The sequence below is a fragment of the Geothrix rubra genome (genome assembly GCF_030268065.1).
Lineage (GTDB): Bacteria > Acidobacteriota > Holophagae > Holophagales > Holophagaceae > Geothrix > Geothrix rubra.
The window spans coordinates 1-55,481 of sequence record NZ_BSDD01000007.1 but is presented as its reverse complement, the minus strand read 5'-3'; the positions used below and the strand labels follow the sequence as shown (position 1 = coordinate 55,481).

Sequence of the window (55,481 nt, the reverse complement as noted above, 5' to 3'; positions counted from 1 at the left end):
TACGCCCTGGCGGTGAACGAGGAGAACGCCGCGGGTGGCCGCGTGGTGACGGCGCCGACCAATGGCGCGGCGGGCATCGTCCCGGCCGTGCTGCACTACTACCGCCGCTTCGTGCCGGGGGCATCGGATGACGGCGTGGTGCGCTTCCTCCTCACGGCCGGGGCCATCGGCGCCCTCTACAAGGAGAACGCCTCCATCAGCGGGGCCGAGGTGGGCTGCCAGGGGGAGGTGGGCGTGGCCTGCTCCATGGCGGCCGGGGCCCTGGCCGAGGTGATGGGGGGCACGCCGGACCAGGTGGAGAACGCCGCGGAGATCGGCATGGAGCACAACCTGGGCCTCACCTGCGATCCCATCGGCGGGCTGGTGCAGGTGCCCTGCATCGAGCGCAACGCCATGGCCGCGGTGAAGGCCATCAACGCGGCCCGCATGGCCCTGCGGGGCGACGGCCGCCACTTCGTGAGCCTCGACAAGGTGATCCGGACCATGCGGGATACTGGCGCCGACATGAAGAGCAAGTACAAGGAGACCGCCCGGGGCGGCCTCGCCACCCACGTGCCCGAAGTCCCCCTGGACTTCCCCGTCAACCTGCCGGAGTGCTGATGCGACCCGCCGCCCTTCTCTGCTTCCTGCCCGCCCTCCTGGCGGCCCAGACCCTGGATGGAGGCCTGCTCGATCCCGCCTGGTTCGGGCCGGCGGCCCAGTTCAGGAGCCTCCCCCACCAGGCCTTCGAGTGGGTGAAGCCTGGGCTGGCCCTCCGTGGCCGCACCCTGCGGATCCAGCCCTGGGAGGCGCCGGCCTGGCTCGGGCGGAGTCGTGGCCGGGACGACCGCGCCTTCGTCGAGGACCGGAAGGGCGAGTTCCTGGCGACGCTGGCCCAGGGCCTGGACCAGGGGCTCGGCGGGATCGCCCGGGTCTCGCGGACGGAGGGGGATGTGCTGGTGCTGGGCAGGGTGGTGGATGCCGCGGCGGAGGCCCGGGATGCGATGTTCTCGGGCGTCGCGAGCCTGAGCCTGGACCTGAAGCTGGTGGATGCGGTCTCCGGGGACCTGCTGGCGGCCTTCCACCAGACCCTCGCCGGCGACGGCGAGCGCGAGGTGATGGCCCGCTACGCCCCCTGGTGCGTCGGCCTCGGACGCCGGCTGGCCGAGGCGGACCGCACCCCAGCGTCACCGCCGCCGCCCGTGCGGCCGGCCCTGGACCTGCCGGCCACCCTGGACCGGCTGGAAGCCCTCCGCCGCGATGGCGTGCTCACGGAAGAGGGCTACCAGGCCCTCCTGAAGAAGGCCCGGACCCTGGCCGCCGGGAAGTGATCAGACCGGCCAGGGGCCGGCGCCTTCCCGCACGAGGACCGGCTCCTCGCCTGTGAGATCCACGATGGTGCTGCCGATGCCCAGGGGTTGGCCGCAGTCCACCACCAGATCAAGGGCATGGCCCAGCTCCTCCTCCAGCTCCCAGGCGGTGTTGAGGGTGGGCTGGCCGGAGAGGTTGGCGCTGGTGGTGATGATGGGCTCGCCCAGGAGCTTCGTCAGGTCCAGGCAGAAGGGGTGGTCGGGGATCCGCAGGCCCACCACCTGCTTGTTCTGGAGGTAGCGGGGCACCTCCCGGCTGGCGGGCAGGAGGGCGGTGTAGGGGCCCGGGAGCATCTGCTTCAGCAGCCGGAAGGTCGGCGTGTCCAGGTGCCGCGTGTAGCGGCAGAGCATCTCCATGTCGGCGCAGAGGATGGACATGGGCTTCTTCGGGTCCCGGCCCTTGATCTGGAGGATGCGGTCCACGGCCTTCTTCCGGGAGGCGAGGCAGCCCAGCCCGAACAGGGTGTCGGTGGGATAGGCGATGACGCCGTCCCGGCGGAGGATCTCGGCGATGCGCTCCAGGTGGCGCAGCTGGGGGGTCTCGGGGTGCAGGGAGAGGATCATGGCGCACCCAGGTTCTGCCAGCGGCTGCGGCCGGCGGAAGGGTGCTCGTCCGGCCGCTGGAAGAACCGCTCGGCGAGCGCGGGGTCGAGGGCCGCGGCCACGCCGCCGCGGCGGGCCTGCAGGGCCAGGAGGGCCATGGCCGTGAGGCTGTCGGTGATTTCGCCCGAAAGGACCCGCTGGAGGCACTGGCCGAAGGGCTCGCGGTGCAGCACGAGCTCCTCGTCGTCCTCGGGATGATGGCCCTCGGCGGTCGAGAGGCCCGTGGCCAGGAACAGGAAGGACTCCTCCTCCGTGGAGGAATTGCTGGGGTGGAAGAAGCAGAGCGGCTCCCAGACCCGGGCCTGGAGACCGGCCTCCTCCGCCAGTTCGCGCCGCACGGCTTCGAAGGGGCTCTCGTGCGGTTCGCCGCCGCCCTCGGGGATCTCCCAGGAGTAGAGCTCCAGGGGGTAGCGCCACTGGCCCACGAGCACCACCCGGTCGGCCTCGTCCAGGGCCAGCACGCCGCAGGCGGTGCGGTGGAACCCGCAGACGGCGTAGCGCCCCTCGGCGCCGCGGCGGTGGCGGAACCGGTCCTCGCGGACGCGGATCCACGGCGAGTCGTAGATGGGCCGCCGTTCGGTGGTGGTGTACGGATTCGGATGCTCCGGACTGGGCAGGGGCGTCAGGTCCATCTCTTGAACATAACGAAAAACGCCCGCGGATGCGGGCGTTTTCGGGGACCTGGGAGGCCTAGCGACGCAGGCCGAGGCGATCGATCAGGGCGGCGTAGCGCTCCTTGCTCTTCTTCTTGAGGTAGTCGAGCAGGCGGCGGCGCTGGCCCACCATGATCATGAGGCCGCGGCGGCTGTGGTAGTCCTTCGCGTGGGTCTTGAAGTGCTCCGTGAGGTCGTTGATGCGCTTGGTGAGCAGCGCCACCTGGACCTCGGGCGAGCCGGTATCCGACTCGTGCTGCTTGAAGTCGTCGATGATGATCTTCTTCTGTTCCACGTTGAGGGCCATGGGAGGCTCCTTTTCGGGGGATCGCCCGTCACCCTGCCCCGCAGCCCCGTGCCGCCTGGGAGGTCGATTCCGGAGGGGGCCGGATGCCCTTGTCAACCCGCGCTATGGACTACCCAAGCTTCGTCGTGGTGACGGCCGCTGGCCGTCATCCTTGGCTTCGCTGGTGCTCAGCCTGCGGACCGCAACGCGCCCTTCGGTCGCGTTCGGCCCTATTCTCCACGCGCCCCTTCCGGGGCGCATGTCGAATGGTGCGGATAGAGGGACTCGAACCCCCACGTCTTGTGAACACTAGTACCTGAAACTAGCGCGTCTACCAATTCCGCCATATCCGCTTGAAAGAGCTGTCCGGTTCCCGCGGGTTCCGGCCATGCCGAACCCCAATCCTAGCGCGGTCCGGGGGGACATGCAATCGGCGAATTCACCACTCGTGGTAGGGGATGCCGTTCATGCCGGTGCCGGGGGCGAGGCTGTACACGTCATAGACATGGCCCCCGCCCCAGCTCGTGCTGTTGGCGTCGTCGTTGGAGTTCCGGAGGCCCCACTCCGGCTTCCCGGTGAAGGGATCCACGGGGATCCGCCGCAGGTAGCGGATCTTGCGGGTGGAGGTGCCGGTCCCGGCGGCGGGCACGCCCTCCACCAGCATCTCCAGGCTTTCGGGGTAGAAGTTCGCCTCCGGGGCGGGGGCCTTGATCTTCTGCTGCTCCGCGTCCCGCTTGTAGGCGTCGATGGCCGTGCGCATCTCCCGCAGATCGCGCCGGAGCTCGATCTCCTTCTGGCGCTTCAGGCCGTTCTTCACCAGGGGGACGGTGACGGAAGCAAGGATGAGGAGGACCGTGGCCGTGACGACCAGCTCGAGGAGGGTGAACCCGTTCCTCCGGCGCATCACTGCACGGTCACCAGGGCGTTGGACCAGCGGCCCGTGATCGGATTGTTCCCGGCCATGAACTGGCCACCCTGGATGAGCACGGGTGCGTTGCCGGCCGTGAGGCCCTCCAGCTCGAGGGTCGCGAAGAGGCCGCTGTCGATGCCGGCGGGGTTGCGCTTGAACACGATCCGCAGGGCGCCGTCCTTCCCCGGGTTCTGCTCGAAGGTGCCGCCCTCGTTGGTGATGAACTCGCCGGGGGTGACCGAGACGAGGCGGAGGCCCGGCGGGATGCGGAGGTCGAGGGAGCCCGAGGCCAGGCCCTTGCCTCCGCTCACGGTCAGCGAGATCTGGACGTGCTCCTTGGGGTGGATCTCGGCGGCCACCGGGGACATGAAGAACACCAGGTCCGAGGCCGTGGGCGGGCGCAGGTCCTCGCCGGGGGCGGGGGCCTTCTTGTCCTGGATGGCGTCCGGCGGGGTGGTCGGCGCGGGGGGCTGGGCGGAGACCTGCGGCTGGGGGGCGGGCTGGCCGGGGGCCTGCGGCTGGGTGGCGGGCTTGGGGGCGCCGTTGCCCAGGACGGCGGCCTTGGCCTTCGGGGCGAAGGGGCCGCTGCGGGAGGTGGCGTCATCGGGATTGAAGGGGGCCATGTCCTGCTCGGTCATCACCGGCTTGCGGACCAGCACCGTGCGGATGGTGAGGATGACGTCGGTCTTGGCCTTGTTCTTCCGGGAGTTCCCCAGGAGGCGGCCCAGGATGGGCACGTCCGTCAGGCCCCAGATGCCCTGGAGGCTCTTCTGCTCCTCGTCCTTCAGGAGGCCGCCGAAGATGGCGGTCTCGCCGTCCCGCAGCCGGGCCGAGGTCTTGATCTCGCGGCTGCCCAGGTCGGGCCGGCCCGGGGTGGAGCCCGACTTCAGGGTCGTGACCTTGGTGTCGATCTTCAGCGTGATGTCGCCGTCGTTGTTGACGCGGGGCTCGACCTTGATCTTCACGCCCACGTCCTCGTAGGAGAAGGAGGTCTGGCCCACGCCGCCGAGCAGGGACGAGGCGCTGGCCGTGGTGCCGGTGGTGCCGGTGGTGGGCAGGGAGAGCTGGCTCTGGGTGGTGGAGATCTTCTCGCCGATGTTGATCTCGCCCGACTCGCCGGAGAGGACGCGGATGTTGGGGCTGGCCACCAGGCGGGCGTCGCCGTTGCTCTTCAGGGCATCGAGGGCGAGGTTGGGGAACAGCACGCGGATGTCGGCCCGCTTGATGTTCGTCAGGCCGGAGTTGGTGTTCATGCCCGTGGTGTTGTTCACGGTGGTGGCGCCGATGCGGTAGACCCCCGTGGTGTCGGTGGCGTTGATGACCGGCAGCAGGCCCACCTGCTCCAGGCTGTTCTCGGTCACCTCCATCAGCTCCAGGTAGACCATGACCTCGGCCTTGGGCTTGTCGAGGGTGCGGATCACCTGGTCCACGATGGACAGCTCGGTGGGCTTGGCCTTCACGATGATCGCGTTGATGCGCTTGTCGGTGAACACCCGGAGCTGCGGATTGAGGGTGGTGAGGATGGAGCGGATGGGATCGGGCTCGGCGTTCGACAGGTAGTAGGTCTTCAGGATCTGGTTCTCGTACTGCTCCCGGTTCTGGGGCGTGGACTTGAAGACCATGATGGTGTTCTTGTCGATCACCTTGTAGAACAGGTCGTTCTGCAGCATCAGGGTGTCGAGCACCTTCTGGAAGGGCAGCCCCCGAAGGTCGATGGACACGCTCGCATCCTGGAAGGAGCTGTGGAGGATGATGTTCACGCCCGTGGCGCGGCTCAGGGTCCCGAAGATCTCGCGCAGGCTGGTTCGCCGGCTGAAGTTCAGGTCGATGCCATCGAGGCTGCGCGGGTTCAGCTGCAGTGGGTTCTCGGCATCCGCCTTCGCCTTCATGAGCTCGATGTTGTCGGTGGCGTCCGCCTCCTCCTTGGCCTTCGCCGCCTTTTCGCGGATGCGGATGAGCCAGTCCTGGGCGATCTGGTTGTCGGGATCCAGCACCAGGGCCTTGCGCACTTCGGATTCCACGTTGCCGTCCATGCCCCGGTGTTCGGCCTCGCGGGCGAGGGCGAGGTGGCCCTCCGCGGCCTGCTGGGAGGCCCGGCGGATGCCGATGCGCGCCTTGACGTTGGAGGGATCGGACTGGAGCACGTGGCGGTAGGCCACGACGGCATCGTCGTAGCGGCCCTCGTCGTAGGCCTGGTTGGCCTTGTGCAGGGCGCAGCCCAGGCCGAGGGCCAGGGCGGCGGTCACCAGGAGGAGGCGGCGGGCGAAGGCGAAGGAGGGGGTCTGCATCGGAATCATCCTTCGGATCAGAACTGGTTGGTGACGGGGCCGCCGGAGGCTTCGCGCGCCTCGAGCACCATCCGCAGGTCCGGGTACTTGGTGTTCTGGAATTCGGCCTTGGTGTCGAGCACGGAGACCAGCTTCCAGCGGTCGCTGAGCACCGTCCCCTGGACCAGGGTCACGGGCTCCTCGCCCTTCATGAAGGCGCCGACGAGGCCGGCGGGGCTGCCCTTGAAGAAGCCCAGGTAGCGGAGGTTCTGGGGACGTCCTGCGTACTCGGCGGCCTTCTCCTGGGCCAGTTTCTGGGCGGCCAGCTGTTCCGGGGTGGGCGGCGGGGGCGGCGGGGGCGCCTTCACCTTGGCGGCCGGCGGCGGGGGCGGGGCCTCGAAGAGGAAGAGGTCCCGCTGGACCTTCGCATCGCGGGGCAGCTCGCCCGCCTTGTCCAGGCTGGCGAGGTCCGGGAGCTTGCGCAGGCCCTGCAGCTGGCGGGGGTCCATGCTGCCGGCGCCGCGATCCGGTCCGCTGCGGCGGGCCCGTGGGGCCTCGGGCCACAGGATGTAGGCCATGACGAGGACGAAGGCCGCGAGGGCCGCCTGGGTCTTCCGGTTGCCGCGGAGCTCCTGCAGCATCGCCTTGGCGTCGAAGGGGCGGGTCGCCGGGCTCATGACTCGTCCTCCCGCTCCTGGGTGCCGGCCTTGCGGAAGGCCCGGAGGACGATGTCCAGGCGGGCTCCCTCGGGGCTCTCCTCCAGGCGGCCGTCGCGCACGGCGAAGGGAAGGCCCGAGCCCTCCAGATCCAGCATGAAGGCCTTGTGGTTGGCGTAGAGGCCTACGGCGACGAATTCCACCTCGATGGATTCGAGGCCCGATCCCTTCGTCCCCTCCCGGCTGGCCTGACCGTACTTCACGGTCTGGAGACGCAACCCGTTCTTGTCGGCCAGCTTGTGCAGGGTCTTGCTGAGGTCCCACTGGAGCTCGCCCGTGGACCCCTTCGGAAGGTGGGCCTCCAGGCTGGCGAGGGTCTCCCGCCCGCGGCGGATGCGCTCGGAGAGCTGCTGGAGGTCCGCGAGCTGCTGGGCCTGCTTGTTGCGGGCCTGTTCCGCTTCCTGCTTGGCGCGGCGCTTCTGGGTGAGCTGCTGGGAGGCGTCGGGCAGCACGAACACGGTGACGGCAAGGCCCAGGGCCAGTCCGAGGCCACCGGCGGCGAGACGGATGCGGCTGGCGCGGAGGGAAGCGCTCATTCGGGGCTCCGGTCGTCGCGCGGGTTCTGCCGCGGTCGGCCCACCCGCCGGCGGGGCATGGGCACGGGGCGGGTCTGGATGGTCTCGGGGGTCGGGGCCTGGAGGACCGGGGCCGGGCCGGGTCTCCCGACTGCGGCGGGGCCCTGGGGCGGGACGACCGGAAGCGGGCGCGGCGCGGGGGCTGCCGGGGCGGGCGCCGGCGAGGACGGGGCCGTCGCGGCGCCCTTCCTCACGGGGGTGGGGGCCGACTGCTGGAAGGGGGGCGGGATGGCCACCACCGGGAGGGTCAGCTCGAAGTCCCAGCCGCCGCCCGGCCGCTCGGCCTCGCGCTCCAGGATCACCTGGTCGAACACGGGGGCCTTCCGCAGGGCGCCGATGAAGTCGCTCTCGGCGGCGGCGGTGCGGGCCTCGCCTTTGAGCTTCATCACCACCTGCTGCTCTGCGCCCCGCACCCGCTGCACGGTCCGCAGGCGCATGTCCGGCACCATGCAGCGCTCCAGCTCCGTGGTGAGCCGGGACCATGGGAGGCTGCGCTCCTGGAGGATCCGTTCCGCCAGCTTCCAGCGGGCCTGCTCCTTGGTGGCATCGATGTCCTGGAGGGTGCCCTGGATCTCCTGCTCCCGCCGGGCGACCCGCCGGGCCTCCTCGGTGAGGCTCACGGCGTCCCGGCCGGCCCGCCGGGCCTGGTAGTAGGCCCGCCAGGAGAAGCCAAGGGCGCCCATGAGGAAGAGGGAACCGGCCGCCAGGGCGGTCCAGCCCAGGGTCTTGTGCTGCTGGCGCCAGAGGCTCGGGTGGGGCGCGAGGTTGAGGCCGAGGACGGGAACGGCCATCAGCGCACCTCCCCGGCGGGGGCCCGGTCATCCAGGCAGCGCACGGGCACCGTGCCCTCGGGCCAGGTCCGCGCGCCCCACACCAGCATCTGCTGGGGTGTGCGGGCCTCCCGCTGGAGGAAGGCGGCGCTGGGCGCGATCCGCTCCTCGTTCCAGCCATCGGGGGAGAGGGGTTCCGACCACTGCCGGACCAGGCAGAGGGTGCGCCCCCAGGCGACGAGGGTGCCGGCGTAGCGGTCTCCGCCGGCAGGGCTCAGCGAGAGCAGCATCCCGGGCAGGTCGAATCCCGGGGCCAGCTGGTTGTAGAGGTGCAGCCAGCGGGGGGTCAGGGCCCGCATGCCGCGGTCCAGGCGCAGGCTGAGCTGGATCCAGGTCTCCCGGAGGTCCTCCCGGATGCCCGCGGCCAGCCAGGTGCCAGACTCGACGAGGATCGACTGGACCGCGTGGGGCTCCTCCAGGGCCAGGGTCTGCCCGAAGCGCCATCGGAAGAAGGCCTCCTGGGCCTCCGCGCCCCGGGGCAGCTCCGGAAGGTCCCGGAGGAGCACCGAGGGGACCCAGAGATCGTCCACCACCCAGCGGGTGGGTCCGGCGGGCAGGGCGGCCAGGGCCTGGGCGAGCTGGTCCTCCGTGGGCAGGCCGGAGAGGGGGCGCTGGTGGGCGCCCGCCTGGATGCGGTGTCCCTCCACCCAGAGGAGGGAGGGGTCCTGGGTCTGGAGGAAGGGCAGCCTCACCGGTCGCTCCCCCGTCCGGGGCACCCCGCGGACCGGTTCAGGGCCATGGCCGGTCGGGGCCTCGTCTTGGAAAAGGGATGCACGCGAACTCCAGGCCAGGGGAAGTGACGAGTCTACCGGGCTTCGGTCCGATTCCCAAGGGGACGGGCGTCACGGTTGGTGTGGAATGATGGGGGGAGATGTTCCCGCCGTTTTCCCCTGGAGCGCTGACCGCGTGCGCCTGATCTCCCTCGAACTCCACGGATTCAAATCCTTCGCCGAGGCCCAGAAGCTGAGCTTCCCGGGCGGCATGACGGCGGTGGTGGGGCCCAACGGCTGCGGGAAGTCCAACATCTCGGACAGCCTGGCCTGGGTCCTGGGGGAGCAGCGCCCCTCCATGCTCCGAGGTTCCGAGATGGCCGATGTCATCTTCGCGGGCACCGCCACCCGGCGGTCCATGGGCCTCGCGGAGGTGAAGCTGGTCCTGGAGATGCCCGACCCGGCCCTGCCCGGGGCCACCCGCGAGGTGACCATCGCCCGGCGCCTCTACCGCGACTCCGGCAGCGAATACCGCATCAATGGCCGGGAGGCCCGGCTGAAGGACGTGCAGGACCTGCTGCTGGACACGGGCATGGGCACCCGGGCCTACAGCTTCATCCAGCAGGGGCAGATCGACCTCATCCTCAGCAGCAAGCCCAAGGACCGGCGCCTCCTGCTGGAGGAGGCCGCCGGCATCACCCGCTACAAGCTCCGCCGCGCCGACGCCGAGAAGCGGCTGGAGGAGACGAAGGGCAACCTGCAGCGCCTCGACGACATCCTCTTCGAGCTGAACAAGCAGATGGACTCCCTGCGGCGCCAGGCCGCCCGGGCCCGGAAGGCCCAGGAGCTGGATGCCCAGATCAAGGCCGCCCAGCGTGTCCTGCTGGCCGGCAAGGCGGTGGAGCTGGAGGCCGCCAAGCAGCGCATCCTCGACCAGCTGGACGCCGCCGAGCGCCGGGTGGCGGAACTCACGGCCCAGGTCTCGGAGAAGGCCTCCGAGGTGGAGGCCCTGCGCCTGTCAGTGGACGAGCAGCAGCAGGCCCAGTCGCGCCGGGCCAGCGCGCTCCTGGCCCTCGACCAGCGTCTGCAGCTGGCGGACCAGGAGCGGGGCTTCCAGGAGGATCGCCGCCGGGAGGCCCTCGAGCAGCGGACCCGGCTCGAGGAGCATCTGCAGGGCCTGGCGGCCCGGCTGGCGGAATCCGGCGATGCCTTCCAGGCCCTCGAGGCCCAGCTGCAGGCCGCCTCGGCTGTCCTGGCCGACCGGGAGGCGGACCTGGCGAAGGTGGAGGAGGCCGCCGCCCTGGCCCAGGGAGGCCTGCGGCACGAGGAGGCCGAACTGCACGCCCACCGGCAGCGGAAGGCCGAATCCCAGCAGGAGGCCCAGGCCCGCCAGAAGCAGCGCCTGGCCTTCCACAGCCAGATCGCCCAGCTGGAGGGCCGCCTGGATGCCCTGAACCACGAAGAGTCCATCCGGGCGCCCCGCCTCGAGGGGCTCCAGGAGGAGGCGGCCCAGGTGTCGCGCAGCCTGGAGGGCATCCTCGAGCAGCTGGAGCAGGGCGAGGAGGCGGCCCAGGTGCAGCGCCGCCGGGCCGAGTCCCTGGAAGAAGCCCAGCGCATCCTGGCCCAGGACCACCACCGGGCCGAGGCCGAGCTGGACGCGGCGGAACGCCGCCTGCGGCAGATCTCCGACTCGCTGTCCCGCAGCTTCGGCGATGCGGGGATGCAGTCGGGCCTGGAATGGCTCCGGCAGCAGGGGCTCCGGGCCCGTCCGCTGGTCGAGCAGCTCACCGTGGACGAGTCCGTACGGGGCGATGTGGAGCGCCTCCTGGGCTCCTGGCTGGAGGCCCTGGCCGCGGATGCAGGCCTCCTGGGCCGGGCCGCCGAGGCCCCCGGCCACCTCCTCCTCGCCCTGGAGGGCGCCGGGGAGGCGCCCGCGGTTCCTGTTGGATGCGAGCCCCTCCGCGACCGCCTCCGCTGGTCGGGGACCGAGCGCCCCCTGGGCGGTCTCCTCGACCGGGCCTTCCGCTGTGCGGACGCCGACCTGCCGGCCCTCGCCCAGGCCCATGCGGATCTCGCCTTCGTCTCGCCCGCCTTCGTGCGCCTGCCCTTCGGCCCCGTGCAGCTGGGCGTCTCCGCGCCCGCGGCCTCGCCGCTGAAGCTCCGCGCCGAGCAGGAGGAGGCCCGTGCCACGCGGGAGGCCCTGCTGGACCGCCTGGAGGAGCTGGAGTCCCGCCGGGGGAAGGGCGGTGATGAGGCCCGCGAGGCCCGGGAGCGTCTGAAGGAGATCGAGGACGACCTGCGGACCACCCGGGCCCGGGCCGAGGGCCTGCGGGGCCAGAAGACTTCGGCCGAGGCCCAGCTCCAGGAGATCCGCGCCGCCAGCGAGCGGGCGGATGCCCTCTGGACCCAGATCGAGGGCGAGATCAAGCGCCTGCAGGGGCTGCTGCGGGAGCTGGACGAGCATCCCGAGGAGGCGGTGGACGCCGCGCTGGAGGCCGCCATCCAGGAGGCCGAGGGGCGGGTCCGTGAGGCCCGGCAGCGGCTGGACGAGGTGCGGGAGCACCGGCTGGAGGCCGCCCGCGCCAGGGACGCGGCCTGGGCCGAACGGGATGGCCACGAGCGGCACCTCCAGCTGGCCCAGCGGGGTCGCTTCGACCTGGAGGCCGAGCGCCAGCGGCAGGAAGGGGAGATGCAGGAGCTGGCCACCCGGGCCGAGGGCTGCCGCCACCGGCTGGAAGAGCTGGAAGGCGAGAGCCAGTCCCTCCTCTCGCAGCGGGAGACCGTCCAGGCCGAGGCCCGGGAGGCCCAGCCGAAGCTGGAGCTGGACGCGGAGACCCTGCGGGTCCACGAACGGTCCGCCCGCGAGCTGCAGGAGGCCCTGGAGAACGCCCGGGCCCAGCACCAGGAGGTGCTGCTCCACGGGGCCCAGGTGCAGGGCAGCCAGGAGGCCCTGGCCAAGGAAGTCGAGCTGGCCCTGGGCACCGACATCCCCACCTTCCTGGCGGGCATCAGCGAGGCGGAGCGGGAGGCCTGGGCCGAGGGCGAGATCGTCCACCAGACCCGGCTGAACGAGCTGCAGGGGAAGCGGCTGGAGCTGGGCGGCGTGAACCCCCTGGCCATCCAGGAGCTGGAGGAGGCGGAGACCCGCCTGGCCTTCATGAACGAGCAGCGGGCGGACGTCACCTCCGCCATCGGCAACCTGGAGTCCACCATCCAGGAGATCAACGCCACCAGCGAGGAACGGTTCCGGGAGGCCTTCGACTTCGTGAACGCCCGGTTCTCGGAAGTCTTCCGCGAGACCTTCGGCGGGGGCAGCGCCCACCTGAGCCTGGAGGACCCGAAGAGCCTCCTGGAATGCGGCATCGAGATCACCGCCCAGCCCCCCGGCAAGACGGCCAAGGCCCTCACCCTCCTCAGCGGCGGCGAGAAGGCCCTCACGGCCATCTCCCTCCTCTTCGCCATCTTCCACTTCAAGCCCAGCCCCTTCTGCGTGCTGGACGAGGTGGACGCCCCCCTGGACGAGGCCAACGTCGGCCGGTTCGCCGCCCTGGTGCAGAAGATGAAGGCCGACACCCAGTTCATCGTCATCACGCACCAGAAGCCCACCATGGTGGCCGCGGACACCCTCTACGGCGTGACCATGGAGGAGGCGGGCTGCTCCCGGCTGGTCAGCGTCCAGCTGAAGGAAGCCGCCGAACTGGTGTGACGGGAAGGTCCCCCGGGAGGGCCTTTCGCCCCTGCTTTGCCGGTGTCCAAGGCCTTTTCGCGTGTCAATGCGAAAGAAAGCGGAAAATGTGGAAAACCCCGGCCGGCGACGCCTTCAAATAAGACTCGTGAATAATCTATTTAAATGTTGAAAATATTTGATTTGATATGCCTATTCTCGTGTGCAGTATGCCTGGGAAATTCATCTACTCACTGGATTTAGGCCCCAGTCCGGAGGAAAATCCACAGGCTTTTCCACACCGGGTGTCAGGAAACCCGTAACTCCCCTGAAACATGGGGGTGACGCGGCTGTGACATCAGACCTCGACATCCGGCACGAGGCGTTCATTCCGGAGCCACTCCCGGAGGGTGTCCTCGTGGATGCCCAGCTGGGCCAGGTGGTCGGTCGCCATCTTGAGGCTCTGACCTTCGTCGCGGCAAATGAGGAGGCGCTGCTTCCAGGCCTCCACGGCCCGGCCGCGCAGTTCCGGCTCCCCGTGGTTCATGCGCTTCTCCAGCACGAATCCCAGGTTGTTGGCGGCCTTGCGGTGGTGGTGCTCCAGGGTCAGGGCCTTCTCGTAGGCCTCCGTGGCTTCCTTCCAGCGCTCCGTCACTTCCAGGGCCACCCCCTTGGCATTCCAGACATCGGCGTCCTGGGGCGCCAGGGCCATGGCCTGGTCCACCATGCTCATCTGGTCCTCGCGGCGGTTGGCGAAGCGGTAGATCTCGGACAGGCCGAGGTAGGCGCTGTACTCCCCGGGATCCAGCTCCAGGGCCTGGAGGAAGGCCTGCTCGGCCGCGGTGCTCTGCTTGGATTCGAGCAGGGCGTACCCGAGCTGGACCTGGAGGTCCGAGGCGTCGGGCTCGCGCATGAGGGCCTCGCGGTAGCAGCGCAGGGCGTCCTCCCAGCGGTTCTCCTCCCGGGCCATGTCGCCCAGGGCGGCCCAGGGATTGGCGGCGTCGGGATCGGTCTCGGTGGCGAGGCTGAAGTAGGAGACGGCGCCATCGCGGTCACCCATGTCGCGCTTCAGTTCGCCGAGCAGGGCCTGGGCCTCGGCCAGCACGGGCGCGGGGGGGGCCAGCAGCATGAGCGTGTGGAGCTGGCCCTGGGCCAGTTCCAGATGCCCCTGTTCGCTGAAGATCTCGGCGAGGATGAAGTAGCTGGCGGGATCACCGATGTGGAGGCTCCGGGCCTTCTGGATGCACCGGAGGCCCTCCTCCAGGTCGCCGCGCTTGAGCAGCTGCTCGCCGAGGGCGTGCCAGCCCCAGTAGTAGCACTCGTCGGCCTTCAGGGCCGCCAGGAGCTGCGCCTCGGCGCCGGTCCAGTCGCCCATCTGCTCCAGGGCGATGGCCAGCAGGCGGAGGGTGCGGGGATCCTTCGGCTGGAGGCTCAGGGCCTTCAGCAGCCAGGCCTTGGCCTCGGGCGCCTGCCCGCGGTGCAGGTGCAGGAGGCCCATCAGCTCCAGGGCCTTCGCATCCTGCCCCTGGAGGGCCAGGGACTGCTGGAGGGAGAGCTCGGCGCCATCGGGATCCTGCAGCAGGAGCCGGAGGTAGCCGAGGTTCCGCAGGTGGGCGCTGTCCTTGGGGGACTCGTCCCGCAGGGATTCGAGCTGGGCGAGGAGTTCCAGGCCCTCCTCCTCCGGCGCGTGGTCGCCGTGGCAGAGGAGCCGCTCGAACCAGGCTTCGCCGTGGGCGCGGTCCTCCGCCAGGAGGCCCTCCAGGATCTCCTTGGCCTCCGCGTGGCGTCCGCGCCCGTTGAGGGCGCGGGCCAGGCCAAGGCGCTCCTCGAAGGCGGTACCCGCCCTCTCCTTCAGGGCGGTCAGCCCGGGATCGAGCAGCTTGAGCCAGGGGCGTGCCATGGGAGTCCTCGCGGTGGGGCTACAGCTTATCACCGGGGGGCGGCCAGTGCCGCCGCGAGGCCGTCGCAGAGCAGCTTCGCCATGGCCTCGCGGGTCTCCACCGTCGCGGATCCGAGGTGCGGGAGCAGCACGGTGCGGGGCGTCCCGAACCAGCGCGGATCCACCGCCGGCTCGCCCGCATAGACATCGAGCCCCACGCCGCCCAGGTGGCCGGAGCCGAGGAGCGCCATGGCGGCGGATTCGTCGAGGATGCCGCCCCGTGCGGTGTTGATGACCACGGCGCCGGCGGGGAGCCGCTCCAGGGCCGGCCGGTCCAGGAGGCCGCGGGTCTGCTCCGTGAGCGGGCAGTGGAGGGACAGCACGGCGCTCTGGGGCAGGAGGTCCGGGAGGGCGAGACGCGGCGCGCGGTCCGGGCCGAAGTCCACGGACCCGCCGGACCCGTCCCGGTCCCAGAAGCGGGGCGTCATGCCCAGGGCCCAGACCCGGCGGGCGAAGGCCCGGCCGATGGGGCCGCTGCCGAGGATGCCGCAGGCCTTGCCGGCGAGGCCGGGCCCGAGCAGCTGGTCGGGCGCCCAGCCGGTCCAGGCCCCGGAGCGCACGAGGGCCTCGCCCTCGGCCACCCGGCGGGTGACCGCCAGGAGCAGGGCCAGGGCGAGATCCGCGGTCGCATCCGTGAGCACGCCGGGTGTGTTCACCACCGTGATGCCCCGCGTCTGGCAGGCCGCCAGGGGCAGGTGGTTCACGCCCACGGAGTAGGTGCCGATGGCGCGGAGGCGGGGCGCGGCGGCGAGATCGGCCTCGGCGAGGGGTTCGGAGAGCAGGACGACCAGAGCCTCGGCGTCCGGCAGGGCGGCGGTCCATTCGGGGGAACGGAACGGGGCGATGCGGAGGTCCGGGAAGCGGGTACCGAGGTCGGCCAGGGCCGGGCCCACGAGGGCGGAGGTGGCGAGGATGCGCGTGCTCATCGCTGCAGCGCCTTCAGGGAACGGCGGATGGCCTCTGCCAGGGGCGGCTTCTCGTCCCGCAGCTCCGCCACCACCGGCAGGACCATCTCCTCCTTGAAACCCAGGTTCGTGAGGGCGGACCTGAGATCGGATTCCCACGGATCGCCCGCAGCCCCCGAGCCGCCCAGCCCGGAGAGGCCGGAGATCCCGCCCATCTTCTCGGACAGCTCGAAGCACAGCTTCTCCGCCGTCTTCTTCCCGACGCCCGGGATGCGGGTGAGGGCCTTCACGTCGCGGGTGCGGATCGCCAGCACCAGATCCTCCAGGGGCAGGGCGCCCAGGGCCGCCAGGGCGAGTTTGGGCCCCACGCCGTCCACCTTGACCAGCAGCCGGTAGAGCTCCCGCTCCTGGGCCGTGGCGAACCCCAGCAGGGAGAGCTCGTTCTCCCGCACCAGCAGTTCCGTGTGGAGGATGACCTCGGCCCCCGGCTCGGCCAGCAGGCCGTAGGTGGACAGGCTGATGGCCGCCGCGTAGCCGACCCCGCCGCATTCGACGAGCGCCAGGTTCGGCAGCTTCTGGATGAGTTCCCCGCGCAGGCGTCCGATCATCCCTCCAGCATACAAAACGGGCGGCCGGCGCCGCCCGTTTTGTGACTGGTGGACCTGATCAGGATCGAACTGACGACCTCCGCATTGCGAACGCGGCGCTCTCCCAGCTGAGCTACAGGCCCACGAAGCTCCAGTGTAGCGTGGCCCTGCCGTCCGTCAATGCGCAGGGTACGCGGACGGCCGCCCTGCCGGGCGGCCGTTCCGGGGGATCCCTGGACCTACTTCAGCGTTTCCATGATGGCGGCCAGCACCTCGGGGCCGGGCTTCACGGCGGACTCGGGCAGGCTGACCAGAGGCTCGTCCACGAGGTTCAGCACCTCGGGCAGGGGTGCGTTCTGGGGGTTGATGTAGAGCAGGCCCGTGAGGAACTCGCCCTTATGCATGGACTCGTGGATGGCCTTGCTGGCCGAGAAGCGGTCCGTGGGGTCATAGCCTTCGTGGATGGCCTTGATGGCCACCTTGGAGCCGTCGGGGAAGGTGACGATCTCCGTCTCGCCGGCGGCGATCTCCACGTCCTCGACCTCCGAATACTGGATGAAGCCCAGGTCGTGGAGGGGGAAATCGTGGTCCTTGACGTGCTTGTAGGAGCGCGTCGAGGCGTCGTGGTTGTTGAAGGTGACACAGGGGCTGATGATGTCGATCACCGAGGTGCCTTCGTAGGCGAAGGCGGCCTTGAGGATGGCGTTCAGCTGCTTGGGGTTGCCGGAGAAGGAGCGGGCCACGAAGCCGCAGCCCAGCTCGATGGCCAGGGTGCAGGGGTCGATGGGGGGAAGGTTGTTCACGGCCCCGGACTTGAGGTGGGAGCCCTTGTCCGCGGTGGCGGAGAACTGGCCCTTGGTGAGGCCGTAGACGCCGTTGTCCTCGATGATGTAGATCATCGGGACATTGCGCCGGACCGCATGGACGAACTGGCCCATGCCGATGGACATGGAATCGCCGTCGCCGGAGACGCCGATGTTGATGAGGCTGCGGTTGGCCAGGGAGGCGCCGGTGGCGATGGCGGGCATGCGGCCGTGCACGCTGTTGAAGCCCCAGCCCTGGTTCAGGAAGTAGGCCGGGGTCTTGGAGGAGCAGCCGATGCCGGAATACTTGGCGACCCGGTAGCCCTCGATGCTGGACTCGAAGGCGGCGTTGATGATCTGGCCGGTGATGCTGTCATGACCGCAGCCGGCGCAGAGGGTGGACTTGGAGCCCACGTAGTCCTGCTTGGTCATGCCGAGGCGGTTGGTGGGAGCGGAAGGGGTGGCAGTGGACATGTCAGGCTCCTCTCTACTTCTGCTCGAAGGCGGTGATCTGGTCCACGATGCACTTCGCGTCGATGGCGAGGCCGTCGTAGTGCAGGACGTTCTTGAACTTGGTGGCGTGCTCCGGATAGAACTCGCGGAGCAGGTTGGCCATCTGGCCATCCCGGTTCTGCTCGACCACGTAGACCACCTGCTTCGCCTTCACGAAGGCATCCACCTCGGCGGTGAAGGGCAGGGCCCGCAGCCGGAGGTAGTCGGTCTTCACGCCCTGCTCGGCGAGGGTGTCCTGGGCCTCGACCACCGCCGGATCGCTGGAGCCGAAGGCCAGGATGCCCTTGTCGGAGCCGAGGTTCCGGAAGACTGGTCCCGGCACGTAGGACTTGGCGGTCTCGTACTTCTTCCGGAGGCGGTTCACGACGGAGACGTAGTCCTCGGGCTTCTCGGAATAGAGGGCGTAGTCGTTGTGGCCCGAGCCGCGGGTGAAGTAGGCGCCCTTGCCGCCGGGGGTCCCGGGCAGGGTGCGGTAGCAGATGCCGTCCCCGTCGACGTCCTTGTAGCGGCCCCAGTCCTTGATCTCCGCCAGCTGCTGCTGGTTGAGGACCTTGCCGCGGTCGAAGGGCTTGTCGGGGTAGGTGAAGGGCTTGGAGGACCAGTTCTGCATGCCGAGGTCGAGGTCCGTCACCACGAAGATCGGGGTCTGGAAGCGCTCGGCCAGGTCGAAGGCGTCGTAGGAGAACTGGAAGCACTCCTCCATGTTCCCGGGGTAGAGGTTGATGTGCAGCGTGTCGCCGTGGCTGGCCTTGGCGCACATCTCGATGTCGGACTGCTGGGTGCGGGTGGGCAGGCCGGTGCTGGGGCCGGTGCGCGCCACGTTGAAGAAGACGCCGGGGGCCTCGACGTAGTAGCCCAGGCCGATGAACTCGCTCATGAGGGAGATGCCGGGGCCCGCCGTGGAGGTCATGGACCGGGCGCCCGCCCAGCCGGCGGCCAGCACCACGCCGGCCGAGGCCAGCTCGTCCTCCATCTGCACGATGGCGACGTTCGACTTGCCGGTCTTGGGATCCTTGCGGTACTCCTCGGCGTATTCGATGAAGGTCTCGACGAGGCTGGAGGCGGGGGTGATGGGATACCAGCCCACCACGGTGACGCCGGCGAACATGGCGCCGAGGGCGCAGGCCTCGTTGCCGTCCACGATGATCAGGCCCTGGGTCTTGTTGTCGCGCACGACCCGGATGTGGTCCTGGTCGGGCAGGTTCTCCATGGCCCAGTCGTAGCCCGCCAGGGCGGCGTTCTGGTTGAGCTCCACGGCCTTGGCCTTGCCCTTGAGCTGCTTGGCGATGGCCTTCTTGGCCTCCTCCATGTCCACGCCCAGGATCCGCGCGGCCACGCCGACGTAGATCATGTTCTTCACCAGCTTGTGCAGCTTGGGCTCGGGGCAGGAGGCGGTGACCAGCTTCTGGAAGGGCACGGGGAAGCAGGTGAGGTCCGCACGGAGCTTGTCCAGCTGCAGGGGCTCGTCATAGATCACGAGGGCGCCGGGGTCGGCCTTGGCGATGTCCTCCTTGGCCGTCTCCGGGTTCATGAGGATGAGCATCTCGTTCGTGGCCTTGCGGGCCACGTAGCCCTTCGCGCTCGCCCGGATCGTGAACCAGGTGGGCAGTCCCGCGATGTTGGAGGGGAAGAGGTTCTTCCCGCTCACGAACACGCCCATCTGGAAGATGGCGCGGAGCAGCACGGTGTTCGCCGTCTGGGAGCCCGATCCATTGACCGTGGCCACCTGGATGGAAAAATCATTGATCCGGGTTTTCGCCCCTCCGGTCACGGCAGGGGAGGCTAGGGCGGCAGTCATGGGGACTCCTTTCTCATCAGGACGCGCACGTCGAGGAGGGCGGAAAGAGGACGTGGAGGGCGCAAATGCTTGACCCTCAAGGCCATCCGCCAGTATGCCAGAGGCGGGGTGAGGGTTCTATTGAGGGGTTTTCCCGGGAGGTGTTCGCGGATCTGAAATAAAGCGAAAAAAAAGGGATTGACCCCGTCCGGGGCGGGTCCTACCTTGAATTCCATGAAAGCCAGCGATCTCACCAAGCGGCAGCAGGCCGTCCTCAACTTCATCCGGACCTTCCTCCAGGAGGAGGGCCGCAGCCCCACCCTCTCGGAGATCGCCAAGGGCGTGGGGTCCAGCGCGGTCTCGACCATCCACAAGCATGTCCAGCACCTCATGGACAAGGGCTTCCTCGTCCGGAGCCATGGCAAGGGCAACAACCTGGTGGTGTCCACGGCCATCGCCGGAGAGCCGGTGGGCGAGGCCATGGATCGGGCCGAAGCGAACCCCCCGGCGCTGCGGGCACCCGCCATGCGCCTGATCCCCTTCTGCGGCGACGTGGCCGCCGGGACCCCGCTCCTCCCGGAGAGCCGTGCCCTGCCCATCGAGGTGCCCAACAGCATCCACCGCCAGCGGGATGAGATCTTCGTGCTGCGGGTGCGGGGGGATTCCATGGTGGACGATGCCATCCTGGACGGGGACCTGGTCGTCCTCCAGCGGAAGGGCGAATACCGCAACGGAGACCGGGTGGTGGCCCTCCTCGATGGCGAGGAGGTCACCCTCAAGGAATTCCGGCGGGATGCCAAGGGTGTCTGGCTGGTCCCCCACAACCCCGACCTCAAGCCGAGGGTCTACCCTCCCCATCGGGTCGAGATCCAGGGCCTCCTCATCGGCGTGATGCGGAGCTGCTGAGCTCGGGAGCTCGGCGGATCAGGCCGTCAGGCGGCTCCGGATGGCCGCGCCCATGGCGCGGGTGCCCAGGGTGCCCCCGAGATCGGGCGTGGCGGCGCCTCCCTGCAGGGCCACCGTCACGGCCTGCTCGAGGGCCTGCGCCTCCGGCGCCCAGCCCAGGTGACGGAAGAGCAGGGCGGTGCTGAGGAACATGCCCGTGGGGTTCGCGAGGTCCCGACCGACCAGGTCGGGCGCGGAGCCATGCACGGGTTCGGCCAGGGCCGAGCAGCGGTACGGTCGGTGCGGGGCCCAGCTCAGGGAGGGCGCCACGCCCATGCCCCCCTGGAAGGCCGCCAGCAGGTCGCTGATGAGGTCGCCCAGGTAGTTGTCCGCGGCGATGACGCCGAAGGGGCGAGGGTCCTGCACCAGGGCGCAGAGCAGGGCGTCCGCATGCATCCCCCGGGCCGGCACCGACGGATGGCTGGCGCGGATCGCCTCGAACACGCGCAGCCAGAGCCCGTGCCCGTGCTTCAGGACGTTGGCCTTGTGGGCCACGGTCAGGGCGCAGCCCCGTTCCGCGGCCCGGGCGAAGGCGGCTTCCAGCAGGCGCCGAACCGCCGGCTCCGAGTGCTCGGCGAAGTCCGTGGCCCGGCCGGGCTCCGAGACGCCCTTCAGGCAGTAGGGGCCCTCCGTGTTCTCGCGGAAGACCTCGATCCACACCTGGCCTGCGGGCACGTCCTTGAGGGGGACGTGGGCTTCGAGGAGGGGACGGCAGGGCCGGCTGTTCACGGCGAGTTCCAGGTCCCGGCGGAGCCGCAGCAGGATGCCCTCCGCGTGGCGGCCGTCCGGCACCCGCGGATCGCCCACCGCCCCGAAGAGGATGCCGTCCGTGCCGTCGCGGAGGGTCTCGAAGGCCGTCTCGGGGAGGATCTCGCCGGTGGCGAGGTAGCGCTCGGCGCCCCAGGGATGGCGGTCCCAGGCCAGGTCCCGTCCCCGGTCGCGGACCCAGTCCAGTACGGGGAGGACCTCCGCCACCACCTCCGGGCCGATGCCGTCCCCGGGGATCACCGCCAGCCGTGTCGTCACGTCCGCTCCTGCGATTCCGCGAACCGGATGGACCTTCCGCGGCATCTGATCGAGTATGGCGAATCCTCGCCTTTGAGCGAAAGGAGGCCCATGCGCCCACTCCTGAAAGGAACCCTCGTGTCCATCCTCACCCTGCTGGCCGGCAGCGCCCGGGCGGCCATGCCCGTGGTGGGCCAGCCCGCCCCCGCCTTCCAGTCCCTCGACCAGGACGGGCATCCCGTCGCCCTGGCCGACTTCAAGGGCAAGCCCGTGGTGCTCTACTTCTACCCCAAGGACGAGACCCCCGGCTGCACCACGGAGGCCTGCAGCTTCCGGGACGGCTACGCCGCCATCCAGGCCACCGGGGCCGTGATCCTGGGCGTGAGCGCCGATGATGTCGCGAGCCACAAGGCCTTCGCGGAGAAGTTCCACCTCCCCTTCCGGCTCGTGGCGGATGCGGACCACCGGATCATCGACGCCTACGGCGTGCGCATGCCCGTGCTCGGGTGGGCCAAGCGCACCACCTTCCTCGTGGACCGGGCGGGTGTCATCCGCAAGGTGTTCCAGGGCGTGAATCCCGCCGGCCACGCCCAGGAAGTGCTGGCCGCCCTGAAGACCCTCCCTTAATTCTTCTTAACAACGGGAACTTAGGTTGAGCCCGGGCTTCGGCCCGGGCTATGCTTTCTCATCCCCGAAACGAGGACTCAAGGATGGTTTTCTTCAATCACGCCACGCGGCAGATGACGGCGAAGATCGTCTACTACGGCCCGGGTCTGTGCGGGAAGACCACCAACCTCAACACCATCTACGGCAAGACGAGCCAGAAGGCCCGCGGCGAGATGGTCAGCCTCAACACCGAGACGGACCGCACGCTCTTCTTCGACCTGCTGCCCATGGACGTGGGCATGGTGGGCGGATTCAAGACCAAGCTCCAGCTCTACACGGTGCCGGGCCAGGTGTTCTACAACAGCACCCGCAAGCTCGTGCTCAAGGGGGTGGACGGCATCGTCTTCGTGGTGGACAGCCAGACCGCCATGCTGGACGCCTGCCGCGAGAGCTATCAGAACCTCGCCGAGAACCTGAGGGAGCTCGGCCTCCAGATCGATGACCTGCCGCTGGTCTACCAGTGGAACAAGCGGGACCTGAAGAACGTGGTGCCGGTGGAGGAGCTCGAGTCGATCTTCAACACCCGGGGCGTGCCCAGCTTCCAGTCCGTGGCCTCGGACGGCTCGGGGGTCTTCGAGACCCTCCGCGGCATCACCCGGCTGGCCCTGTCCCACATCAAGACCCACGTGCTCGGCGAGGGCCAGGCCGCCCCGGAGGCCCCGGCCCCGGCGCCCGTCGTCCCGCCCCCCCCGGCGCCCAGGCCCAGCGTGGAGGCCCTCACCCTCTCCGACCTGCCCTCCGTGACCGACCTCCTGGACATGGAGGCCCCCCGGGCCGCCTCCGGGGCGGAGCTGCCGCCGGGGCCGCTGGCGGACGAGGATGACGACGACGACAGCTTCTTCATCGAGGCCCCGGTGCTACCGGAGCCGCCCGAGGGGGCCGTGGTGGCGGAGGCCTCCCCGGAGCTCGCGGCGGCCCTGGAGACCCGCGAGCTGCCGACCTTCGACGAGGTGCCCGCGCCCGAAGCGGCCCCCGCCGAACCCGCCGAGGCAGTCGCCGCCGAGCCGTCGGCGGTCGTGGTGGCGCCCATTCCCCCCCTGGAGCCCGTGGTGCCGGAGGCGAAACCCGCCCACCGGCCCAAGGCCGATCCCCTGGCGGCCCTGGCGGGCCTCAAGGTGGAGGCCCGCAAGCCCGCCCCCAAGTCGAAGGGCCCCGATGCGAAGGAGGCCCTCAGCTCCCTGCTGGGCGAGCTCACCCTCGTGGGCCGCTCCGGTGCGCCCTCGGTGCTGCGCCTGGAGGTGCCGGCCGACCTGGAGGGCCAGGAACTGGAGGTGGTGGTGCAGCTCCGGGCCCGGGGCGAGGTGGTGGCCGAGGGCCAGGTCCACCGGCCCGTGCCCGCGAAGGGCGCCACGGCCAAGCTCTCCGTCGAGCTGAAGCGGTCCTGAGGTGCGCCGGTCCGCCCTGGTCCTGCTGACGGCCCTGCCGTGCGCCGCGGCGCTGCCCGCCTGGTGGCGGGAGCTGCCCCGGAAGCCGGCCCTGGCGGCCCGGTTCACCCAGGAGAGCGACAGCGCGGTCTTCGGCAAGCTCAGCCAGACCGGGACCCTGGTCCTGGCCCGGGGCGGACGGCTCCGGGTGGACTACGCCTCTGGCCTGCGCGTGCTGGCCGACGGGCGGGAGCTCGTGCAGTACGACCCCGACACCCGTACGGCCCAGCGGATGGACCTGATCCAGGCCGTGCGGGACTTCCCCCTCCTGGGTCTCCTCCTCGAGCCGGCCCGCATCGGCCTCCTGTTCCGCCCCGAGGCGCTGCCCGGCGAGGGGGTCCGCCTCGTCCCCCGGGAGCCCGGCCTGCCCGAGGTGCACGTCGAGGGCCGGAACGGCCTTCTCAAGGCCCTGACCTGGACCGATCCCACCGGCGCCCGGCAGCGGCTGGAACTGGTGGATCCCCGGGTGCCGCCCACCCCCTCGCCGGCCACCTTCCGGTTCGACCCCCCGCCGGGCACCCGCTGGGCCACCGCAGGCCGTTGACCCCGCGCTATTCCGAGCGCGTGAAGGCGTCGTGGATCTCCGGTTGGGGGAAGCGCACCCTCAGCCAGGCGTCCAGCTCCGGCACCGTGTCGAAAATCTGGTCGGCCCCCGCCCCTTCGAGTTCCGCCCGGCTGCCGTAGCCCCAGCCCACGCCGATGGCCTCCAGGCCGTGGCGCCGGGCGCCCTCCATGTCCACGCCCCGGTCGCCGATGAAGACGCCGCCGGCCCAGATGGTGCCCTGCCGGGCCAGGCCCGCCAGCACCTCGGTCTTGGGCTGCCACTTCCCTTTCAGCGTGCTGCCGAAGATGTCGTCGAAGATGAGGTTCAGGTCGAACTGGTAGGCGATGCGGCGGGCGAACTGGCTGGGCTTGGCGGACACGATGTAGATGCGGTGGCCCTGCCGCTTGAGGCGGTGGAGCAGGTGGAAGACGCCGGGGTACAGCTCGTGCTCGAAGACGCCGTCCTCGCGGTAGCGCTCCCAGTAGAAGTCCAGGGCCGCCTCCAGCCGCGCCGGTTCCTCCAGTCCCTTCAGGCTCGACAGGGATTCCCGCATGCCGAAGCCGATCCAGTCGCGGACCGTGGCCTCCGGCGGCATGGGCAGGCCGAAGGCCTCGCAGGTCTTGCGCAGGCAGTTCTGGACGCCGAGCAGGGGATCCACCAGGGTGCCGTCCAGGTCGAAGCAGACGAGGCCGGTGGCCTCGGCGTTCCGTGCCATGGAGGGCCTACTTCTTCTGCTTGTTGAAGGCCTCGATGGACTTCCGGATGAAGGCCTGGGCCTCGTCCTTCCCGCCCCAGCCGTCGCTCTCGACGGTCTTCCGCTCGAGATCCTTGTAGGTGAGGAAGAAATGCTCCACCTCCAGGAGGAAGTGGGGCGGGAGGTCGCGCCGGGAGGTGACGTGGGCGTAGGTGGGATCGTCCGTGGCGACGGCGAGGACCTTCGAATCGAGGCCGTTCTCGTCGCGCATCCGGAGCAGGCCGATGGGCCGGCTCCGGATCACCACACCGGGGTAGGTGGCGCCGTTGATGAGGATGAGGATGTCCGCCGGATCGCCGTCCTCCGCCAGGGTGCCGGGGATGAAGCCGTACTCCGCCGGGTAGTGGAAGGGGGAGAAGAGCACCCGGTCCACGTGGACGAGGCCGGTGTGGTGGTCGATCTCGTACTTGATCCTCGAGCCGGTGGGGATCTCGACGATGGCGTTGACCACTTCGGGAGCCTGCTTGCCGGGGTTGAGGTGCACGAGGGACATGGGACGGCTCCGCGAAACCTCCATGCTCTCATGGTTTGTGACTTCCGTCACGACCTCGGCGCGGCCCCCAGCCTCAGGTGCACGGTGGTGCCGCGCCCCTCCTGGCTCTCCAGGAAGAGCAGGCCGCCATGCGCCACCATGATGCGGTGGCACACCGCCAGGCCCAGGCCCGTGCCGCCGCCGAAGGTGCTGAAGAAGGGATCGAAGACCCGGGACAGCGCCTCGGCGGGGATGCCGCAGCCGTTGTCCGCCAGGGTCAGGTGCCAGCAGCGGCGGCCCTCCACCTCCTCCTCGGCGGCGGCGAGGACCACCCGGGGGCTCGGAATCTCCTCCAGGGCCCGGTTGGCATTCTGGATGAGGTTCTGGGCCACCTGGCGCAGCAGGTCGGGATCCCCCTCCCAGGCCGCGCCCTCGGGGATGCGGTTCTCCCAGGGCACGCTCTCGGCCAGGGTGGCGGAACGCAGGGCCTCCTCCCAGAACCCCCGCAGGGGGACGGCTTCGCGCCGGGGCTGGAGGTCCCGGCTGAAGGACAGGGTGTTGCCCACCAGCCGGTTCAGCCGCCCCACACCCTCCTGCATTTTGCGGGCGAGTTCGAGGGGGCCCTCCTGGCCGGCCAGGTCCTCCACGAGCATGCCGGAGAAGAGGGCCAGGCTGCCGAGGGGGTTGCGGATCTCGTGGGCCAGCTCCGCGGCCATCCGGCCCATGGCGGCCAGGCGATCCTCGCGGGATTCCTGCTGGGCGCGGAACACGGCCTCGGTGACGTCGCGGAGGGTGACGATGGTGCCGCCCCGGGGCACGGCGCGCCGCTCCTCCTCGAAGATCAGCTCCCGCCCGCCGGCGGTCTGGAAGCGCCGGAGGCCCGCCGGGCTGCCGGCTTCCCAGGGGGCCGGCCCCTCCAGGAACGTGCCCTCCAGGCCCTCGGGACGGTTGGTGAAGCGGAGGGAGCCGTCCTCGGCCAGCACCCAGATGGCGAAGGGGACCGCCTCGAGCACCGTCTGCAGCTCGCCCTGGAGCTGGCCCAGCTGGCCCTGGAGCGCCTCGTAGCGGGCCTGGAGCTGCTGGGAGGCCGCCGTGAAGGCCTCGAAGGCCACCATCAGCTCCCGCGGGTCGGGATGGGCGGCGGGCAGGGTCATGGCGTCACCGTGCGGTGGAGGGCGTCCCGGTCCTCCCCCTTCGGTTCCGAGTCCAGGATCTTCTGCAGCTGGGCCCGGGCCCCGGGGTCGGGCAGGGCCCCCAGGGCCCGGGCCGCGGCGAGGCGCACGGACAGGGGCTCGGCGCTGCCGAAGAACCCCTTGCGGCGCAGCAGCTCCACGAGGACCGGGATGGATTTCGGGGAGCCGATGTGGGCCAGTGCGTCCAGCATCTGGAGGCGCGTGCGTTCGGGGGTCCGCCGGTCCTGGGCCATCTCGGAGAGGGGGGCCAGGGCCGTCTCCGAGCGCATCTGGCCCAGGACGAAGAGGACTTCCTGGAGCGTCTCGGGATCGGTGTCCCGCAGCCGGGCCAGCAGGTGGGGCTCGGCCGCCGGGCCGCCGAGCTTCCAGAGGGCCCGCACCGCCGTGCGGCGCACCCGGGGCTCGGGATGCCGCAGCAGGGGCACGATGGGGGGGAGGCTGCCGGCATCGCCCAGGTCCCCCAGCAGGGTGAGGGCGTTGCGGACGAGATACCAGGCCGGCGAGCCCAGGGCCTCCAGCAGGGGCGGGATGGCGGCGGGACCGAGGCTCCGGACGGCCTCCACCAGCCGGCCGCGCCGGGTGCGGTCCTGCTCGCCGCCCAGGCGTCCGATGAGGTGCAGGGCCATGGGTTCGCCGAGGGCCTGGAAGTAGGGGTACACCTCCGCCGCCAGCTGGTCGCGCTCCCGCAGGAAGATCTGCCCGGCCGCGGCCTCCAGCAGGGCGGGGCGGGCCAGGCTCGCCTGGAGCCGGGCCAGGGCATCGTTGCGCCAGGCCGCCTGCTCCTCCTGGAACTCGCAGAGGCCCTGGAGCTCCGAGAGGTCCGCGAGGGCATGCACCAGGTCGCCCCGCTGCACCAGGGCCGCCAGCAGCGCCTCCAGCGCCTCGGCGTTCCAGCGGTGGACCGGGGGATCCGACTCCCAGGCGAAGTGGGCGCGCAGGGCCTCGGCCAGGGGACCCTCGATCTCGAAGGGCAGGCCGGGATCCGCCGCCCAGCGGGCGATGCCGGCCAGGGTCTGCACGGCCTTGAGGCGCAGCTCCACCAGATCGGAGCGCAGCACCTCCAGCAGGATGTCCTGGACCCGGAGGAACTCGTCGAAGCGGCGGAGGTCCAGCAGCTCCCGCAGGAAGGCCAGCCGCTGCTCGTGGCTGAGCTCGAAGAGGTGACCCTCCTCCAGCACCTTCAGGAGCCGGGCCTCCAGGCTGAGGTGCTCCCAGTCGAGGTGCCTCAGCAGGTTCCCCACCTGCGAGGCGTCCTGGCCCATGGACCGGAGGTGGACCGCCAGGGCGCGCACCAGGGCCTCGCGGTCGGGCAGGGGCCGCAGGATCTCCTGCAGGGGGCCCCGGAGCTGGGTCCAGGTCGCGCCCTTCCCGAGCATGGAGCTGGTGGCCACCGCGAGCATCTCACCGGCCAGGGCCCGCACGCCGAGGGCCAGGCCTTCGGGATGGGGGGGCAGGGTGGCCAGGCCCGCCAGCAGGCCCAGCTGCATCTCCGGCGACAGGCTCATGAGCACCTGGCGCAGGGTCGCCAGCTGCACCGGCGTGGGCATCCCCTCGCCCAGGCCCAGCTGGTAGCCCAGGGGGCCGAGGCCGCTCAGGTCCGCGGGCAGGAGGGCCTGCAGCCCCCCGGCCTCGCCGCTGCCGGAAGGCCGGTCCCCGGCGCCCAGGGCGGCCATCAGCGCCTCCCGGATGACCTTCACCAGGCTGTCGGGCGAGGGGGTGGGCGAGGGAGGGGGCGGCGCCGGGGCGGCATCGAAGGCCGGGGCGCGGGTCTCGCGCGCCGCCGCCGCCTCGCCGTCGCCCTCGCGCACTTCCTCGTAGCGGGTCTGGGAGACCTTGATGTGCTGCACGCCCTCGGCGGCCAGCAGGGCTTCGAAGCCCCCCTGCTCCTCGATCCGCTGGGGCTTGAGGATGAGCACCTGGAGGAAGGCCAGGTATTCCCCGGCGGTGACGCCCCGCTCGAACCGGAAGCCGTTCAGGCCCCGCTCCGAGACCTGCCGGATCAGCGACGTGAGCTGGGGGGAGCGGACCTCCAGCACCTGTCCGTCCACGAAGGCCCGGCCGGCGCTGGCCACGAACTGCATCCGCTCCTGGCCGGCCAGGAGGGCGGTCAGCTGGGCGTGGGAGGCGGCCACGGCCTCCTGGGTGCGGGGGTGCGCCGCCGTGTACATCTGCAGCGACTTGAGGGCCATGGCCATGCCCTGGGAGAGTTCGAGGAAGCCGCTCATGGGGGCGTCACCTCCGCGGGGTCGGACCATTCCCGGCGGAGCTGGGCGTAGTGGGCCTCCAGGAAGGCCAGGCGCCGACGCCCCTCCTCCCGGGCGGGGTCCGTGTTCAGGGAATCCACGATGCCGCGGGCCAGGGGGATCCACGCCTCGCCCCGGTGCAGGATCTCCGCCGTGGTGATGGGCTGGAAGGCCCCGCTGATGCAGCCGAAATGGATGAGGCTGGCCGCCCCGATCTTGCTGAGCTTGTCGCAGTCCCACAGGCAGGCGGTCTCCAGGGGCTCCAGCCGCTTCGTGAGCCGCAGGCCCACGTGCCGCTCGATGGCGTGGCGCACCGCGGGGATCTTCGCCTTGGGGAAGTCGGTGTCCGCGAGGATCTCCTCCACTTGGGCCGAGGCGTCCTGCGCGTGGGTGTCCTTCGAGCCCGGATCCCGCAGCCGCTTGGCCACGTCGTGCAGCCAGGCCGCACACTCCACGACTTCCAGATCGGCGCCCGTGGCGGGGGCCAGCCACCGGGCCAGCAGCACGGCGGCGTAGGTGTGCTCGAACCGGTAGTTGAAGATGGGCCGGTAGGTGCCCTCCACTTCGTGCCCGATGCCCCACAGGCGGATGGCATCCGCGTCGGAGAAGGTCCGGAGGGCCTTCTCGCAGGCGGCGCGCCAGGGGACGGGCGGTGTCATGCCGTGGCCTCCTGGTGGTCCCGCAGGGCGCGGAAGGTGGCCTGGATCTCCTCGAACATGGGCCGGTCGGTCCAGGGGGCGCAGGCTGCCGACAGGCGCCCCCGCAGGGCGTCCAGGCCCGCGGCCGGGGCCAGGCCCACGAGCCGCACGCCCTCGAGGGCCATGCGGGCCTCGATGGCCAGCACCTGCTCCAGGCCGTCCACGGCGCGCAGCAGCTTGCGGGCGGCGATGGGGCCCATGCTCACGTGGTCCTCCTTGCCGGCGCTGGTGGGGATGGTGTCCACGCAGGCGGGCTGGGCCAGGCCCTTCAACTCGGAGACGAGGGCCGCGCTGGTGACGTGGGCCATCATGAAGCCGGACTCCAGGCCCCCGTTGGCGGTGAGGAAGGCGGGCAGGTCGCTGGTGGCGGGGTTCACGAGGCGCTCCTGGCGGCGCTCGGAGATGCTGGCGAGATCGGCGGCGGCGATGGCCAGCACGTCGCAGGCGAAGGCCGGGTACTGGCCGTGGAAGTTGCCGCCGGAGCGCGATTCCTGCGTGTCCGTGAAGATCATCGGGTTGTCCGTGGCGGCGTTCAGCTCCCGCTCCAGGATGGCGCCCGCGAAGGCCAGGGCGTCCCGCGTGACGCCGTGGACCTGGGGGATGCAGCGCAGGCTGTAGGCGTCCTGCACGCGGTGGCAGTCCTTGTGGCTCTCGGCGATGGCGCTGGTCGCGCCCAGGATCTCCCGCATGTGGTCCGCCACGGCGATCTGCCCGGGGTGGGGCCGGGCCGCGTGGATGCGGGGGTCGAAGGCGGCCCGGGTGCCGCGCAGGGCCTCCAGGCTGAGGGCGGCGATCTCGTCGGAGAGGGGGATCAGCCGCTGAAGGCGGGCCACGGCGAGGTTGCCCAGGGCGGTGATGAGCTGGGTGCCGTTGATGAGCGCCAGGCCCTCCTTGGCCTGCAGCACCACGGGCGCGAGGCCGGCCTCCGCGAGGGCGGCGCCGCCGGGCACGAGACCCGCCGGTCCCCAGGCCAGGCCCTCGCCCACCAGGAGCAGCGCCATGTGGGCCAGGGGGGCCAGGTCGCCGCTGGCGCCCACGCTGCCCTGGCTGGGCACCACGGGGACGACGTCGCGGTTCAGGCAGTCCGCCAGCAGGCGGATGGGCTCGGGCCGGATGCCGCTGTGGGCCTTCAGCAGGCAGTTGATGCGGGCGGCCATGAGGGCCCGGGTCTGGTCCTTCGGCAGGGGCTCGCCCACGCCGGCGGCGTGGCTGCGCACCAGGTTGAGCTGCAGCTGCTGGAGCTGGTCGGGGGGGATCACCACCGTGGCGAACTGCCCGAAGCCGGTGTTGATGCCGTACACCGTGCGGGCTTCGGCCACGATGCGGTCCACCACGGCGCGGTTCTCGGCCACCATCGCCAGGGCCCCCTCGTCGAGCGAGACCCCCTCGCCGGCCGCGATGCGGGCCAGGAGGGGCGCGGTGAGGGACTGTCCGTCCAGGCGGATCATGCAGGCTCCTTGCGGGGCAGGGTGAAGGCGAGCAGGAGGGCCACGACCACCACGCCGGCGGAGGCCAGGTAGGTGGCGTGGCCGCCCCACCGGGCGAAGACGAAGGTGCCGGCCAGGGGGCCCACGATGCGGCCCAGGCCCGTCATGGCGTTCATGGTGCCGAAGAGGCCGCCCTGGTCCTCCGCGGGCGTGAGCCGGCTGGCGAGCGCGGAGGTGGCCGTGGTGTTCATGCCGCTGCCCCAGGCCATGGGGATCAGGACGAGGAGGAAGGGCCACTTCCAGGGCGCCGTCGGCAGGAAGGGCAGGGACAGGGCCATCAGGAGCAGGCCCGCCCAGAGGGCGACGCGCTCGGGGATCCGCTTGGCCACCATGCGCACGAGGCCGCCCTGGTAGAGCACGATGAGGATCCCGATGTAGGCGAAGAGGTAGCCGACCTCCCGCTGGTGGAAGTCGAAGCGGGCATGGGCCAGCAGGGCGAAGGTTCCCTCCATCATGGAGAAGCCCGCCATGGCGAGGAGGGCGATGGCCATGATCTGGGTCATGCCCGGGCGCTTCATGGCCTGGATCAGCGCATGGCCCCGGCTCTCCTCGGTCTTGGCCCGGCTCCGGACCTCGTCCGTGAGGGTCTCGGGCATCCAGAAGATCACCATGAGGGAGGCCAGCAGGGAGAGGCCCGCCGCCACGAAGAAGGGCAGATGCCAGCCGTGGGTCGCCAGCATCCGCAGGCCCATGGCGCTGCCGCTGAGGACGCCCGCCAGGGCCGGGCCGAGCACGAAGCCGAGGCCGAAGGCGGCGCCGATCATGCCCATCACCTTGGAGCGCTCCTCCGGTTTCGAGCTGTCGGCCATGGCCGCCTGGGCCACGGAGATGTTGCCGCCGGTGATGCCGTCCAGGACGCGGGCCGCCAGCACCCACTCGAAGCGGCTGGTGAGGGCCAGCATGACGTAGCCCACGGCGGTGCCGATCAGGCTGATCCAGAGCACGGGCTTGCGGCCCACCAGGTCCGAGACGCGGCCCAGGATGGGCGTGGCGATGAACTGCATGAGGCTGAAGGCCAGGAAGGCCACGCCCGCCCAGAAGGCGCCGGGGGTCGTGCCGGCGCCGCCGAGCCCGAGGAAGCGGTCCACCTGGGCCATCCAGGGGCTGGGATGGTCGGCGATGGCCTTGGCGTAGAGCGGGAGGATCGGGATGACGATGCCGAACCCCAGCAGGTCCATGAACACCGTGAAGAAGATCGCAAGGCGGGCCCGGTGGGAATCAATCATGCGTGTGCGCTCCAGGGCCCCAGTGTAGCCCGGACGCTGAGGTTCCTAGGCCTTCCCCAGCACACCCTGGAGCACCCGGCGGAGCTCCTGGACCTGGTAGGGCTTCTGGAGGAAGGCGGCGGGCCCCTCCCCGTCGAAGGCCTGCAGCGAATCCTGCTCGTTGTATCCGCTGCTGAGGATGACAGGCAGGTCCGGGGCCAGGCGGTGGATGGCCAGCAAGGCTTCGCGACCGTCCATCCGGGGCATGGTCAGGTCCATGAGCACCAGGTCCAGCCCCTCCCGGCCCGCTTCCACCCGCGCCACGGCCTCCAGGCCATCCCGGGCCTTCTCCACCTCGAACCCGATGGCCGACAGGGCCATGGCCGTGGTTTCGAGGATCAGCTCCTCGTCGTCCACCACCAGCACCCGGCCCCGCAGCCTCCTTGGACCGGCCTCGGCCGTCGCCGCGGTTGGCGCGGGGAGGCGGTTCGACGCCGCCGGGAAATACAGCTGGAAGCTGGATCCGCGGCCGGGCTCGCTGGCGATCCGGAGGCCGGCGTTGTGGCCCCTGAGGATGCCGAGCAGGGCGGAGAGCCCGAGGCCCCGGCCCGTGGTCTTGGTGGTGAAGAAGGGGTCGAAGATGCGGTCCAGCACCTCCCGGTTCATGCCGCAGCCGGTGTCCTCCACCTCCAGCACCACGTAGGCTCCGGCGGGGAGGTCCTGGCCGGGCAGGGCGGCCGCCAGGAGCGGGTCCCCCTCCAGCCGTTCCAGGCCCGTGCGGATGCGGATGCTGCCCTCGCGGTCGCCGATGGCGTCCGCGGCGTTGGTGACCAGGTTCAGGACCACCTGCTGGATCTGGGCGGCGTCGGCCTCGATGGGAGGCAGATCCGGGTCGAGGTCGAAGTGGAGGGCCACCTTCTTGGAGATCGAGACCTCCAGGAGGTGGGTGAACTCCTGGACGACCTGGTTCAGGTTCTGGAACTGGACGATGAAGTGGCCGCGCCCGGAGTAGGCCAGCATCTGCTTGGTCAGCTCCGCGGCCCGGAGGATGCCGCGCTCCATGTTCTCCAGGTAGGGCTCGGCGGGGTTCCCCTTCGCCAGCGACATCTGGGCCAGGTTGAGGTTCCCCAGCACGGCGGTCAGGAGGTTGTTGAAATCGTGGGCGATGCCGCCGGCCAGGACGCCGAGGCTCTCCAGCTTCTGGGCCTGGCGGACGGCCTCCTCGGCCTGGCGCCGGTCGGTGAGATCCAGCAGGTAGCCCAGGTAGTAGGCGGGGGTGGCGTCCGGTCCCGGAACGATCGCCGTGAAATCGTAGAACCAGCGGTATTCCCCGGAGGCTGTGCGGATCCGGTAGTGCTGCTCGTAGTGGGTGAGCCCCTTCGCCTTGAAGGCTGCCGAAGCCTGCCGGTTCGCGACCAGGTCCTCGGGATGCACGAGGGAATCATAGGAGATGCGCCCGCTGGTCAGGTCCCCTGGATCGAAGCCCAGGATGGACTTGATGTTCGGGGAGATGTAGTCCACCGGCCAGCCTTCGGTGGCACGCCACTTCACCACCATCACCGGGCCGCCCACGAAGAGGCTCCGCTCCGCCAGGAGGGCGGCCTGGGTCGTCTGCTGCTCCGTCACGTCCGTGGCGATGCCGATGACGCTGTCCAGGCGGCCGTCGTCGTCGAAGACCGGGGTCAGGACGTTGTCGAAGATCCGGCCCGCGGCCCGGGTCAGTTCCCGCGACCCCTGTCCCGCGAGGGCGCGCTTGAGCTGGTCCTCCAGAGCCGGGTCGTCGCGGTAGAGGTCGAAGGCCGATTGGCCCACCACCTGCCCGGGGCTGAGGCCCAGGACCTCCAGGCCGCGTCCCTCCGAGAGCAGGAACCGGCCTTCCGGGTCCAGCTGGAAGATGACCGCCTGGGAGTTCTTCATCACGGTCCAGAGGCGCCGCTCCGTGGCGCGGAGGACCGCCTCGGCCTGCTTCCGCTCGGTGATGTCCCGGGTGAAGGTCAGGAGGCAGGGCTCGCCCTCCACCTCCATGCGCTTGCCGGACATGAGGCCGATGATGACCTGGCCGTCCCTGCCGCGGAAGGGCGCCTCGAAGTTCGTGAACTCGCCGCGCTCGCGGAGGAGGGCCACCATGCGCTCCCGGTCCGAGGGCTCCGCCCAGATGCCCATGTCCAGGGCGCTGCGTCCCACCGCCTCCTCGCGCGTCCAGCCCAGCAGGCGGGTGAAGCCCTCGCTGACATCCAGGTAGGTGCCGTCGCTGACCCGGGTGATGTTGATGGCATCCGGGCTGGCATGGAAGGCCCTGGAGAACTTCTCCTCGCTGAACCTCAGGGCGGATTCCGCCGCCTGCCGCTCGCTGATGTCCCGGACGTTGGCGAAGAGGACCTCGCGCCCCTCGAAGACGAAGAAGTTGCGCGAGACCTCCACGGGGCGGAAGGTGCCGTCCTTCCGCCGCTGGGTCGTCTCGATGAGGAGACCCTGGCCCTGGTGCCCCTCCCGCCAGATCCGGGCCCAGGCGGCCTCGTCCAGGCGGGGATCGATGTCCATGATCCGCAGGGCGAGCAGCTCGTCCCGGGTGTAGCCCAGGCCGTCGCAGGCGGCCTGGTTCACGAAGATGAGGCGGCCGTCCTCCTGGAGGCCGAACACGCTCTCCCGCGCGTGGTCGATGGCGGCCCGGGTGAGCCGGTAGGCCGTCTCCGCCCGCTTGCGCTCGATGGCCATGGCCACCTGGCCGGAGACGAAGGTGAGGAGGTCGCGCTCCGCCGGGCCATAGGGGTGGCCGCCGCCGTAGCTCTGGACCACCAGCACGCCGAAGGTCCCCCGGCTCCCCGCGAGCGGCACGCCGAGCCAGGCCAGGGCCTCGGGGCCGACCCGATCGATCTCGCCTTCCAGCCGGAGGCGGACCAGCCGGACCTCGTCCACCAGCTGCGGCGTGCCGGTCCTGAGCACGTATTCCGTCAGCCCCCGGCCGAACGTCCGGGTGGGCTGGGCGGGCTCCATCTGGTCGACCCAGTAGGGGAAGGAGACGAGCCCCTGGTCCGGTTCGTGGAGGGCGATGTAGAAGTTGTCGGCCGGCATGAGGCCGCGGACGATCTCATGCACCGAGGCGAAGAGCTGGTCCAGGTCCGTGGCCGCCAGGGCCGCCTCGGCGATGCGGAAGGTGGCCTCCCGGGCCTGTCGGGACGGGTCCGGACCGAGGGGGGCGTTCGGATCGCCGGGAAGGGGGACGGGGTCCGCCATGTCCATCCATCGGCAGGTGGGGGATGGAACCGGAATCCTGTCAGTTCCAGCGGAACCGACGGACGGCAATGAGGAAGGTGCCGAGCGCCCAGGCGGCCACCACCAGCAGGCCGAGGCCGTGGCCGGCCAGCCCCGCGCCGTCGTTGAACACGGCCCGGAGGGTGCTCAGGAAGGGGGAGAGGGGCAGGAAGGCCACCGACTGCTGGAGCCAGTGCGGGGCGGAGTCCAGGGTGAAGTAGACGCCGCTGAGGAGCATGAGGGGGAAGAAGAACACGTTGGCGATGGCCGCGTAGGTCTCCGAGGTCTCCGCGAACCCGCTGAGGGCGAAGCCGAAGGACATGAAGCAGGCCGTCCCGAGGGTCATCACCACCACCAGATCGAGGTAGGACCCCTGGTTGCGGATGCCGAAAGCCAGCCACCCCACCACGAGGAGGACCACCGCCTGGGCCAGGGAGATCGTGAGCCGCTGGAGCACCTGGCCCATGAGGAACACCCACTTGGGCAGGGGCGTCACCGCCAGGCGCCGGAACTTGCCCTTCTCCCGGTACGAGACGTTCACCATGCCCACGCTGAAGAGTCCGATGCTCAGGAGGTTGAGGCCCAGGAGGCCCGGCAGGAGGAAGGCCGCGTAGTTCGAGGCCTTCTTGCCCCCCGGGCTCTCCACGCTCAAGGGGATCCGCCCGGGTTCCGGCGAGCCGTTCAGGCGCGCCTGGGCCAGCAGCCAGGCCTGGTTCACGAGCCCCGCCGTCGGGCCCCCCTGGGCCATGAGGTAGCTGTTGAGCCGGATGCGGTAGCCGTCCCCGTCCGGCAGCACCTCGGCGGCCGTCTCGCCCCGGCCCCAGCGGCCCGCCGCCTCCCCCGGCGCCAGGGACAGGACCTTCAGCTGCACCTCGTCCATGGCCTTCAGCAGGGCCGCGTCGCGGGTGCTCTGGGCGGCGGGCTGGACGTAGACGACGGTCAGCTTCGGCCCGCCCCCGCCCCGGAAGATGATGCCGAAGCCCAGCAGCATCGCCACCGGGAAGGCGAAGGTCCAGAACATCGCCCCCTTGTCCCGGAGGTAGAGCTTCCACTCCATCACGAACTGGCGCCAGATCATCATGAGCATGCGGGGGACTCCACCGGGAGGTGCGAAGGGAGGGGGACGTCAGTCGCGGAGGGACCGGCCGGTCTGGTGCAGGAACACGTCCTCGAGGGTGGCGCGGCGGACATGGACCTGCTGGTAGGGCACGCCGGCGGCTTCGGCCGTCTCGAGGAGGCGCGGGAGCGTGGCCTTGGGGTCCCGGGTGGGGATCTCCCAGAGATCCGCCCGGCGTTCCACGGGCTCGCCCAGGCGGACGGCGAAGGCCGCGGGGTCCGGCGCCTCGCCGTCGAAGGTCAGCTCCACCACGCTGGGGATGGCCAGCTGGGCGATGAGGGAGGCCGGCGTCCCCGCGGCGATCACCTGGCCGTGGTCCATGATGGCCAGCCGGTCGCAGAGCGCCTCGGCCTCCTCCATGTAGTGGGTGGTCAGCAGCACCGTGCGGCCCTCGGCCTTCATGCGGCGCACCACGTCCCAGAGGCTCCGCCGGGCCTGGGGGTCGAGGCCCGTGGTGGGCTCGTCGAGGAAGACCAGCTCCGGATCGTTCACGAGGGCCAGGGCCAGCGCGAGCCGCTGCTGCTGGCCGCCGCTGAGGGTGACGTGGTAGGCGTCGGCCTTGTCGTTGAGCTGCACCAGATCCAGCAGGTCGGCCGTGGTGCGGGCCTTCGGGTAGTAGGTGCCGTAGAGGTCCAGGGCCTCCCGGACGGTGATCCTGTTGAAGAGGCTCGTGCTCTGGAGCTGCACGCCGATGCGGGAACGGATCTCCCGGCCCTCCCGGGCCCAGGTGCGCCCCAGCACCTCGATCTCCCCTGCGTCGGGGACCGTGAGGCCCTCGATCATCTCCAGCGTGGTGGTCTTGCCGGCGCCGTTGGGGCCCAGCAGGCCGAACACTTCGCCGCGGGCCACCTCCAGGTCCACCCCTGCCACGGCCACCACCTTGGGGAAGGCCTTGCGCAGGCCGCGGATGCGAAGGGCGGGTTCGGACATGGGCACCTCAGGAGCTACCATCATGCCCGGATCGTAGGCGCCTGTGGGCACAGGGGGTGCGGCTGGCGGGGCGTCCGGGCTCAGAGGAGACGCGCCAGCGGAATGAGGCCGAACCACAGGAGGAAGGTCAGCGCGAGGGCCAGGATCCCGTCGATCCGGGCGCAGGGCGCCCCGCGCCGGAGGTAGCCGCGGACGGCCCGGAGCAGCACCGCCCCATGGAGAAGGGCCAGGAACGCGGCATAGCCACCCGGCCCCGCGTAGAGTCCGGACCAATGCCAGGCCACCCCCGAGGCGGCCGCGGCCGCGATGAACCCCATGGCGGCCCTTGCGGCGCCCCGCGGCCCCAGGAGCACGGCCAGGGTCCGCTTGGAGACGGCCTTGTCGGCATCGTGGTCCGGAATCGCCGAGAGCGTGATGGCGGCGAGGGTGGCGAAGAACAGGGGGACGCCGAGGAGCCAGGCCCGGGAATCCCACCAGGCGCCGGACTGGAGGAGGGCCCCGCAGAGGATCACCGCGAAGCTGTGGGTGAGGGCCACGTCCAGCTCGCCGAAGCCCCGGTAGACCAGCCGGAGGGGCGGCACGGTGTAGCCCAGCGCCAGCACGGCCAGCGCCACCACCACCAGGACCTCCGGGCGGGCCGGGCCAGGCAGGGCCCAGGCCAGGACGGAGAGGGCCGAGGCCAGCAGCAGGGCGAGCCCGGCCATCACCCGCCGGACGCTCCCGGGCCCCAGGCCACCGTCGACGAGGACCCGCGAGCCCCCGTTGAAGGGGCCCGCATTCCGGTTGAGGCGGTCCGTGTCCCGGTCGAACCATTCGTTCCCCAGCACGGTCAGGACCTCCGCCAGGAAGACGCACAGGTAGCCGAGCCCGTAGATCCGGAGGGAGAAGGCGCCCGACCGGCGCCAGGCCTCGAGGGCGCCTACGGTGTAGGCGACCCAGGTCATGGGGTAGAACTGCAGGCGGAGGATCCGGAGCCAGGCGACCGCCCGCCCGCGCCACCGGGACCGGCGGAGTCGCACGGGCAGCCGGACCGCCGCCCCCCGCGCCGCGGCCAGCCAGCGCTGGCGCGCCAGGGGCGTGGAACCGGCCACGGGGCCGAAGGTGGCGGCGAAGGTCGGGGCCACGCCGCAGAAGGCCAGCGTCGCCCGCCGCATGGCCTGGTGTCCGGGCTGGCGGTAGATCCACCGGTAGACCCACGCCGGCGTGTCCATGGTCACCAGCAGCTCGGCGGATCGTCCCGCGAGCAGCTTCCGCCAGGTCCCGGGCGTCCCCTCGTCCAGCTCGAAGGCGAAGCCCGGCGCGAGCACGCGGTCGAGGAAGCCCTTGAGCAGGGCCGGCAGGGTGCCCCACCAGGCCGGATAGACGAAGACCAGGTGGTCCGCCCAGTGGACGAGGGCCTGGGCGCGCCGGAGGTCCGGCTCCAGGACCTGGTCCCGGGGCGAGGGCGTGCGCACCGAGAGGTCGAAGGTCAGGTCCGCCAGGTCGAGCCGCTGGACGGTCAGGCCCGCGGCCCGGGCGCCCTCGGCGTAGGACGCCGCCAGGGCGCCGCAGAGGCTGTCCCGGCGGGGGTGGCCCAGCACCACCAGCACCTTCAGGTCCGGCCTTGCCTGGCCCTCAGCCACGGTCCGACCTCCCGCGAGGAGGGGTTCATCCTACTCCTGGTGCGCGGGCGGGTCTCCCTTGTCGCGACAGGCGCCCTTCAGACGCGCCAGGTCCGCCAGTCCGGATGGCCCGCCGCCAGGCGCGCCCCGGCGGCGTCCCGGTCCCCGGCGCGGCCGAAGCGTGCCGCCCAGCAGCTGCCGGAACCGCAGAGCAGGGGCTCGCCACCCGCCTCGCGCAGGGCATCCCGCACCTCCGCCAGGGGCGGGCAGACCCAGAGGGCCGCGCCGGTCAGGTCGTTCCGCCAGGGGGGGGCCGCCCCCTCGGCCTGGGACGCCAGGGCCTCGGGGAAGGGGTAGCCCACGTCCTGGATCGCCCGGTAGACGCTCGGGGTGGAGACGTGCAGCCCGGGATGGACGAGCAGGATCGGTTCCAGGGGGATGGGCCGCAGGGGGAAGACCCGCTCGCCCCGGCCCAGGCCCAGCACCGTGCCGCCGAGGAGGAAGAGCGGCACGTCGCTTCCCAGGCGGCCGGCCAGGGCCAGCAGGACGCCGTCGTCCAGGCCCAGGTCGAAGAGCCGGTTCCCCAGCCGCAGGGCCGCGGCCGCATCGCTGCTGCCACCGCCGAGGCCGGCGCCGTGGGGGATGCGCTTCTCCAGGCGGAGGGCGGCCGGCAGGGTCCGGCGGGCGGCATCCTCCAGCAGGCGCCAGGCGCGGATCACCAGGTTGGATTCGTCGGCCACCAGCCCCTGGCCCGTGGGACCGGTGATCGACAGGGAGAGCTCGGCCGCGGGTTCGGCCGAGAGGGTGTCCGCGAGGTCCGGCACGTCCTCCAGCACCGTGGTCACCAGTTCCAGGTCGTGGTACCCATCCGCCCGCCGGCCCAGCACGGCGAGGAAGCGGTTCAGCTTGGCGGGGGCCGTCATCGTGAGGACCATGCCACTAAGGTAGCCTGGGAGGCATGACCCTGCTCGCCCGCCTGCTCTGGAAAGGCCTCACCCTCAAGGGCCGCCCTCCGCTGGATCCCCTGGGGACCTCGGTCCTCCGGTTCCGGGTCTGGCCCAACGACCTGGACGTGAACCTCCACATGAACAACGGGCGGTTCCTGAGCGTCATGGACCTGGGCCGCTTCGACCTCAGCTTCCGGACCGGCCTGGGCCGCGCCATGCTGCGCAACCGGTGGAAGCCCCTGGTGGGGGGCCTCACCATGCGCTACCGCCGGAGCCTGGCGCCCTTCGCGGGCTACGAGCTGCATACCCGGCTCCTGGGCTGGGACGGGAAGTGGTTCTTCCTGGAGCAGCGCTTCCTCCAGGAGGGCGAGCTGGCGGCGGAAGGCGTGGTGCGGGCCCTCTTCCGGGGGCGCGAGGGCAACGTGCCCACGGCCGAGGTGCTCCAGCCCCTGGGCCACGAGGCGCCGTCCCCCCACCTGCCCGAATCCGTCCGCCGCTGGGCCGAGGGGCTCGACAACGCCGCCCCGCCGGAGGTTCCGCGGGAGTTCCCCGTGCTGCCACCGGTGCCCGGCGGCTACCGGATCTCGCTCGACGCCCGGGAATTCCAGTTCGACGTCATCCACCGCTACCTGGCGCAGAGCTACTGGTCCCCGGGCATCCCCCGGGAGGTGGTGGAGCAGGCCGCCCGCCACAGCCTCTGCGTGGGGGTCTTCGGCCCCGGGGGGACGCAGGTCGGCTACGCGCGGATGGCCACGGACCGCACCACCTTCGCCTACCTGGCCGACGTGTTCGTCCTGGAGGAGCACCGCGGACGGGGGCTGTCCGTGGCCATGATCCGCGCCCTGATGAACCATCCCGAGGTCCGGGGCATGCGCCGGCTCCTGCTGGCCACCCGCGATGCCCACGGGCTCTACGCCAAGCTGGGCTGGACACCCGTCACGGATCCCACCCCGTTCATGCAGGTCCACCGCCGGGACCTCTACCGCCAGCTGCCAGCCGAAGGCTGACTACAGCCCGTCCTCCAGCTCGAACTCCTTGTCCGGGAGGCTGAGGATCTCCGGGCCGTCCTTGGTGATGGCGATGTCGTGCTCGAACTGGGCAGAGAGGCCGCCGTCCCGGGTGCGGACGGTCCAGCCGTCGGGTTCCACCAGGCACTTGTGGCTGCCGGTGTTGAGGATGGGCTCGATGGTGATGGTCATGCCGGGCTCCATGCGGAAGCCCGTGCCGGGGCGCTGCTCGGCGAAGACCACCTGGGGATCCTCGTGCAGGTCGCGGCCGATGCCGTGGCCGATGTACTCCCGGACCACGGAGTAGCCCCGCTCCTCCGCGAAGGACTGCACGGCCGTGGCCATGTCGCCGAGGCGCACGCCGGGCCGGCAGTGCTCGATGCCCAGGAACATGGCCAGCTGGGCGGTCTGGATGAGCATCCGGGCCTCGTCGCTGATCCTGCCCACCCCCACGGTGAGGCAGGTGTCGCCGTGGTAGCCGTCCAGCTTCGCCCCGCAGTCGATGGCGATGATGTCGCCCTCCTGGAGCACGTACTTCGACGGGATGCCGTGCACCACCTTGTCGTTCACGGAGGTGCACAGGGTGGCCGGGAAGCCGTGGTAGCCCTTGAAGCTGGGCCTGGCCCCCTGCTTGCGGATGTAGTCCTCGGCCACCTTGTCGAGCTCCAGCAGGCTCACCCCCGGCTTCGCGGCGCGCGCGGCCAGCCGCAGCGCGTTGGCGGCCAGCCGGCCGGCCTCCCGCAGCTTCTCGATCTCCTTGCGGCTCTTGTAGCGGATCTGTTCGCGGATCAGGACCATCTCCCCCCCACCACCAGTCTAGACGCCTCAGACTAAAATGAGATTCAGGAGTGATGACATGCGGAACGGACGGTGGGCGGCGGGGCTGGTCGTGGTGGCGCTGGTGGGCTGTTCCCGGATTCCGACGAAACCGGCTTCCCTGCCCGCGGGCGCCCAGTGGGCGGGCGAGGGGGACGGGGCGGCCTTCGTGCAGATCACCCACCTGTCGGGAACGGCCTGGCACCTGGACGTCTGGGACCGGAAGGGCCGGCCCCTGGCCTCGGGCACCTTCCGCCTGCGGGGCTTCGCCCGGGCCCGGATCTTCGCCGACGAGGTGCTGGGCTGGAGGAACGGCGCCCTGCAGCTGAAGGACGGCACCTGGCTGTTCCCCGAACCCCCGGCCCAGCCCGCCAAGCCCTGATGGCCTACACCCGCGAGGAGAAGGACTGGCTGGAGCAGGAGTGGGCCTTCCGGGCCTGGGGCCGGGCCGGCCTGCTCAGCACCGACGACTACCGCCAGGTGCTGGCCTGGGAGGCCGCCGGCGTGCCCATGGACCTGGTGGTCTCCGCCCTCAACGCTTTCTTCGACCGGCGCGAGGGGAAGGCCAAGCCCCGCACCTTCGTGGCCCTCAAGCACCTGGATCGCGATGTGGCCAAGGCGGTGAAGCTGCGGGAGGCCGTCCTCCGCGCGGGTCCCGCCCTGGACGCGGGGCTGGGCTGGGAGCGCGTGAAGCCGCCCCTGGCCCAGGATCCCCGGGCCCGCGCCGCCTTCGAGGCCTGGCAGCGCCTGCGGGCGGCGGCCCCCTCTCCCGAGGCCGCGGGCTACCTCGCCCACCACGATCAGGCGCGCGAGGCCCGCGCCGCCCTCCTGGCCCTGGCGGAGGAGGCCCTCGGCCCCGTCGCGGAGCCGCTGCGGGCGGGCCTCCGGGAACGGCTCCTCGCCGCCGACATGAAGGAGGGCGGCCTCGTCTGGACCCGGGCGTGGGCCCACCACTGGGCCCGGATCGTGGCCCAGGCCTGGGACCTGCCCCTGGACGCCTGACTTCATGGTGTAGTCGTTCCCAGGTGGTCCCATGTCGGTGATCGAGCGTTGGCAGTCTGAGATCGAGCGGCCCACCGAGGGCTTCTTCGCGGCCTTCGCCGCGCGGATCGGGGAGCCCGATGGCCTCCGGGACGGCGTGCGCGAGGCGGTGAAGGCGCTCGTCCCTCTGATCGACTGGGAGGCCTACCAGCCCCACGTGCCCCACGGGATCCTGGGCCTGCGGTCCGTCCTCCGGCTGCGGCCGCGGCTGGCGGACCCGAGCTTCCACCGCCTGCTGGCCGTCCAGCTTCACATGGCGGCCCACGAGGGGCGGCGGGCCGCGCCCCTGAAGGCCGCCGCGGGCAGCGGGAGCTGGCGCAACCTGGAGGACTTCCTCCGCGCCCGCCGGCCGGGCCTCGCCTACGCGGAAGCCCAGGGCTTCGAGGCGCCGACGCCGGAGGACTTCCGCCGTCTCGGCCTTCTGGTGGCGCCGGACATGGCCAACGTGGGCCACAAGGCCGTGCTGGCGGACCACCTGGGCGACCTGGTGGCCCTCCTCGACCAGCCGCGGGCCACGGGCCGCCGCCTCCTCGGCCTCGCCGCCTGGCTGGCGGCCGCGCCGGAGGACACCTTCTGGCACCGCCGTGCCGCGGCCCGCCTGGAGGGCGTGGCGCCGGCCCTGGCCGACGGCGACGTGCCGTCGCAGGCCGCCGGGCTGGAGGCCCTCGTCCGCGAGGTCTGCGACCTGGGCCTGGTGGAGCTGCTGGACCGTCTTGCGGGGCGGGTGAAGGCGGGCCTCCCCCTCGCGGAGCTGCGCACGGCCCTGGTGCTGGCGGCCTCGGAGAAGGTGCTGGACGCGCGGCGGGACCTGGAGGGCAAGACCGCCTGGACCTTCACCTACCTCGCCACCCTGGGCCGGACCGGCGGGGCGGACGCCCGTCTCTGGGCCCAGGCGGCGGCCCTGGTGAACCTCTTCCCCACGGACGAGGCGGAGGACCGCGTGCGTCCCCGCCCCCCGGCCGGGCCGGCCACCCCGGAGGCCCTGCTGGACGCGGTGCTCGACGCGGAAGTGCCCGAGGCCATGGGGCTGGCCCAGGCCCTGGCGCAGGCAGGGCAGGGCGACGCCGTGCTGTCGGCCCTGGCCGAGGCCGCCTCCCGGAACGATCCCTCGTTCAACCACACCCACCAGGTCCTCGCCGTGGTGGCCGCCGACGAGCTCCAGCCGGTCCTGCCGGCCACCGCGCAGACGGCCCTGCTCGGGGCCCTCGCCAAGAACCTCGCCAACTCCCAGGGGAGCGGGGACCTCGGGCACCGCGCCGACCGGGCGCTGGCCCGCCCCTAGGCCGCCACCGGGGCTATGCTGGCGGGGGTCCCTGGGGGTCGCATGCGCCTCGTCGTCGGTTCGATCCTGGTCCTCGGCTGCGTCGGGGCCCCGGCCCAGCCGGCCGCCTCCTTCGGGCCCACGGCCCAGCTGCTGGAGCGGCGCCTCGGCCAGCTCTCCTCCGGGCTGCTGGTGGTGGCGGACGGGCCCCGGGGGGAATGGAAGGCCAGGGTGGATGCGCTCACGGCGGCCCCGGATTGGATCGACCTGGAGATCCCCGTGGCCTACTACGGCGCCCGGGCCGCCGAGGTGTCGGCCCTGCTCCAGCAGCGTCACCAGGCGGGTCCCCGGCCCCAGTGGGTGATCTTCGGCGAAGGCGGGCGCCTGGTGGCCGGCGGCGGCACCCCGCCCGAGGCCGGGGCCCTCGTCCAGGCGGCCCAGGCCGGGGGGCTGCGCTCCCGGCCCCAGATCCTCCGCGACTTCCTCCGCACCCACCCGGACCACCTGGGGGCCCTGGAGGACCTGCTCTACCTGCTGCGGGACCGGTCCACCCGGAGGACGGACCTGCGCTTCGGGGCCAAGCCGTATCCCCTCCGTTCGGCGGACGAGGGATTCGACCTGGGGCGGGCCCGCCGTGACCCGGAGGCCCAGGCCGAGGCGCGGGAGCGGGACGAGGGCCAGGAGGAGGCCAGGCCGGCGGAACAGCTGGCGCCGGAGGAGGACCAGGCCATCTGGGGTGAGCTGGCGGACCTCCTCGATCGGAGCTTCCGCAACGGGGACTGGGACGAGCTCCGGAACGGGGCGCTCATTCCCGGGGAGGCCGCGCGGCACAGTCCCCTCATGCAGGCGGCCTGCCGGGCCGCCGTGCCCGAGGTGGAGCGCGCCCTGGGCCGGCAGCCCACCTCCTGGAGCCTCTGGGAGATCTGGCTGGGGCTCACCGCCACCTTCGGCGGCAAGCCGATTCGCCCCCTGCTGGACAGCCTGGTGCCCTCGCCCACCCTGCCGCCCGCGGCCTGGCCGCCCGAGGCGGTGCGGGAAGCCTACGTGAAGGACGCCCGTCGGCGCCGGGACTGGCAGGGCATCCGGGACCTGCTGCTGCCCCAGGTGGAGCGGGCCCAGCTCCAGGAAGCCGCCTGGGGCCTCTCCACGGTGCGGCTGGAGATCAACGGCCGGGTGCAGGAGGACACCGAGACCGGCGACTCCTGGCGGGGCACGCTGGAACCGCTGGTGGAGGCCCTGCTGCATCTGGGCGAGACCGGCACGGCGGACAACCTCGTGCGGGATGCCTGGACCCGGCACCCCTGGTCCGGCCTGCCGGGCCGGGCGGCCGCCCTGGCCATGCGGTGCGGCCAGCCGAATGTCGCCGCCCAGTGGGCCGCGCTGGCGGCGGGGCGGTAGGCGCTAGACTTGGAGGATCCCCCGCGGAGCGAGGTCCATGATGTCCCTGTTCCATCCCCCCGACTGCGACGCCGTGCGGTGCCGGTTCGCCGAGCTGCATCCCGGGGGCCCGCGGCTGTGGGGGCGGATGGATGCCGCGCAGATGCTGGCCCACTGCGCGAAGGGGCTCGAGGCGGCCACCACGGACCGGCCCGTGCGGCAGGCCTTCCTGGGCCGCCTGGTCTCGCCCCTCATCCGGCCCCTCGTCCTGGGCGACCGGCCCTTCCGGAGGAACGCCCCCACCAGTCCCCTCTTCGTGGTGGCCGAGCCGCGGGACTTCGAGGCCGAGATGCGCCGGCTGGCCCACCTCATCGACCGCTTCGTGCAGCGGGGCCCCGCCCGGGCCGCCCAGGTCCCCCATGTCTTCTTCGGTCGCCTCAGCGGCGACCAGTGGGGCCGCCTGATGTACAAGCACCTGGACCACCACCTTCGGCAGTTCGGGGTGTAGGCGGTCAGCCGCGGTAGTTCGGCAGCCCCGGCTTCCGCACCCACTCGAAGATGAGGCTGGTCTGGATGTGGGCCACCTCCGGACGGGTGGTGAAGGCGTCCAGGGCCAGGTCCCGCAGGTGGTGGGCGTCCCGCACCGCCACGTGCACCTGGAAGTCCGCCGCCCCGGCCACGTGGTGGACCGCGAGCACCTCCGGCAGGGCCAGCACGTGCTTCCAGAAGGCCTTCACCTGGGCCCGGCTGTGCTGGCGGAGCTGCACGGCGATGAGGGCCTGGAGGCCGATGCCCAGGGCCGCGGGATCCACCTCGGCATGGGCCCCCCGCAGGACGCCCTCGGCCTTCAGGCGCTGGATGCGGGCCAGGCAGGAGGAGGGCGCCAGGCCCACGCGGGCGGCCAGCTCCTTGTTGGAGAGGCGGGCGTCCTTCTGGAGGAGCTCTAGCAGGGCGCCGTCGACCTGATCCAGTGTCTTCATGCTCCGCGCCCCCTGCCTCGGGATTCCCAGGGCCTTGTGAATCTTATTCGATAAATTTATTTAAATGGCATCACAGATTCGTTGAAGATCCGATTGAACAGCATCAAATCGAACAGGATTCGGTGGTTCCGGAACCTTCCCGATCCTACCTTCAGGCCAGGGCCGTCAGGCCCGCCAGGAGGTTCCCGTGTCCCAGTCGCCCGTGAAGCCCCAGACCGAGATCTTCTCCCGGGGGTACGACCCCCAGCGGTCGGAGGGCGCGGCGGTGCCCCCGGTCTTCCGCACCTCGACCTTCCTCTTCAAGAACGCGGAGGAGGGGAAGCGGGCCTTCGAGATCGCCTACGGCCTCTCCCCCATGAAGGCCGGCGAGAGCCCGGCGCTCATCTACACCCGGGTGAACAACCCCAACAGCGAGATCCTGGAGGACAAGGCCCGGAGCTGGGACCAGGCGGAGGACGCCGCCCTCTTCGGCTCCGGCATGGGGGCCATCAGCAGCACCTGCCTGGCCTTCCTGCGCCCCGGGGACACGCTGCTCTTCGCCGATCCGGTCTACGGTGGCACCGAGTACCTCTTCCGCCACATGCTGCCCCTCTTCGGCATCAAGACCCGGCCCTTCCCGGCCGGCGGCACCCAGGCGGAGCTGGAGGCCCTGGTCGCGGGCGATCCCACCGTGAAGGCCATCTACCTGGAGAGCCCCGCCAACCCGACCATCGTGCTCTCGGACATCGCCGCCGCCCGCGCGGTCGCGGACCGCCATGCCACCCCCGACCGGAAGATCCTGGTGATGGTGGACAACACCTTCATGGGTCCCATCTTCTGCAGCCCCCTCAAGCTGGGCGCCGACCTCGTGATCTACTCCGCCACCAAGTTCTTCGGCGGCCACTCGGACCTGGTCGCGGGCTTCACCATGGGCTCCAAGGCCCTCATGGGCCAGGTGAAGGTCTTCCGCACCATCCTGGGTTCCATCGCGGACCCGGACACCGCCTGGCTCATCCACCGCTCCCTGGCCACCCTGCAGGTGCGGATGGAGAAGCAGCAGGAGAACGCCCAGAAGCTGGTGGACTTCCTGCTGACCCATCCCGCGGTCCAGGACCTCTCGTACCCGGGCCTGCCCCAGATGGGCGAGCGCCAGCTCGAGCTCTGGAAGAAGCAGTGCACGGGCACCGGCAGCATCATCACCTTCAAGGTGAAGGGGGGCGAGGCGGAGGCCTTCCGGGTGCTCAACGCCATCCGCCACATGAAGCTGGCCGTGAGCCTGGGCGGCGTGGAGAGCCTCATCCAGCACCCCAGCAGCATGACCCACTCCGACATGACGCCCGCCGAGAAGCTCCACGCCGGCATCACCGAGAACATGATCCGCGTCAGCGTCGGCCTCGAGGACGTGGACGACCTCATCGCCGACCTGTCCCTGGCCCTGGACCAGGCCCAGGTCTCCGAACCCGCCTTCGACTGCTGCGGCTGCGGCGGCGACCGGGGGATCTGAGGCCGTTCCATTCCGGGGCTGCCCCCGGGGCGGCGGCGGGGCTATGCTGGGGACCCCTCCCGGGTGAACCCATGGTCCCGCCTCCCCCCGGATCCCGCCAGATGGACGCGCCCACGCCGATCCTGGCGGCCCTGTACCGCCATGACCCCGTCGAGGCGGAGCGCCGCGCCGCGGGGGCCGAACTGACCCTCCACGAGGCGGCGGCCCTGGGCCGCACGGAGCGCCTGGCCGAGCTGACGGCTGCGGGCGCGGATCTGGCCGAGCCGGCCGCGGACGGCTTCACGGCCCTGCACCTGGCCTGCTATTTCGGCCAGGTCGAGGCGGCGGCCTGGCTGCTGGACCGGGACGTGCCCCTGGAAGTCGAGGCCACCGCGGCCCGCCTGCGCCCCCTGCACGCCGCCCTGGCCACGCCGGACGAGGCCGCGGCCCTGGCGCTGGCCCGGCTGCTGCTGCCCCACCACCTGGAGGTGGACGCCGCCCAGACCGGCGGGTACACCGCCCTGCACGCGGCCGCCGAGCGGGGTTCCAAGGCCCTGGCGGAGCTGCTGCTCTTCCGGGGGGCCGAGGGCACCCTCCGGACGGACGACGGCCGGACCGCGGCGGATCTGGCCGAAGGCAAGGGGCACGTGGAACTGGCGGAATGGCTGCGGACCCGGGCCTGAGGAGCCGCCGCCTCGGCTAGCCTGGAAGGGCATGTCCCTCGCGCCCCTCCCGCTCAGCACCAAGGTCACTGTCCTCCGGGGCCTGGGCCCCGCGCGGGCGGCGGCCCTGCAGGAGGCGGGCCTCGACACCCTGCGCGACCTGCTCTGGAGCCTGCCCTACCGCTACGTGGACCGGGGCAGCCTGCGGACCCTGGACAGCCTGGAGCTGCGGGGCTTCGAGGCGCCCGAAGGCGGGGTGGTCACCGTCCTGGGGACGATCCAGGACCTGCGCCAGAGCACCACGCGGGTCCAGCACATGGCCCTCACGGAGGTCCTGCTGGCGGACGACACCGGCACCCTGCGCCTCCTCTGGTTCAACCAGCCCTACCTGGGACGGACGCTGAAGGTGGGTGACCGGCTGCTGGCCTTCGGCCCGCTCACGATGGGCCGCCAGGGCCTGGAGCTGCGCTCGCCCCAGTTCGAGCTCATGGGCCGCGAGGAGGAGACGCCCTGGGTGCGGCGCTTCCTGCCCCTCTACCGCAAGCTGGGCCCGCTCACGGGCCGGGTGCGGCAGCGCCTGGTGACCGAGGCCCTGGGCCGCGCCCATCCCCCGGAGGAATGGCTGCCCCTGGACCTGTCCAAGGACCTGCCGGACACCCTCACCGCCCTGCGCCTGCTCCACGAGCCCCCGGACGAGAGCGACGCCCGCGCCCTGGAGTCGGGCAGCACGCCCGCCCACCGGCGCCTGGCGGCGGAGGAGCTCTTCGCCTTCGCCCTGGGCGTGGCCCTGCGCCGGGCCGGACGGCTGAAGCGCCGGGGCCTGGTGGTGCCCACCTCGCCCGAGCTGCGGGAGCGGCTGAAGGCCTACCTGCCCTTCAAGCTCACGGGGGCCCAGCGGCGGGCCTTCAAGGAGATCGTGGACGACGTCACCTCCGGCCGCGTGATGAACCGCCTCCTCCAGGGCGACGTGGGCAGCGGCAAGACCCTCGTGGCGTTCCTGTCGCTGGCCATGGTGGCGGAGACGGGCGGGCAGGGGGCCCTGCTGGTGCCCACGGAGGTGCTGGCCCGCCAGCACGCCGCCAGCTTCCAGCGCCTGCTGGGGCCCGAAGCCGGCGCCATGCAGCTGCTGCTGGGGGGCATGAAGGCCGCCGAGAAGCGCGCGGCCCTGGCCCGCATCGCCTCCGGCGAGGCCCGCTACGTGGTGGGCACCCACGCCCTTTTCCAGGAGTCCGTGGCCTTCCACCGGCTGCAGCTGGTGGTGGTGGACGAGCAGCACCGCTTCGGGGTGAAGCAGCGCGAGGCCCTCAAGGAGAAGGGCGGCGACCCCCACTGGCTGGTCATGAGCGCCACGCCCATCCCCCGGTCGCTGGCCCTGGCGGTCTTCGGCGACCTGGACCAGAGCGTGCTGGACGAGCTGCCCCCGGGCCGCCAGCCCATCACCACGAAGCTGCACCGCCCGGAGTCCGCAGAGCGGGCCTGGGAGCTGGTGCGCCGGGAGCTGGCGGAGGGCCGGCAGGCCTTCGTGGTGAGCCCGAGCATCGACCCCTCCGACGAGGGCAAGGTGCAGCTGCGGGACATCCAGGCCATGGAGGCCCTCCTGCGCGGCATCTTCCCCGACGAGCCCATCGAGGTCGTCCACGGGCGCCTGAAGGCCGACGAGATGGCCGCCCGCATGGGGCGCTTCGTGGCCGGCGCGTCGAAGATCCTGCTGGCCACCACCGTGATCGAGGTGGGCGTGGACGTGCCCAACGCCACGGTGATGGTGGTGGACCACGCCGAGCGCTTCGGCCTCAGCCAGCTCCACCAGCTGCGGGGCCGCGTGGGCCGTGGTGCCCACCGCAGCCACTTCCACATGATCAGCGGCTCGGAGACGGAACGCCTGCAGACCCTGGTGGAGACCCAGGACGGCTTCCGCATCGCCCAGAAGGATCTCGAGCTGCGCGGCCCCGGCGAGTTCTTCGGCGTGCGCCAGGCGGGCCTCCCCCAGTTCCAGGTGGCGGACCTCGTGCGGGACCGCGCCCTCCTCCTGCGCTGCCGCGAGGCCGCCGACCGCGCGTTGGCCCAGGGCCTCAGTGAGCGCCAGATGGACTGGCTCCGCCGGGAGCAGGCCCGGCTGCGCCTCGCCGACGTGAGCTGAGGGCAGGGCGGACCTGCTCCGGCCCTCGGAGCCCGGCGACCCCGGGCTCCCGGGAAACCTGTTGTTGACAGGCTTGTCGAAAAGACCATGATTTAGATACCAGACATCGTTTTTTTACATGAGTCCCTGTCTCACCCAACCCGACCGCCGCCCGGCCGACGGTCCTAGCAGGAGATGAACCATGTCCCGGTATTCCAACCTTTTCCTGGCCCTGGTCCTGGGGGGCGGCCTCGTCCTCGCCGCCGGGACCCCCCGCCCCTACCTGATCCTCGCCAAGGGCCAGGGCCCCGCCAGCGCCGACCTGGACGACCTGATGGCCGCCGCGGGCGGAACGGTCACGGGCCGCCTCCCGCAGATCGGCGTGGTGCTGGCGACTTCCGCCAACCCGGATTTCCTGGCCCTCGTCACCGCGGATGCGCGGGTGCAGCAGGCCGCCGAGGACATCGAAGTGCCGTGGATCCCCGATGTGCATGCCACGGTGGTCCAGGCTTCCGACCTGGAGGCCACCGGCGTCAACAGCGAGCCCCTCTGGGCGTACCAGTGGAACATGCGCCAGATTCATGCGGACCAGACCGCGGCCAATGGCGACCTGGGCTGGGGGGTGAAGCGGGCCCGGGTGGCGGTGCTCGATGCCGGCATCTACACCCAGCATCCCGACATCGGCCCCAACGTGAACCTGACCCTCAGCCGCTCCTTCGTCCCCACCGAGACCGGCGTCGACCCGGTGGTCCTCGGGTTCAACCACGGCACCCACGTGGCCGGCATCATCGCCGCGCCCATCAACAACCGGGGCTCCCAGGGCGTGGCCCCGCAAGCCGAGATCGTGGCGGTGAAGGTGCTGCGCAGCACCAACGGGAGCGGCTCCTTCTCCTGGCTGATCTCCGGGCTCCTGTACGCCTCCGGGCCCGACGTGCAGGCCGATGTCATCAACATGAGCCTGGGCGCCACCTTCGACCGCATGAATGCGGGCGGCGGCGGATCGGGCCCCCTGATCGCGGCCCTCAACCGCGCCATCACCCATGCCACGGCGGCGGGCTCGCTCTGCGTCATCTCGGCGGGCAACGAAGGCGTGAACCTCAACAGCCGCCTCTGGTCCATCCCGGCCCAGTCCGGCAATGGCATGGCGGTGGCCGCCACGGGCCCCTACGGCCTGGCCGACTTCGACCGGCCAGCCTCGTACACCAACTTCGGCCAGTCGGTGGTGAACGTGGCTGCGCCGGGCGGCGACTTCGTCTATCCCGGTGCGAGCTACGTCTACGACATGGTGCTCAGCCCCGGGGGCAAGGAGGCCAGCGCCGGGCCCTGGCTCTTCTACTTCGCGGCCGGCACCTCCATGGCGGCCCCCCACGTCTCCGGCGTGGCCGCGCTGATCGTGGGGAAGTACGGCCGGATGGCCCCGGCCGAGCTGAAGCGGCGCATCCAGCAGAGCGCCGACGACATCCTCAAGCCCGGCGCCGATCCCTACTCGGGCCACGGCCGGGTGAATGCCTACGAGGCCCTGCGCTGAACGCAGGCGGAGACGGGGCGGAGCCGGCCCGCGCCGGCTCCGTCCGACCTGGAACGGTGGCGCGGGAAGGCCTTCCAGGCGAAATACCGGGTGCCGACAGGAATTGGGACCATGATGGACCTGGAGCCCGGTGCACCTTTGCCGGCGCCCGGAAAGAAACGCCATGTCGAACGACAAGAAACCGAAGAAAGCCAAGCCTGCCGTGATCCACGGAGCCACCCACCGCGGAGCGGAGCTGGGCGGCAAGCTCGCCGAACCGCTGGCGAAACCTGCGCTCTTCCCGGCCAAGAAGAAAAAATAGGGTGGGGCCCTTGAGCCTGTTGATGGTCGGCCAGGCCTGACGAAGAAGGCCGATCTGTCCCGCCTGCGCCGTGGCCTGGACGGAAGGCAGGCCGGGGCGGTCCGACTTGAATCGGGGCGTGCGGAATTCAGGAGCGCGGCGTGGGAGCCTGGCCGGCCGATTCCCGATCCGTCAGCTGTCCCAGCTGGTGGTCGATGCGATCCAGGCGGTCAAGCAGGAGGCGGGTTCCCTGCTCGTTCTTGTAGCCAGCCAGGACCAGTTTGATCGACACCAGGAACACCCCTGCTTCAAGCAGGAGGTCATGGGTGAACCCCTTCGCGAAGAGGGCGACGACAAACAGCACCAAGGTCAGGGCGAGGGTGAGGGCTGAGGCCTTATCAAGGTAGCGCTTCATGGCAGGCACCTCCGTGGAAGGATCGGACGAATGGATGGGATCATTCTCGCCGCACCGAGGCGCTGAACGAAGGCAAGGCGGACGGGCTTCGAGAAGAGGATGAGGGTGCGATCTTGGGAGCATCGGGTGGGGTGAACGCAGGGCGTCGGTGGCGCTGGGGTGCCGGCATCCAGCCCCTTCCGGAAGGTTCCACCGTTCCGATGGGTGCGCTCGCCGATTGTTACCTCCGGACGTCGCCTTGATTCAGGAGGCGGGGGACTCTGGAGGTTGCCACAGTTCAATCCGGTTCCCCTCGGGATCCATGACCCAACCGAAGGTCCCGAAATCGGATTCATCGACATTGGAGTCGACCTCACATCCTTCAGACCGGAGGACCGCTAGGACCGCCTGAAGGTCTTCGACCACGTAATTCACCATGAATGAAGAGCTGCTTGGCGCGAAGGCCTCGGAGGAACCCGGGAAGATGCTCCAGACCGTCATCCCGTCAGGCCGGTCCCAGGGGAACGTCGTGCCGCCCCAGTCCTGGACGTCGATGCCGAGGTGAGCCTTGTACCAGGCCCGGAGCGCTTCTGGATCACGCGCCTTAAAGAAGATCCCACCGATCCCGACGACTCGCTTCATGGGAGCACCTCACTTGAATGTGGCCTTGAGATGGGCCCTTGCGACCGGGACCTGCGGATCCTGCGGAGCCATCCCGCCGTCCCGAGCAGGACGGCACCGAGGGGAAATGGGAACCGAGGCCAGGTTCTGGTTGGGGCGGCAAGAAGGGAGAGGACACCCAGACCGGCCAGCAGAAGGCAGAAGGTGCGTGCCGTGGTTCGGGTCATGGTGGAGCGGGAGGCCAGGCGGTCAGTCATGATTCAGGCAGCTTGGCGGCAAGGATGGAGGCTTTTTCGATTATGGGTGGGCATGAAAGCATGTCAGTCCAGGTTGCTCTGAGAAGATCGGCGACCTTCCCCGTGATGTGGGCGTCCCGGCCCGCTTCATGCGGGAATGCGTCGAAAATCCCGAAGGTGCTGGGGCCCACCTGAAGGCCGAACCACGCGGTGGTGTCCGCTTCAGCGAGGATCAGGGGAAGGGCCTTGGTGAGGAAATCAGCAACGTCAGCCTCCTTGCCCGGTTTCGCTTCAAGACGAAGAAGAAGGCCTACCTTGACCATTTGCATCTCCTTGGAAAGGCGGCTGAAGTGGGGATCCCTATCCGGGAATTCGCCTGGCGGATGTGGCCGACCGGCCGCGCCTGCACCGAGATGACGAGCGGAGTCGGGGAACCGGGAACCTGAGCGCGGGTGGAAGGCAGGGGCGGTTGGGGCCGAGCTGAGCGGAGGGTTAGGCCGTTGGCTCGTGATGATGGGGCTGCATTTCCGGTGTGTCCTTGCACATGGCGCAATGCTGGCCGTGCCGGGATCGGAAGAAGCGGGAGACCGTGAAGACCATTGCGGAAACAGTGGCCCAGAGAAGGCCCTGAACCATTGCATATTTCAGGGAGTGACCCTTAAGAGCCTGGGCACCGCCAATGATGAGGGCGGCGAAAACCCAGACGAGGAAGAATCGACGAATCCAGAATGCTGCACCCAAAGCAGAGTCTCCTCAATGGCAATCCAGTGGCCTAACGAAAGAAGCTCACCGGCCCCGCCTGCGCCGAGGCGCTGAGCGGAGCCGAGGAAGACGGAACAAGAGAAAGAGGGGAAGACAATACAGGCGGGGTCCGAGTTGAGCTAGGGGTTAGGCGCATGGGCATACCTATTGGAGTACTTTGTCGAACAGGACCAATTTCAGAAGCAGAAGTTCAACCAAGACACTCGAGGCCAGCACGAAGCCACCAATGATCTGAGTATTCCGCCTTTGGTCTGGTGGGTTCCGCTTCTTCCAAAGCCATAGGCGCGCGATTCTTCGTTGACGTGGCGCAATATTCTTGAAGCCACCAAATAAAGCCCATTCGAGATAGTTCTCTTTGTCTTCTAAATACTTGTTGGGGCGAAAAAACATCCAACCACCATAGTAGATGCCGATAAGACAGAAGACAGAGACTACCAAAATGAATGCGATTTCATTACCAGAGATGGACTTGGCTTGGTTCAGGGTTTGAGCGAAGTGGAAGGTCATGAGGGGAATGGCTGGCACCTAACGAATGAAGCTAACCGGCCCCGCCTGCACCGAGGCGCTGAGCGAAGCCGGGGAAGCAGGAAGATGAGAGAGGTTGTCAGTTCACCGTCAAGGTACCACGGTGCCATTCCTTCGCGCGGGCAGGGTCGGCTCGCCGAGAGGGGTGCAAGGTCGCGAAAGGCGCGCCCGGAAGGTCACCGGCACGCCTTTCGCGGCCCGCTCTGCTTTGCGCCCCTCCCGGCTAGGGCCTGGGGCGCCGCTGTGAAGGAAATGCAGGTTCTGGAACCTCCCATCAGCGGAGGGCCTGAGCTTCGGGAACCCAGTCACGGTCGGCCTTGAGCACGGCCCGCATGAGGACGAGGAGCTTGCGCATGACGGCGCCCAGGGCCACGCGCTTCACCTTGCCCTGGGCGAGCAGGCGGTCGTAGAGGGCTTTCATGTCCGGGTTGAACCGGACGGCGGCGCTGGCGGCCAGGTACAGGGCGGCCCGCACCCTTGCGCTCCCCTGCTTGCACAGCCGGGGCCTGCCATGGACGGAGGTTCCACTCTCCTTGCGCCTCGGGCTCATCCCGGCAAAGGCCGTGAGCTGGCGGCTGCGGGCAAAGCGGCGCAGATCGCCCAGTTCCGTCATGACGGTGACGGCTGTGAGGAGTCCTACGCCGATGACGGAATCCAGGCGATCAGCCTGTTCCGCCAACGCCTCATGGGCACGGAGATGTTTCCGGACCTCGGATTCCAGGGCCCTGATCTGTGCATCCAGGGCTTGGATGACGTTGGCCATGGCCTTCGCAGCCGATTTCGAGGCCCGTGCGTGGTCCTTCAGGCGCAGGGACATCGCCGTCCGGGCGTGCACCAGGTCCA

At 70.8% G+C, this 55,481-nt stretch carries 51 protein-coding genes, 2 tRNA genes and 1 pseudogene (1 of these 54 running past the window's edge); 18 read left to right on the top strand and 36 right to left on the bottom strand.

Going from position 1 to position 55,481, the window contains the following annotated elements:
* Together QSJ33_RS15085 and QSJ33_RS15080 are read left to right on the top strand one after the other, a co-directional pair.
* Positions 1–600: the 3' end of an L-serine ammonia-lyase gene (locus tag QSJ33_RS15085; RefSeq protein ID WP_420801418.1), read on the top strand. The gene continues 801 nt to the left of window position 1, outside the view; the window shows 600 of its 1,401 coding nt (coding positions 802–1,401); its start codon lies off the left edge, out of view; its stop codon occupies positions 598–600.
* Positions 600–1,310: a hypothetical protein gene (locus tag QSJ33_RS15080; RefSeq protein WP_285727715.1), complete on the top strand. Its 711-nt coding sequence runs from the start codon at positions 600–602 to the stop codon at positions 1,308–1,310. The genes QSJ33_RS15085 and QSJ33_RS15080 overlap by 1 nt, the downstream gene beginning before the upstream one ends.
* Here QSJ33_RS15080 and QSJ33_RS15075 read toward each other — a convergent pair whose 3' ends face one another.
* From QSJ33_RS15075 to QSJ33_RS15030, 10 genes are all read right to left on the bottom strand, one after another.
* Entirely contained in the window at positions 1,311–1,913 is a 603-nt protein-coding gene (locus QSJ33_RS15075; RefSeq protein WP_285727713.1) for an L-threonylcarbamoyladenylate synthase, read from the bottom strand.
* Positions 1,910–2,584 carry an NUDIX domain-containing protein gene (locus QSJ33_RS15070; protein ID WP_285727710.1) on the bottom strand — a complete coding sequence of 225 codons (675 nt, stop codon included), beginning with the start codon at positions 2,582–2,584 and terminating at the stop codon, positions 1,910–1,912. The genes QSJ33_RS15075 and QSJ33_RS15070 overlap by 4 nt, the downstream gene beginning before the upstream one ends.
* A 58-nt stretch (positions 2,585–2,642) precedes the next feature.
* The gene (gene rpsO, locus QSJ33_RS15065; protein WP_285727708.1) at positions 2,643–2,912 is read right to left on the bottom strand and encodes a 30S ribosomal protein S15; all 270 of its coding nucleotides are present in this window, start codon (positions 2,910–2,912) and stop codon (positions 2,643–2,645) included.
* A gap of 246 nt (positions 2,913–3,158) precedes the next feature.
* Positions 3,159–3,244, bottom strand: a tRNA-Leu gene (locus QSJ33_RS15060).
* A gap of 86 nt (positions 3,245–3,330) precedes the next feature.
* Entirely contained in the window at positions 3,331–3,795 is a 465-nt protein-coding gene (locus tag QSJ33_RS15055) for a type II secretion system protein (protein ID WP_285727706.1), read from the bottom strand.
* Positions 3,795–6,089, bottom strand: coding sequence for a secretin N-terminal domain-containing protein (locus tag QSJ33_RS15050; protein WP_285727704.1), 2,295 nt, complete (start codon positions 6,087–6,089; stop codon positions 3,795–3,797). The genes QSJ33_RS15055 and QSJ33_RS15050 overlap by 1 nt, the downstream gene beginning before the upstream one ends.
* Positions 6,090–6,106: 17 nt before the next feature.
* Positions 6,107–6,745: a hypothetical protein gene (locus QSJ33_RS15045; protein WP_285727702.1), complete on the bottom strand. Its 639-nt coding sequence runs from the start codon at positions 6,743–6,745 to the stop codon at positions 6,107–6,109.
* On the bottom strand, positions 6,742–7,320 hold the full coding sequence (locus QSJ33_RS15040; RefSeq protein WP_285727700.1) for a hypothetical protein: 579 nt from the start codon (positions 7,318–7,320) through the stop codon (positions 6,742–6,744). The genes QSJ33_RS15045 and QSJ33_RS15040 overlap by 4 nt, the downstream gene beginning before the upstream one ends.
* Positions 7,317–8,150 (bottom strand): PilN domain-containing protein, encoded by an 834-nt coding sequence (locus QSJ33_RS15035; RefSeq protein ID WP_285727698.1) that lies wholly within the window; start codon positions 8,148–8,150, stop codon positions 7,317–7,319. Before QSJ33_RS15035 ends, QSJ33_RS15040 begins: the two co-directional genes overlap by 4 nt.
* Positions 8,150–8,881 carry a hypothetical protein gene (locus QSJ33_RS15030; protein WP_285727696.1) on the bottom strand — a complete coding sequence of 244 codons (732 nt, stop codon included), beginning with the start codon at positions 8,879–8,881 and terminating at the stop codon, positions 8,150–8,152. The genes QSJ33_RS15035 and QSJ33_RS15030 overlap by 1 nt, the downstream gene beginning before the upstream one ends.
* Before the next feature lie 214 nt (positions 8,882–9,095).
* On the opposite strand from QSJ33_RS15030, the gene QSJ33_RS15025 reads away from it, so the two are divergent.
* Positions 9,096–12,605: an AAA family ATPase gene (locus QSJ33_RS15025; protein ID WP_285727693.1), complete on the top strand. Its 3,510-nt coding sequence runs from the start codon at positions 9,096–9,098 to the stop codon at positions 12,603–12,605.
* Between the two features lie 316 nt (positions 12,606–12,921).
* Here the strand turns inward: QSJ33_RS15025 and QSJ33_RS15020 are convergent, their stop codons facing one another.
* The 6 genes from QSJ33_RS15020 to QSJ33_RS14995 all read right to left on the bottom strand — a co-directional run bounded on the left by QSJ33_RS15020 (position 12,922) and on the right by QSJ33_RS14995 (position 19,108).
* The gene (locus QSJ33_RS15020) at positions 12,922–14,463 is read right to left on the bottom strand and encodes a tetratricopeptide repeat protein (protein WP_285727692.1); all 1,542 of its coding nucleotides are present in this window, start codon (positions 14,461–14,463) and stop codon (positions 12,922–12,924) included.
* A 29-nt stretch (positions 14,464–14,492) separates the two neighbouring features.
* A complete protein-coding gene (locus QSJ33_RS15015; RefSeq protein ID WP_285727690.1) occupies positions 14,493–15,428 on the bottom strand; it encodes an NAD(P)-dependent oxidoreductase in 936 nt (311 codons plus the stop codon).
* Positions 15,425–16,015, bottom strand: a complete 591-nt coding sequence (gene ruvA / locus QSJ33_RS15010) for a Holliday junction branch migration protein RuvA (RefSeq protein WP_285727688.1) — start codon at positions 16,013–16,015, stop codon at positions 15,425–15,427. Before ruvA ends, QSJ33_RS15015 begins: the two co-directional genes overlap by 4 nt.
* Before the next feature lie 46 nt (positions 16,016–16,061).
* Positions 16,062–16,137 (bottom strand) — tRNA-Ala (locus QSJ33_RS15005).
* A gap of 96 nt (positions 16,138–16,233) precedes the next feature.
* Positions 16,234–17,271, bottom strand: coding sequence for a 2-oxoacid:ferredoxin oxidoreductase subunit beta (locus QSJ33_RS15000; protein WP_285727685.1), 1,038 nt, complete (start codon positions 17,269–17,271; stop codon positions 16,234–16,236).
* Positions 17,272–17,284: 13 nt separating this feature from the next.
* Entirely contained in the window at positions 17,285–19,108 is a 1,824-nt protein-coding gene (locus QSJ33_RS14995) for a 2-oxoacid:acceptor oxidoreductase subunit alpha (RefSeq protein WP_285727683.1), read from the bottom strand.
* A gap of 213 nt (positions 19,109–19,321) precedes the next feature.
* Here QSJ33_RS14995 and lexA point away from each other — a divergent pair, with 213 nt between their 5' ends.
* The gene (gene lexA, locus QSJ33_RS14990) at positions 19,322–19,993 is read left to right on the top strand and encodes a transcriptional repressor LexA (protein ID WP_285727681.1); all 672 of its coding nucleotides are present in this window, start codon (positions 19,322–19,324) and stop codon (positions 19,991–19,993) included.
* An 18-nt stretch (positions 19,994–20,011) separates the two neighbouring features.
* On the opposite strand, the gene QSJ33_RS14985 is transcribed toward lexA, so the two are convergent.
* A complete protein-coding gene (locus QSJ33_RS14985) occupies positions 20,012–21,058 on the bottom strand; it encodes an isocitrate/isopropylmalate family dehydrogenase (RefSeq protein WP_285727679.1) in 1,047 nt (348 codons plus the stop codon).
* A gap of 90 nt (positions 21,059–21,148) precedes the next feature.
* Here QSJ33_RS14985 and QSJ33_RS14980 point away from each other — a divergent pair, with 90 nt between their 5' ends.
* The 3 genes and pseudogenes from QSJ33_RS14980 (at position 21,149) to QSJ33_RS14970 (ending at position 23,671) form a co-directional block, all read left to right on the top strand.
* Positions 21,149–21,664, top strand: coding sequence for a peroxiredoxin (locus QSJ33_RS14980; RefSeq protein ID WP_285727676.1), 516 nt, complete (start codon positions 21,149–21,151; stop codon positions 21,662–21,664).
* An 83-nt stretch (positions 21,665–21,747) separates the two neighbouring features.
* Positions 21,748–22,323: pseudogene (locus tag QSJ33_RS15615) on the top strand (GTP-binding protein); the annotation flags it as partial.
* 766 nt (positions 22,324–23,089) lie between these two features.
* On the top strand, positions 23,090–23,671 hold the full coding sequence (locus QSJ33_RS14970; protein ID WP_285727672.1) for a LolA family protein: 582 nt from the start codon (positions 23,090–23,092) through the stop codon (positions 23,669–23,671).
* Between the two features lie 7 nt (positions 23,672–23,678).
* Here QSJ33_RS14970 and QSJ33_RS14965 read toward each other — a convergent pair whose 3' ends face one another.
* The 12 genes from QSJ33_RS14965 to ispE all read right to left on the bottom strand — a co-directional run bounded on the left by QSJ33_RS14965 (position 23,679) and on the right by ispE (position 39,558).
* Positions 23,679–24,386 carry an HAD hydrolase-like protein gene (locus QSJ33_RS14965; protein ID WP_285727670.1) on the bottom strand — a complete coding sequence of 236 codons (708 nt, stop codon included), beginning with the start codon at positions 24,384–24,386 and terminating at the stop codon, positions 23,679–23,681.
* Positions 24,387–24,393: 7 nt separating this feature from the next.
* Positions 24,394–24,918, bottom strand: coding sequence for an inorganic diphosphatase (locus QSJ33_RS14960; RefSeq protein WP_285727668.1), 525 nt, complete (start codon positions 24,916–24,918; stop codon positions 24,394–24,396).
* 47 nt (positions 24,919–24,965) lie between these two features.
* Positions 24,966–26,051 (bottom strand): sensor histidine kinase, encoded by a 1,086-nt coding sequence (locus QSJ33_RS14955; protein WP_285727665.1) that lies wholly within the window; start codon positions 26,049–26,051, stop codon positions 24,966–24,968.
* Positions 26,048–28,315 (bottom strand): HEAT repeat domain-containing protein, encoded by a 2,268-nt coding sequence (locus tag QSJ33_RS14950; protein WP_285727662.1) that lies wholly within the window; start codon positions 28,313–28,315, stop codon positions 26,048–26,050. The genes QSJ33_RS14955 and QSJ33_RS14950 overlap by 4 nt, the downstream gene beginning before the upstream one ends.
* Positions 28,312–28,992: an HD domain-containing protein gene (locus QSJ33_RS14945; RefSeq protein ID WP_285727659.1), complete on the bottom strand. Its 681-nt coding sequence runs from the start codon at positions 28,990–28,992 to the stop codon at positions 28,312–28,314. Before QSJ33_RS14945 ends, QSJ33_RS14950 begins: the two co-directional genes overlap by 4 nt.
* Positions 28,989–30,479, bottom strand: a complete 1,491-nt coding sequence (gene hutH / locus QSJ33_RS14940) for a histidine ammonia-lyase (protein WP_285727657.1) — start codon at positions 30,477–30,479, stop codon at positions 28,989–28,991. The genes QSJ33_RS14945 and hutH overlap by 4 nt, the downstream gene beginning before the upstream one ends.
* Positions 30,476–31,744 (bottom strand): MFS transporter, encoded by a 1,269-nt coding sequence (locus QSJ33_RS14935; protein ID WP_285727655.1) that lies wholly within the window; start codon positions 31,742–31,744, stop codon positions 30,476–30,478. Before QSJ33_RS14935 ends, hutH begins: the two co-directional genes overlap by 4 nt.
* 45 nt (positions 31,745–31,789) lie before the next feature.
* Complete coding sequence (locus tag QSJ33_RS14930; protein WP_285727654.1) at positions 31,790–34,957, bottom strand: PAS domain S-box protein; 3,168 nt, start codon at positions 34,955–34,957, stop codon at positions 31,790–31,792.
* Positions 34,958–34,997: 40 nt separating this feature from the next.
* Positions 34,998–36,062, bottom strand: coding sequence for an ABC transporter permease (locus QSJ33_RS14925; protein ID WP_285727652.1), 1,065 nt, complete (start codon positions 36,060–36,062; stop codon positions 34,998–35,000).
* A gap of 39 nt (positions 36,063–36,101) precedes the next feature.
* On the bottom strand, positions 36,102–37,022 hold the full coding sequence (locus QSJ33_RS14920; RefSeq protein ID WP_285727651.1) for an ABC transporter ATP-binding protein: 921 nt from the start codon (positions 37,020–37,022) through the stop codon (positions 36,102–36,104).
* An 80-nt stretch (positions 37,023–37,102) separates the two neighbouring features.
* Complete coding sequence (locus tag QSJ33_RS14915; RefSeq protein ID WP_420801417.1) at positions 37,103–38,617, bottom strand: NAD(P)H-dependent oxidoreductase; 1,515 nt, start codon at positions 38,615–38,617, stop codon at positions 37,103–37,105.
* Positions 38,618–38,721: 104 nt separating this feature from the next.
* Positions 38,722–39,558 carry a 4-(cytidine 5'-diphospho)-2-C-methyl-D-erythritol kinase gene (gene ispE, locus QSJ33_RS14910; protein ID WP_285727646.1) on the bottom strand — a complete coding sequence of 279 codons (837 nt, stop codon included), beginning with the start codon at positions 39,556–39,558 and terminating at the stop codon, positions 38,722–38,724.
* 23 nt (positions 39,559–39,581) lie between these two features.
* Between ispE and QSJ33_RS14905 the strand changes: the two genes are divergently transcribed.
* Complete coding sequence (locus tag QSJ33_RS14905; RefSeq protein WP_285727644.1) at positions 39,582–40,577, top strand: GNAT family N-acetyltransferase; 996 nt, start codon at positions 39,582–39,584, stop codon at positions 40,575–40,577.
* Here the strand turns inward: QSJ33_RS14905 and map are convergent, their stop codons facing one another.
* Entirely contained in the window at positions 40,578–41,375 is a 798-nt protein-coding gene (map, locus tag QSJ33_RS14900; protein ID WP_285727642.1) for a type I methionyl aminopeptidase, read from the bottom strand.
* Positions 41,376–41,433: 58 nt separating this feature from the next.
* Here map and QSJ33_RS14895 point away from each other — a divergent pair, with 58 nt between their 5' ends.
* Genes QSJ33_RS14895 through QSJ33_RS14875 form a run of 5 tightly spaced genes read left to right on the top strand, consistent with a single transcriptional unit; the run spans position 41,434 to position 45,580 of the window.
* The gene (locus QSJ33_RS14895; protein WP_285727640.1) at positions 41,434–41,775 is read left to right on the top strand and encodes a hypothetical protein; all 342 of its coding nucleotides are present in this window, start codon (positions 41,434–41,436) and stop codon (positions 41,773–41,775) included.
* Positions 41,775–42,395: a hypothetical protein gene (locus tag QSJ33_RS14890; protein WP_285727638.1), complete on the top strand. Its 621-nt coding sequence runs from the start codon at positions 41,775–41,777 to the stop codon at positions 42,393–42,395. Before QSJ33_RS14895 ends, QSJ33_RS14890 begins: the two co-directional genes overlap by 1 nt.
* Positions 42,396–42,426: 31 nt before the next feature.
* Positions 42,427–43,716 carry a hypothetical protein gene (locus QSJ33_RS14885; RefSeq protein ID WP_285727636.1) on the top strand — a complete coding sequence of 430 codons (1,290 nt, stop codon included), beginning with the start codon at positions 42,427–42,429 and terminating at the stop codon, positions 43,714–43,716.
* Between the two features lie 42 nt (positions 43,717–43,758).
* Positions 43,759–45,093, top strand: coding sequence for a hypothetical protein (locus QSJ33_RS14880; RefSeq protein WP_285727634.1), 1,335 nt, complete (start codon positions 43,759–43,761; stop codon positions 45,091–45,093).
* Between the two features lie 37 nt (positions 45,094–45,130).
* Positions 45,131–45,580, top strand: coding sequence for a DUF1569 domain-containing protein (locus QSJ33_RS14875; RefSeq protein ID WP_285727632.1), 450 nt, complete (start codon positions 45,131–45,133; stop codon positions 45,578–45,580).
* A 4-nt stretch (positions 45,581–45,584) separates the two neighbouring features.
* Here QSJ33_RS14875 and QSJ33_RS14870 read toward each other — a convergent pair whose 3' ends face one another.
* Complete coding sequence (locus tag QSJ33_RS14870; RefSeq protein ID WP_285727630.1) at positions 45,585–46,052, bottom strand: Lrp/AsnC family transcriptional regulator; 468 nt, start codon at positions 46,050–46,052, stop codon at positions 45,585–45,587.
* Between the two features lie 187 nt (positions 46,053–46,239).
* On the opposite strand from QSJ33_RS14870, the gene QSJ33_RS14865 reads away from it, so the two are divergent.
* The 5 genes from QSJ33_RS14865 to QSJ33_RS14845 all read left to right on the top strand — a co-directional run bounded on the left by QSJ33_RS14865 (position 46,240) and on the right by QSJ33_RS14845 (position 52,121).
* On the top strand, positions 46,240–47,535 hold the full coding sequence (locus QSJ33_RS14865) for a trans-sulfuration enzyme family protein (RefSeq protein ID WP_285727628.1): 1,296 nt from the start codon (positions 46,240–46,242) through the stop codon (positions 47,533–47,535).
* Positions 47,536–47,606: 71 nt separating this feature from the next.
* Complete coding sequence (locus QSJ33_RS14860) at positions 47,607–48,197, top strand: ankyrin repeat domain-containing protein (protein WP_285727625.1); 591 nt, start codon at positions 47,607–47,609, stop codon at positions 48,195–48,197.
* 31 nt (positions 48,198–48,228) lie between these two features.
* A complete protein-coding gene (gene recG, locus QSJ33_RS14855; protein WP_285727623.1) occupies positions 48,229–50,313 on the top strand; it encodes an ATP-dependent DNA helicase RecG in 2,085 nt (694 codons plus the stop codon).
* Between the two features lie 181 nt (positions 50,314–50,494).
* Positions 50,495–51,820, top strand: coding sequence for a S8 family peptidase (locus QSJ33_RS14850; protein WP_285727621.1), 1,326 nt, complete (start codon positions 50,495–50,497; stop codon positions 51,818–51,820).
* 163 nt (positions 51,821–51,983) lie between these two features.
* On the top strand, positions 51,984–52,121 hold the full coding sequence (locus QSJ33_RS14845) for a hypothetical protein (RefSeq protein WP_285727619.1): 138 nt from the start codon (positions 51,984–51,986) through the stop codon (positions 52,119–52,121).
* 127 nt (positions 52,122–52,248) lie between these two features.
* Here QSJ33_RS14845 and QSJ33_RS14840 read toward each other — a convergent pair whose 3' ends face one another.
* From QSJ33_RS14840 to QSJ33_RS14820, 5 genes are all read right to left on the bottom strand, one after another.
* Complete coding sequence (locus QSJ33_RS14840) at positions 52,249–52,515, bottom strand: hypothetical protein (protein ID WP_285727617.1); 267 nt, start codon at positions 52,513–52,515, stop codon at positions 52,249–52,251.
* A 243-nt stretch (positions 52,516–52,758) separates the two neighbouring features.
* Positions 52,759–53,136: a VOC family protein gene (locus tag QSJ33_RS14835; protein ID WP_285727616.1), complete on the bottom strand. Its 378-nt coding sequence runs from the start codon at positions 53,134–53,136 to the stop codon at positions 52,759–52,761.
* 232 nt (positions 53,137–53,368) lie between these two features.
* Entirely contained in the window at positions 53,369–53,674 is a 306-nt protein-coding gene (locus QSJ33_RS14830; protein WP_285727614.1) for a putative quinol monooxygenase, read from the bottom strand.
* A gap of 583 nt (positions 53,675–54,257) precedes the next feature.
* A complete protein-coding gene (locus tag QSJ33_RS14825; protein WP_285727611.1) occupies positions 54,258–54,620 on the bottom strand; it encodes a hypothetical protein in 363 nt (120 codons plus the stop codon).
* Positions 54,621–54,912: 292 nt separating this feature from the next.
* The coding region (locus QSJ33_RS14820; RefSeq protein WP_285727609.1) for a transposase at positions 54,913–55,481 on the bottom strand (569 nt) is incomplete at its 5' end.

Bases quoted from the DNA above. Each gene is read 5' to 3' on its own strand.
- QSJ33_RS14890 (WP_285727638.1), top strand. From the start codon at position 41,775: ATGGCCTACACCCGCGAGGAGAAGGACTGGCTGGAGCAGGAGTGGGCC.
- QSJ33_RS14840 (WP_285727617.1), bottom strand. From the start codon at position 52,515: ATGAAGCGCTACCTTGATAAGGCCTCAGCCCTCACCCTCGCCCTGACC.
- QSJ33_RS14895 (WP_285727640.1), top strand. From the start codon at position 41,434: ATGCGGAACGGACGGTGGGCGGCGGGGCTGGTCGTGGTGGCGCTGGTG.
- QSJ33_RS15045 (WP_285727702.1), bottom strand. From the start codon at position 6,745: ATGAGCCCGGCGACCCGCCCCTTCGACGCCAAGGCGATGCTGCAGGAG.
- QSJ33_RS14950 (WP_285727662.1), bottom strand. From the start codon at position 28,315: ATGAGCGGCTTCCTCGAACTCTCCCAGGGCATGGCCATGGCCCTCAAG.
- QSJ33_RS14880 (WP_285727634.1), top strand. From the start codon at position 43,759: ATGCGCCTCGTCGTCGGTTCGATCCTGGTCCTCGGCTGCGTCGGGGCC.
- ruvA (WP_285727688.1), bottom strand. From the start codon at position 16,015: ATGATCGGACGCCTGCGCGGGGAACTCATCCAGAAGCTGCCGAACCTG.
- QSJ33_RS14835 (WP_285727616.1), bottom strand. From the start codon at position 53,136: ATGAAGCGAGTCGTCGGGATCGGTGGGATCTTCTTTAAGGCGCGTGAT.
- QSJ33_RS15080 (WP_285727715.1), top strand. From the start codon at position 600: ATGCGACCCGCCGCCCTTCTCTGCTTCCTGCCCGCCCTCCTGGCGGCC.
- map (WP_285727642.1), bottom strand. From the start codon at position 41,375: ATGGTCCTGATCCGCGAACAGATCCGCTACAAGAGCCGCAAGGAGATC.
- lexA (WP_285727681.1), top strand. From the start codon at position 19,322: ATGAAAGCCAGCGATCTCACCAAGCGGCAGCAGGCCGTCCTCAACTTC.
- QSJ33_RS15075 (WP_285727713.1), bottom strand. From the start codon at position 1,913: ATGATCCTCTCCCTGCACCCCGAGACCCCCCAGCTGCGCCACCTGGAG.
- QSJ33_RS14860 (WP_285727625.1), top strand. From the start codon at position 47,607: ATGGTCCCGCCTCCCCCCGGATCCCGCCAGATGGACGCGCCCACGCCG.
- QSJ33_RS15000 (WP_285727685.1), bottom strand. From the start codon at position 17,271: ATGTCCACTGCCACCCCTTCCGCTCCCACCAACCGCCTCGGCATGACC.
- rpsO (WP_285727708.1), bottom strand. From the start codon at position 2,912: ATGGCCCTCAACGTGGAACAGAAGAAGATCATCATCGACGACTTCAAG.
- QSJ33_RS15035 (WP_285727698.1), bottom strand. From the start codon at position 8,150: ATGGCCGTTCCCGTCCTCGGCCTCAACCTCGCGCCCCACCCGAGCCTC.
- QSJ33_RS15040 (WP_285727700.1), bottom strand. From the start codon at position 7,320: ATGAGCGCTTCCCTCCGCGCCAGCCGCATCCGTCTCGCCGCCGGTGGC.
- QSJ33_RS15055 (WP_285727706.1), bottom strand. From the start codon at position 3,795: ATGCGCCGGAGGAACGGGTTCACCCTCCTCGAGCTGGTCGTCACGGCC.
- QSJ33_RS14845 (WP_285727619.1), top strand. From the start codon at position 51,984: ATGTCGAACGACAAGAAACCGAAGAAAGCCAAGCCTGCCGTGATCCAC.
- QSJ33_RS14875 (WP_285727632.1), top strand. From the start codon at position 45,131: ATGATGTCCCTGTTCCATCCCCCCGACTGCGACGCCGTGCGGTGCCGG.
- QSJ33_RS14935 (WP_285727655.1), bottom strand. From the start codon at position 31,744: ATGATTGATTCCCACCGGGCCCGCCTTGCGATCTTCTTCACGGTGTTC.
- QSJ33_RS14925 (WP_285727652.1), bottom strand. From the start codon at position 36,062: ATGCTCATGATGATCTGGCGCCAGTTCGTGATGGAGTGGAAGCTCTAC.
- QSJ33_RS14825 (WP_285727611.1), bottom strand. From the start codon at position 54,620: ATGACCTTCCACTTCGCTCAAACCCTGAACCAAGCCAAGTCCATCTCT.
- QSJ33_RS14965 (WP_285727670.1), bottom strand. From the start codon at position 24,386: ATGGCACGGAACGCCGAGGCCACCGGCCTCGTCTGCTTCGACCTGGAC.
- QSJ33_RS14930 (WP_285727654.1), bottom strand. From the start codon at position 34,957: ATGGCGGACCCCGTCCCCCTTCCCGGCGATCCGAACGCCCCCCTCGGT.
- QSJ33_RS14920 (WP_285727651.1), bottom strand. From the start codon at position 37,022: ATGTCCGAACCCGCCCTTCGCATCCGCGGCCTGCGCAAGGCCTTCCCC.
- hutH (WP_285727657.1), bottom strand. From the start codon at position 30,479: ATGATCCGCCTGGACGGACAGTCCCTCACCGCGCCCCTCCTGGCCCGC.
- QSJ33_RS14885 (WP_285727636.1), top strand. From the start codon at position 42,427: ATGTCGGTGATCGAGCGTTGGCAGTCTGAGATCGAGCGGCCCACCGAG.
- QSJ33_RS14960 (WP_285727668.1), bottom strand. From the start codon at position 24,918: ATGTCCCTCGTGCACCTCAACCCCGGCAAGCAGGCTCCCGAAGTGGTC.
- QSJ33_RS15050 (WP_285727704.1), bottom strand. From the start codon at position 6,089: ATGCAGACCCCCTCCTTCGCCTTCGCCCGCCGCCTCCTCCTGGTGACC.
- ispE (WP_285727646.1), bottom strand. From the start codon at position 39,558: ATGGTCCTCACGATGACGGCCCCCGCCAAGCTGAACCGCTTCCTCGCC.
- QSJ33_RS15020 (WP_285727692.1), bottom strand. From the start codon at position 14,463: ATGGCACGCCCCTGGCTCAAGCTGCTCGATCCCGGGCTGACCGCCCTG.
- QSJ33_RS14850 (WP_285727621.1), top strand. From the start codon at position 50,495: ATGTCCCGGTATTCCAACCTTTTCCTGGCCCTGGTCCTGGGGGGCGGC.
- QSJ33_RS14870 (WP_285727630.1), bottom strand. From the start codon at position 46,052: ATGAAGACACTGGATCAGGTCGACGGCGCCCTGCTAGAGCTCCTCCAG.
- QSJ33_RS14905 (WP_285727644.1), top strand. From the start codon at position 39,582: ATGACCCTGCTCGCCCGCCTGCTCTGGAAAGGCCTCACCCTCAAGGGC.
- QSJ33_RS14955 (WP_285727665.1), bottom strand. From the start codon at position 26,051: ATGACCCTGCCCGCCGCCCATCCCGACCCGCGGGAGCTGATGGTGGCC.
- QSJ33_RS14945 (WP_285727659.1), bottom strand. From the start codon at position 28,992: ATGACACCGCCCGTCCCCTGGCGCGCCGCCTGCGAGAAGGCCCTCCGG.
- QSJ33_RS14980 (WP_285727676.1), top strand. From the start codon at position 21,149: ATGCGCCCACTCCTGAAAGGAACCCTCGTGTCCATCCTCACCCTGCTG.
- QSJ33_RS15070 (WP_285727710.1), bottom strand. From the start codon at position 2,584: ATGGACCTGACGCCCCTGCCCAGTCCGGAGCATCCGAATCCGTACACC.
- QSJ33_RS15015 (WP_285727690.1), bottom strand. From the start codon at position 15,428: ATGAGCACGCGCATCCTCGCCACCTCCGCCCTCGTGGGCCCGGCCCTG.
- recG (WP_285727623.1), top strand. From the start codon at position 48,229: ATGTCCCTCGCGCCCCTCCCGCTCAGCACCAAGGTCACTGTCCTCCGG.
- QSJ33_RS14830 (WP_285727614.1), bottom strand. From the start codon at position 53,674: ATGGTCAAGGTAGGCCTTCTTCTTCGTCTTGAAGCGAAACCGGGCAAG.
- QSJ33_RS14995 (WP_285727683.1), bottom strand. From the start codon at position 19,108: ATGACTGCCGCCCTAGCCTCCCCTGCCGTGACCGGAGGGGCGAAAACC.